The sequence below is a fragment of the Parabacteroides distasonis genome (assembly GCF_004793765.1).
Taxonomy (GTDB): Bacteria; Bacteroidota; Bacteroidia; order Bacteroidales; family Tannerellaceae; genus Parabacteroides; species Parabacteroides distasonis_A.
Window position 1 is genome coordinate 57,672 of record NZ_SRYM01000004.1, and the last position, 57,671, is coordinate 115,342.

The 57,671-nt window shown below is 45.6% G+C and carries 47 protein-coding genes and 1 pseudogene (2 of these 48 cut by a window edge); 41 read left to right on the top strand and 7 right to left on the bottom strand.

Going from position 1 to position 57,671, the window contains the following annotated elements:
• The 7 genes from E5342_RS02290 to E5342_RS02320 form a co-directional block, all read left to right on the top strand.
• On the top strand, positions 1-450 hold the 3' portion of the coding sequence (locus E5342_RS02290; RefSeq protein WP_135958736.1) for a hypothetical protein. 759 nt of this gene lie to the left of the window's left edge; the window shows 450 of its 1,209 coding nt (coding positions 760-1,209); its start codon lies off the left edge, out of view; it ends in the stop codon at positions 448-450.
• 118 nt (positions 451-568) lie between these two features.
• Complete coding sequence (locus E5342_RS02295) at positions 569-1,609, top strand: DUF1848 domain-containing protein (RefSeq protein WP_135958737.1); 1,041 nt, start codon at positions 569-571, stop codon at positions 1,607-1,609.
• Positions 1,610-1,763: 154 nt separating this feature from the next.
• Positions 1,764-2,777 carry a DNA/RNA non-specific endonuclease gene (locus E5342_RS02300; protein ID WP_135958738.1) on the top strand — a complete coding sequence of 338 codons (1,014 nt, stop codon included), beginning with the start codon at positions 1,764-1,766 and terminating at the stop codon, positions 2,775-2,777.
• Between the two features lie 93 nt (positions 2,778-2,870).
• Positions 2,871-3,920 carry an efflux RND transporter periplasmic adaptor subunit gene (locus E5342_RS02305; protein WP_135958739.1) on the top strand — a complete coding sequence of 350 codons (1,050 nt, stop codon included), beginning with the start codon at positions 2,871-2,873 and terminating at the stop codon, positions 3,918-3,920.
• A 10-nt stretch (positions 3,921-3,930) separates the two neighbouring features.
• On the top strand, positions 3,931-6,975 hold the full coding sequence (locus E5342_RS02310) for an efflux RND transporter permease subunit (protein ID WP_121735668.1): 3,045 nt from the start codon (positions 3,931-3,933) through the stop codon (positions 6,973-6,975).
• A gap of 5 nt (positions 6,976-6,980) precedes the next feature.
• Positions 6,981-8,273: a TolC family protein gene (locus E5342_RS02315; protein ID WP_135958740.1), complete on the top strand. Its 1,293-nt coding sequence runs from the start codon at positions 6,981-6,983 to the stop codon at positions 8,271-8,273.
• A 189-nt stretch (positions 8,274-8,462) separates the two neighbouring features.
• Positions 8,463-9,752 (top strand): nucleotide sugar dehydrogenase, encoded by a 1,290-nt coding sequence (locus E5342_RS02320; protein ID WP_135958741.1) that lies wholly within the window; start codon positions 8,463-8,465, stop codon positions 9,750-9,752.
• A gap of 211 nt (positions 9,753-9,963) precedes the next feature.
• Here the strand turns inward: E5342_RS02320 and E5342_RS02325 are convergent, their stop codons facing one another.
• From E5342_RS02325 to E5342_RS02345, 5 genes are all read right to left on the bottom strand, one after another.
• Positions 9,964-11,520 (bottom strand): STN and carboxypeptidase regulatory-like domain-containing protein, encoded by a 1,557-nt coding sequence (locus E5342_RS02325; RefSeq protein ID WP_135958742.1) that lies wholly within the window; start codon positions 11,518-11,520, stop codon positions 9,964-9,966.
• Positions 11,499-12,350 carry a FecR family protein gene (locus E5342_RS02330; RefSeq protein WP_121735671.1) on the bottom strand — a complete coding sequence of 284 codons (852 nt, stop codon included), beginning with the start codon at positions 12,348-12,350 and terminating at the stop codon, positions 11,499-11,501. The genes E5342_RS02325 and E5342_RS02330 overlap by 22 nt, the downstream gene beginning before the upstream one ends.
• Positions 12,351-12,355: 5 nt before the next feature.
• Entirely contained in the window at positions 12,356-12,895 is a 540-nt protein-coding gene (locus tag E5342_RS02335; RefSeq protein WP_135958743.1) for an RNA polymerase sigma-70 factor, read from the bottom strand.
• Positions 12,896-12,965: 70 nt separating this feature from the next.
• Entirely contained in the window at positions 12,966-14,231 is a 1,266-nt protein-coding gene (locus E5342_RS02340; RefSeq protein ID WP_121735673.1) for a carboxypeptidase-like regulatory domain-containing protein, read from the bottom strand.
• A gap of 18 nt (positions 14,232-14,249) precedes the next feature.
• Positions 14,250-15,176 carry a hydrogen peroxide-inducible genes activator gene (locus E5342_RS02345; protein ID WP_121735674.1) on the bottom strand — a complete coding sequence of 309 codons (927 nt, stop codon included), beginning with the start codon at positions 15,174-15,176 and terminating at the stop codon, positions 14,250-14,252.
• Positions 15,177-15,421: 245 nt separating this feature from the next.
• Between E5342_RS02345 and E5342_RS02350 the strand changes: the two genes are divergently transcribed.
• From E5342_RS02350 to E5342_RS02445, 20 genes are all read left to right on the top strand, one after another.
• On the top strand, positions 15,422-15,910 hold the full coding sequence (locus tag E5342_RS02350) for a Dps family protein (RefSeq protein WP_135958744.1): 489 nt from the start codon (positions 15,422-15,424) through the stop codon (positions 15,908-15,910).
• 168 nt (positions 15,911-16,078) lie between these two features.
• A complete protein-coding gene (locus E5342_RS02355; RefSeq protein ID WP_121735762.1) occupies positions 16,079-16,876 on the top strand; it encodes an IclR family transcriptional regulator in 798 nt (265 codons plus the stop codon).
• Between the two features lie 17 nt (positions 16,877-16,893).
• Positions 16,894-18,669, top strand: a complete 1,776-nt coding sequence (locus E5342_RS02360) for a cytochrome D1 domain-containing protein (RefSeq protein WP_121735761.1) — start codon at positions 16,894-16,896, stop codon at positions 18,667-18,669.
• Between the two features lie 11 nt (positions 18,670-18,680).
• Positions 18,681-19,775: an endoribonuclease L-PSP gene (locus E5342_RS02365; RefSeq protein WP_135958745.1), complete on the top strand. Its 1,095-nt coding sequence runs from the start codon at positions 18,681-18,683 to the stop codon at positions 19,773-19,775.
• 34 nt (positions 19,776-19,809) lie between these two features.
• Positions 19,810-20,568: a hypothetical protein gene (locus E5342_RS02370; RefSeq protein ID WP_121735759.1), complete on the top strand. Its 759-nt coding sequence runs from the start codon at positions 19,810-19,812 to the stop codon at positions 20,566-20,568.
• A gap of 108 nt (positions 20,569-20,676) precedes the next feature.
• Positions 20,677-24,663 (top strand): SUMF1/EgtB/PvdO family nonheme iron enzyme, encoded by a 3,987-nt coding sequence (locus tag E5342_RS02375; RefSeq protein ID WP_246867043.1) that lies wholly within the window; start codon positions 20,677-20,679, stop codon positions 24,661-24,663.
• 116 nt (positions 24,664-24,779) lie between these two features.
• Positions 24,780-27,227: a cytochrome c biogenesis protein CcsA gene (gene ccsA / locus E5342_RS02380; RefSeq protein WP_135958747.1), complete on the top strand. Its 2,448-nt coding sequence runs from the start codon at positions 24,780-24,782 to the stop codon at positions 27,225-27,227.
• Positions 27,228-27,245: 18 nt separating this feature from the next.
• A complete protein-coding gene (locus E5342_RS02385) occupies positions 27,246-27,560 on the top strand; it encodes a hypothetical protein (RefSeq protein WP_005857750.1) in 315 nt (104 codons plus the stop codon).
• A 41-nt stretch (positions 27,561-27,601) separates the two neighbouring features.
• Positions 27,602-28,618 (top strand): dihydroxyacetone kinase subunit DhaK, encoded by a 1,017-nt coding sequence (locus tag E5342_RS02390; RefSeq protein ID WP_135958748.1) that lies wholly within the window; start codon positions 27,602-27,604, stop codon positions 28,616-28,618.
• Positions 28,619-28,626: 8 nt separating this feature from the next.
• Complete coding sequence (locus E5342_RS02395) at positions 28,627-29,241, top strand: DAK2 domain-containing protein (RefSeq protein ID WP_121735755.1); 615 nt, start codon at positions 28,627-28,629, stop codon at positions 29,239-29,241.
• A 65-nt stretch (positions 29,242-29,306) separates the two neighbouring features.
• On the top strand, positions 29,307-30,179 hold the full coding sequence (lsrF, locus tag E5342_RS02400) for a 3-hydroxy-5-phosphonooxypentane-2,4-dione thiolase (RefSeq protein ID WP_121735754.1): 873 nt from the start codon (positions 29,307-29,309) through the stop codon (positions 30,177-30,179).
• A 56-nt stretch (positions 30,180-30,235) separates the two neighbouring features.
• Positions 30,236-31,120 (top strand): WD40 repeat domain-containing protein, encoded by an 885-nt coding sequence (locus tag E5342_RS02405; protein WP_121735753.1) that lies wholly within the window; start codon positions 30,236-30,238, stop codon positions 31,118-31,120.
• 53 nt (positions 31,121-31,173) lie between these two features.
• Positions 31,174-32,493, top strand: a complete 1,320-nt coding sequence (locus E5342_RS02410) for an MFS transporter (RefSeq protein WP_135958749.1) — start codon at positions 31,174-31,176, stop codon at positions 32,491-32,493.
• A 19-nt stretch (positions 32,494-32,512) separates the two neighbouring features.
• The gene (locus tag E5342_RS02415) at positions 32,513-33,511 is read left to right on the top strand and encodes a glycoside hydrolase family 130 protein (RefSeq protein WP_121735751.1); all 999 of its coding nucleotides are present in this window, start codon (positions 32,513-32,515) and stop codon (positions 33,509-33,511) included.
• Between the two features lie 73 nt (positions 33,512-33,584).
• The gene (locus E5342_RS02420) at positions 33,585-33,926 is read left to right on the top strand and encodes a hypothetical protein (RefSeq protein WP_121735768.1); all 342 of its coding nucleotides are present in this window, start codon (positions 33,585-33,587) and stop codon (positions 33,924-33,926) included.
• A gap of 272 nt (positions 33,927-34,198) precedes the next feature.
• Positions 34,199-34,354, top strand: a complete 156-nt coding sequence (locus tag E5342_RS19570; RefSeq protein ID WP_246867044.1) for an alanine:cation symporter family protein — start codon at positions 34,199-34,201, stop codon at positions 34,352-34,354.
• Positions 34,355-34,489: 135 nt separating this feature from the next.
• Positions 34,490-36,208, top strand: coding sequence for a phosphoethanolamine transferase (locus E5342_RS02430; RefSeq protein ID WP_135958750.1), 1,719 nt, complete (start codon positions 34,490-34,492; stop codon positions 36,206-36,208).
• A gap of 17 nt (positions 36,209-36,225) precedes the next feature.
• Positions 36,226-38,712 carry an ATP-binding response regulator gene (locus tag E5342_RS02435; RefSeq protein WP_135958751.1) on the top strand — a complete coding sequence of 829 codons (2,487 nt, stop codon included), beginning with the start codon at positions 36,226-36,228 and terminating at the stop codon, positions 38,710-38,712.
• Positions 38,713-39,082: 370 nt separating this feature from the next.
• The gene (locus tag E5342_RS02440) at positions 39,083-40,255 is read left to right on the top strand and encodes a DUF418 domain-containing protein (protein WP_121735748.1); all 1,173 of its coding nucleotides are present in this window, start codon (positions 39,083-39,085) and stop codon (positions 40,253-40,255) included.
• A 50-nt stretch (positions 40,256-40,305) separates the two neighbouring features.
• On the top strand, positions 40,306-41,625 hold the full coding sequence (locus E5342_RS02445) for a sigma-54-dependent transcriptional regulator (RefSeq protein WP_121735747.1): 1,320 nt from the start codon (positions 40,306-40,308) through the stop codon (positions 41,623-41,625).
• A 24-nt stretch (positions 41,626-41,649) separates the two neighbouring features.
• Here the strand turns inward: E5342_RS02445 and E5342_RS02450 are convergent, their stop codons facing one another.
• Positions 41,650-42,612 (bottom strand): GNAT family N-acetyltransferase, encoded by a 963-nt coding sequence (locus E5342_RS02450; protein ID WP_135958752.1) that lies wholly within the window; start codon positions 42,610-42,612, stop codon positions 41,650-41,652.
• 3 nt (positions 42,613-42,615) lie between these two features.
• On the bottom strand, positions 42,616-43,533 hold the full coding sequence (locus E5342_RS02455; protein WP_135958753.1) for a DUF2156 domain-containing protein: 918 nt from the start codon (positions 43,531-43,533) through the stop codon (positions 42,616-42,618).
• 574 nt (positions 43,534-44,107) lie between these two features.
• On the opposite strand from E5342_RS02455, the gene E5342_RS02465 reads away from it, so the two are divergent.
• The 14 genes and pseudogenes from E5342_RS02465 to E5342_RS02525 form a co-directional block, all read left to right on the top strand.
• The gene (locus E5342_RS02465; protein ID WP_135958754.1) at positions 44,108-44,761 is read left to right on the top strand and encodes an FAD-dependent oxidoreductase; all 654 of its coding nucleotides are present in this window, start codon (positions 44,108-44,110) and stop codon (positions 44,759-44,761) included.
• A gap of 10 nt (positions 44,762-44,771) precedes the next feature.
• On the top strand, positions 44,772-46,232 hold the full coding sequence (gnd, locus tag E5342_RS02470; RefSeq protein WP_135958755.1) for a decarboxylating NADP(+)-dependent phosphogluconate dehydrogenase: 1,461 nt from the start codon (positions 44,772-44,774) through the stop codon (positions 46,230-46,232).
• 4 nt (positions 46,233-46,236) lie between these two features.
• Positions 46,237-47,703, top strand: coding sequence for a glucose-6-phosphate dehydrogenase (zwf, locus tag E5342_RS02475; protein WP_135958756.1), 1,467 nt, complete (start codon positions 46,237-46,239; stop codon positions 47,701-47,703).
• Between the two features lie 4 nt (positions 47,704-47,707).
• Positions 47,708-48,409, top strand: a complete 702-nt coding sequence (gene pgl / locus E5342_RS02480; protein ID WP_121735740.1) for a 6-phosphogluconolactonase — start codon at positions 47,708-47,710, stop codon at positions 48,407-48,409.
• Between the two features lie 251 nt (positions 48,410-48,660).
• A pseudogene (locus tag E5342_RS20255) lies at positions 48,661-48,792 on the top strand (nucleoside 2-deoxyribosyltransferase domain-containing protein); the annotation flags it as partial.
• An 88-nt stretch (positions 48,793-48,880) separates the two neighbouring features.
• Positions 48,881-49,756, top strand: coding sequence for a glucose-1-phosphate thymidylyltransferase RfbA (rfbA, locus tag E5342_RS02485; RefSeq protein WP_121735739.1), 876 nt, complete (start codon positions 48,881-48,883; stop codon positions 49,754-49,756).
• Between the two features lie 26 nt (positions 49,757-49,782).
• On the top strand, positions 49,783-50,859 hold the full coding sequence (locus tag E5342_RS02490) for a GDP-L-fucose synthase family protein (protein ID WP_135958757.1): 1,077 nt from the start codon (positions 49,783-49,785) through the stop codon (positions 50,857-50,859).
• Positions 50,860-50,884: 25 nt separating this feature from the next.
• Positions 50,885-52,036 carry a GDP-mannose 4,6-dehydratase gene (gene gmd / locus E5342_RS02495; protein WP_121735737.1) on the top strand — a complete coding sequence of 384 codons (1,152 nt, stop codon included), beginning with the start codon at positions 50,885-50,887 and terminating at the stop codon, positions 52,034-52,036.
• A gap of 108 nt (positions 52,037-52,144) precedes the next feature.
• The gene (locus E5342_RS02500) at positions 52,145-53,290 is read left to right on the top strand and encodes an OmpA family protein (RefSeq protein WP_005857701.1); all 1,146 of its coding nucleotides are present in this window, start codon (positions 52,145-52,147) and stop codon (positions 53,288-53,290) included.
• Positions 53,291-53,386: 96 nt separating this feature from the next.
• Positions 53,387-54,784 (top strand): undecaprenyl-phosphate glucose phosphotransferase, encoded by a 1,398-nt coding sequence (locus E5342_RS02505; RefSeq protein WP_121735736.1) that lies wholly within the window; start codon positions 53,387-53,389, stop codon positions 54,782-54,784.
• A gap of 69 nt (positions 54,785-54,853) precedes the next feature.
• Positions 54,854-55,276 (top strand): Holliday junction resolvase RuvX, encoded by a 423-nt coding sequence (gene ruvX / locus E5342_RS02510; RefSeq protein WP_121735735.1) that lies wholly within the window; start codon positions 54,854-54,856, stop codon positions 55,274-55,276.
• A 3-nt stretch (positions 55,277-55,279) separates the two neighbouring features.
• Entirely contained in the window at positions 55,280-55,837 is a 558-nt protein-coding gene (gene def, locus E5342_RS02515) for a peptide deformylase (RefSeq protein WP_135958758.1), read from the top strand.
• 19 nt (positions 55,838-55,856) lie between these two features.
• Positions 55,857-57,404, top strand: coding sequence for an acyl-CoA carboxylase subunit beta (locus E5342_RS02520; protein WP_121735734.1), 1,548 nt, complete (start codon positions 55,857-55,859; stop codon positions 57,402-57,404).
• Positions 57,405-57,416: 12 nt separating this feature from the next.
• Positions 57,417-57,671, top strand: the 5' portion of a protein-coding gene (locus E5342_RS02525) for an acetyl-CoA carboxylase biotin carboxyl carrier protein subunit (RefSeq protein ID WP_121735733.1). 78 nt of this gene lie beyond the right edge of the window; the window shows 255 of its 333 coding nt (coding positions 1-255); the start codon lies at positions 57,417-57,419; the stop codon falls past the right edge of the window.

Genomic DNA, 57,671 nt, shown 5'->3' on the forward strand with positions numbered 1-57,671 from the left:
ATTGATTGGGGAGAGTTAAGTTTAAATACAGGAGATATGTGGAATGAATGTTTGATTGATAAATATTTAAGTAAATTACATTGGGAGGATTGTTGGTGGCCTTCTTCGGGTATGGGAGGCCTCAGTAGCAACCCTTCTTTGCCTTGGAGTTTGGACTTTGTCGATAAATATGGACCTTATTTAAATATAAAAGAAATTTGTACTAATGTATCTTTCCCCTGGCAAGAAGAAGATTTTAGAAATAATAATGGAAAAATAATAAATGATTGTGGTAAATCTTACTGGAAATTATTGAGTATGAATGAGGGTTTGCCTTGGTCTATAAATGTCTTGTATGATAATAGATGTTGGTTTGATTGGACTTTAATAAAAGAAAATGCAAAAGTGTACGATAAATGCTTAAGTGTTTTAGAAAAGGAAAAAATAAAATTTTTACTTGATTTAGCTTGATTAAAGTATCAAAAGGTGTTGTAGAATATTGAGTAGGATAGTTCTATAAGTGATGAGGTCAAAGAAGAAGGAAAGGGTATATGTCTACAAAATATAGTGAAAAGTTAAAAAATAAAAGATGGATGTTGTTAATGATTTAGATAAGCGTATTAGATCACTTGCTCCCATTATTATCTCCGTCAGCCGGTCAACGGATATTCCGGCCTTTTATGCCAAGTGGTTCTTTAATCGTTTGGCCAAGGGGTATTGTGTTTGGTATAATCCGTTTAATCGGCGGAAGATGTATGTGTCGTTTGAGCGGTGTAAGGCAATCGTGTTTTGGACAAAGAACCCGAAGCCGATATTGCCTTATTTGCATGAGTTGGATAGGAGGGGTATCCATTATTATTTCCAGTTCACGTTGAATGACTATGTGAGCGAAGGCTTTGAGCCGAATGTGCCGAGCGTTACGCAACGGGTGGAGACATTTCGGGAGTTGTCGGAAATGATAGGGAAGGAACGGGTGATCTGGCGATTCGACCCATTGATTATAACTCCATCTATCACGCCTCGTGTCCTGCTTAGCCGTATTTGGAAGATCGGCAATCTGTTGAAAGGATATACTGATAAGCTCGTGTTCAGTTTCGTAGATGTAAAGGCGTATCGTAAGGTACAGAATAACCTTATAAAAGAGACGAATTGCTTTACGAAAGAGGATGTGGAAACCGCAGAGATGAATGCGACGCAACGTCAAGAGATTGTAGAGGGATTGGTGAAGTTGAGGGAAATTTGGGCTTCTACTGGTTGGAATGTGACACTCGCTACTTGTGCCGAGGATATTGACCTTACGGTTTATGGCATTGAGCATAACCGGTGTATCGACGGTGATTTAATGGAGCGTGTGTTTGGGGAGGATTATGAATTGGTTTATTTTCTTCGAACAGGCCAATTACCCGAACCGGATCTTTTTGGTACGTTTCCCGCTTTACCCGACAAACGCAAAGAGCTAAAAGACAAAGGCCAACGGAAAGCCTGTGGTTGCATGATAAGCAAAGATATCGGTAGGTATAACACTTGCTCCCATTTCTGTGTCTATTGTTATGCCAATACAAGTAGGGAATGCGTACAAAAGAATGCGGTACACTATTCGGACGATAGTGAAAGTTTGATTCGAAGTTAAATTTGAAAGCAAGGTCAAATGAAGCGGCGTATTAAATTAAGCCGTCTTTTATAGTAATCGAGACCAATACTATCCTAGAATAGTGTTGTATAACATGCTGGATTTATCTATTTTTGCGCCCAATACGAAAGGTTAAGAATAGGAAGTTTTAGGTATGGCAAAAAAGAAAGGTAAGCCTCAACCCCGGAAAAGCAAGAAGAAGCGGGCATCATCATTCATGTCTTCTGTAAAGAAGATGCTTCTTGGCGCTTTTGCGGTAGTTGTTTGTTTTATCGGTGTATTATTCATATATAACTGGTTTTATCCGGTATCCAAGACACGGCCTGTAGAGAAGAAACAGGATCGGGCGGAGACAATAGTCCGTCCGAAGATCTCGGACAAGGGCGGTTCCGGAACATCGGGTAAGAAAGCCGCACAAGCGACGAAAAACAAGCAAACGACGAACCCAAAGAAAGAGATCTCCGCTTATACTTTTCAAGAGGGAACTGAGATACCGAGACTAAAGAATAAACAAAAAGAGCAGGTTATAAAGCATGAGGGCTATACGGTTTCTTATAATTCCGATTATAAGATCGCCAATTGGGTAGCCTATGAACTGACCTCGAAAGAGGCGACAAGTAAGAAGAACGAGCGGTCTAATAAGTTCGTCTCGGACCCCATGGTGAAAGGGGCTACCGCCACGAACGAGGACTATACCCGTTCCGGCTATGACCGAGGACATATGGCGCCTGCCGGCGATATGAAATGGTCCGCCAAGGCCATGCGGGAATCGTTCTACCTAAGTAATATCTGTCCGCAAAAGCCCGGCTTGAACCGGGGCATCTGGAAAGATCTGGAAGAGCAGGCTCGTTTGTGGGCGAAAGAGAATGGCTCTTTGTTGATCGTGACCGGCCCGGTGATCACGGACGACCTGAAACGGTTAGGCAAGAATCGGGTGGGAATCCCGAAGACCTTTTATAAGGTAATCTGTACGATAACGAACGGTAAACCGGAAGGGGTAGGTTTTCTGTTTGATAATAAAGACTATGGAAAGACTCCGTTGAAATCGATGATGATCCCTATCGATAGCGTTGAGAAGGTTACCGGAATTGACTTTTTCCCTTCTTTGCCTGATTCGATAGAAAACCCGATGGAAGCATATGTGAATGATGGTAGTTGGTCTTTTTAAGGCACGTTATGCTCAACAATCTCTAGGCGAGAATGTTTTATATTTACTGTGAAGAAAAAGAAATCATAATTAAATAACAAAATGCAAGTTATCATGAAAGGAAAATTAATCCCTGTGTTTGTTTTGGCAGCATTGGTTTCCTGTAGTCAACCACCTGTTAAGGAGCAAGGCCCTCGTCCGGTTAAATTGGCGGACGTTACTTCGCTGAACATGGTTGAGAAATCATTCAGTGGAGTGATATCGTCCGATCAATTCAGTGATTTGGCGTTTAAGATGTCCGGCCCGCTGATCTCATTAAACGTGGATGAAGGCCAGAAGGTTCGTACAGGACAGGTCGTAGCCGAAATCGATCCGTTGGATTTTAAGTGGGAATATGAGGCGAAGAAAGCGTCTTTCCAGACTGCTGAAGCGCAATTGCAACGTGCGAAGAAGTTATTGTCCAAACAAGCTATCTCCAAACAAGAGTATGAGTCAACGGAAGCTTCTTACTCAAATGCCAAGGCAGCTTTCGAGTATGCGCAGAATACATTGAACCAGACAAAGCTTCGTGCGCCGTTCGATGGATTTATCCAGAAGAAATATGTGGAGAATTACCAGAAAGTACAGGCCGGACAAGGAATCGTTTGCTTGATCAATCCGAATAAGTTACAGGTCGTGTTTACGATGCCGGAGAGTAATATCAATTACTTCTCTTCTCCTTATTCTGTTTATGTGGAATTCGATAATTACAAGGGCGTTCGCTTTAAGGCGAAGGTGAAAGAATACGTGGAAGCCTCTCCCGATGGCTCCGGCGTTCCTGTATATCTGTATATCGATGATCCGAACTTTAATTTAGAGAAATATAAGGTAGCTGTAGGTTTCTCTTGCCGTGTGATCTTGAACGTGGATAGCGAGAGTTTCACGCAAGGCGCCGTATTGGTTCCGCTAGCCGCTGTCGTGGCTGACGATGCCAATAGCGATAAGTATGTGTTTGTTTATAATGGGCAGTCTCAAAAGGTTGAGCGTCGCAAGATTACCGAGTCTATGCTGATCGGCAAGGATGGCGTGATCGTAACGGATGGCTTGCGACCCGGCGAACAGGTTGTCTCAGCCGGAGCCACTCGTTTGGTGGATGGACAACAGGTAAAAGTATTAACAGATTAAGAGATAAACAATGAATATTCCAAAATATTCCTTAGAGAATCAGAAGATTATATACTTTTTCCTAGCGGTTCTGCTGATAGGAGGTATATATTCTTTCTTTAAATTGCCGAAGAAGGAAGATTCTCCCTTCGTGATCAAGACGGCGGTCTTGGTTACCCAGTATCCGGGAGCGACTCCACAAGAGGTGGAGAAGCTGGTGACTGAACCGATCGAGCGGGAGATTCAGGCCATGTCGGATGTGTTCCAGATCAAGTCTGAGTCTTATTTCGGTATGTCTAAGATTACGATTGAGTTGCAGCCTACTTTGTCACCGGATTATATGCCGGTCAAGTGGGATGAATTACGTCGTAAGGTGGCGAATATACAGCCACGCCTTCCGTCTGGTGCTTCTTCTATATCCGTTAATGATGACTTCGGTGATGTGTTCGGTATTTATTATGCTTTGACAGCGGACGAGGGATATACTTATGATGAGTTACGTGATTGGGCGCAAAAGATCAAGACCGAGTTATCCCCGGTGCCGGGCGTGCAAAAAGTCTATTTGTTTGGTGAGCAGACACAAGTTGTCAACGTAAAGATTTCTGTCCCGAAGTTGGCGAACCTAGGTATTGACCCGAACGCCATTCAGCAGGTGATGCAAACACAGAACCTGTTGGTGAATACAGGAGATATTAATACGGGCAATTATCAGTTGCGTTTGCGTACCGAAGGCACCTATAAGGATATACAAGATATACGTGATCAGTTGATCGTGACGAAAAGTGGCGGCGAGGTGCGTCTAGGCGATATAGCCACAGTGGAACGTGGCTATATGGATCCTCCTTCCAACTTGATGCGTGTGGACGGTAAGCGCTCGATTGGAATCGGGGTCGCTACGGGAGCGAAAGATGACGTGGTGGCCGTGGGTAACGTGGTGGCGGATCATCTGAAAGAGATGGAGCAGCTTTTCCCTATCGGTATGGATTTGAAGGCTATCTATCCGGAAAATAAGATTGCGCAAGAGGCAAACAATGGTTTTATCTTGAACTTGATCGAGTCTCTGTTGATCGTGATCGTGATCATCTTTATCGTGATGGGATCCCGTGCCGGAATGTTGGTGGGTAGTTCATTGCTCTTCTCCGTGGGGGGTACCTTGTTGATCATGTTGATCTGGGGTGTCGGCTTGAACCGGACCTCGTTGGCAGCCTTTATTATCGCTATGGGAATGTTGGTGGATAATGCGATCGTGGTGACGGATAACGCCCAAGTTGGTATTAAGCGAGGACTTTCCCGTTATCAGGCATTGATCGATGGTGCTACCAAACCGCAATGGGCGTTGTTGGGCGCAACTTTTATCGCCGTATGTTCTTTCTTGCCGATGTACTTGGCACCGGCATCTGTGGCCGAGATCGTGAAGCCGTTGTTTATCGTCTTGGCGGTGTCTTTGGGATTGAGTTGGATCTTGGCTTTGACGCAAACGACCACATTCGGTAATTTTATCTTGAAAGAGGCAAAACCGGGTGAGAATAAGGATCCTTATGATACGAAGCTTTATCATAAGTTCGAGAGGTTGTTGGGACGTTTGATCAAACGTAGATATGTCACACTTGCTTCGGTTGTGGCTACTCTGTTCCTTTCCCTGTTTATAATGAGTATCATGCCCCAAAGTTTCTTCCCGATCATGAACAAGCCCTATTTCCGTGCGGACTTGATCTTCCCGGAGGGATATAGCATTTATGATGTGGAGGCGAATGTTAAGAAAATAGAGGAAGATTATTTAAGTAAGAATCCGAATATCAAATCATTCTCGTTTACATTAGGAGGTTCTCCGGTACGTTACTATCTGGCTAGTTCCTCTGTAGGCCCGAAGCCTAACTTTGCGAACGTATTGATCGAGACGCAAGTTCCGGAAGATGCGCAAGCGGAGGAAGGTAAGTTCTATGATTATATGGTGGCTAACTACCCGAATATATTGACTCGCTCGGCCTTATTCGCCTTGTCTCCGGTTCCGGATGCGGCGATTGAGATTGGTTTTATCGGCGATAATGTGGATACCTTGATCGCTTTGACACAAAAGGCGCAGGAGATCGCCCGGAATTATGATCAGGTAATGGAGGTTCGCAATAGTTGGGGCAACAAGGTTCCGGTATGGAAGCCGCTATATTCCCAAGAAAAGGGTTTGCGTTTGGGTATTACCCGTCAACAGGTGGCTTATTCTTTGCGTTCGGCTACGAATGGCGTACCTCTGGGTGAGTATCGTGAAGGCGACGTGTTTATGCCGATCTTACTGAAAGATGCGGATAAGGATTCTATCAGTTTGAATGATATAAAGACGTTGCCGGTTTATAGCGCTAAAGGCCGTTCGGTAAAGGTGGAGCAGGTGATCGATGACTTCTCGCTGGATTATGAGTTTAACGTGGTGAGACGATTCAATCGTGAACCGTGTATGCTTATGCAGTGCGAGCCGAAACGTGGTGCCAATACGATGGCGGCTTTCAGCCATTTGTGGAAAAAGGTACAGGAAGAGATTCAGGTACCGGAAGGGTATAAGATGACGTATTTTGGCGAGCAATCCGAGCAAGATAAAGGTAATAAGGCGATCGCCGCTAATATCCCGTTGATGTTTGGTTTGATTTATGTCACCTTGTTATTCTTATTCCCGAAATATTACCGGAAACCTGTATTGATCATGGCGATGCTGCCGTTGATCTTCATTGGTGTGGTATTGGGATTGTTGGTGTTCGGTAAGTCCCTCGACTTCTTTGCCATGTTGGGTCTGTTGGGCTTGATCGGAATGAATATCAAGAATGCGATCGTGCTGGTGGATGAGATCGGTTTGCAATTGAATGCGGGCTTGTCTCCGGTGAATGCCGTGATAGAGGCAACGAAAACCCGTATTGTTCCGGTGACGATGGCTTCCGGTACGACGATCTTAGGTATGTTGCCGTTGTTGGGTGACGCTATGTTCGCCGGTATGGCGGCTACCATCATGGGTGGTCTGTTCGTATCTACGATCTTGACGATCTTCGTGCTTCCGGTTACTTATTGTGTTTTCTTTAAGATTAAATCAGAGTAAAATATATGAGAAATAAGATAATCATAGGTTGTTTATTGTTGGGTGCCTTGTCCGTTAAAGCGCAAGACACCCGGCTATCGGCTGTGGAATATAAGGAACGGGTCCTTGAATACAGCCGTCAGATCAAGCAAAGCTCTGAGGAGCGTATCGCTATGCAGCATGCGATCAAGGCCGCTAAGACCGGTTTCTTCCCTTCGGTGGACTTCTCCGGCAGTTATCAGTATCGGATCAATAAATATGATTTGGATTTCGGACCGGGCATGTCCGTGGAGATGGATCATAATACGTATAGTCTAGGTGCTACGGTGAGCCAGCCTATTTATGCCGGCGGACAGATCTATAATAACTATAAGGCTGCGCAGGTACAGGGTAAGATCACCGAGCAAGTGGAGGAGTTGACAACGGATAATATCATTTATTCCGCCGATTTGAACTATTGGACAGCCGCCGCCCGTAAAGGCATGTACGATGTGATGTGTCAGTATGTAGACATTGTAGGGGAGTTGGCGAACGTGTTGACGATCCGTTTCAATGACGGCCAGATCAGCAAGACTGATTTATTGCAAGTGGAGTCTCGCTTGAAGGAAGCGGAGTTGAATAAAAGCTCGGCTTATAAGGAGTACCAGATCGCGTTACAGAATCTGAACGCATTGATGGGTGTGTCTCCGCTAGACCCGATCGAGGTGGAAGATTCCATTACGACTTATCTGGCTTTGCCGCTGCAGGTAGGAGAGGATGTAGCTCTTCGGAATCGTCCGGACTACGCTATTTCCGAGTTGAACATAGAGTACCAAAAGAGACAAATCAATTTGTCGAAGGCGAAATATAATCCGTCTTTGGCGATTGGTTTTCAAGGTACTTGGGGTACGCCGATGTTGAACGTGAAAGGTTCGGACCAGTTATGGACTCCGGCCGTTTTCGCTTCCTTAAAGATTCCTTTGTTTCGTTGGGGAGCCCGTTTCAAGGAGGTAAATTCCCAGAAGGCTATTCTTCGTAGCAAGGAATACGCCTTGGATAATACCCGTGATAAGATCGCCCAAGAGGTTGCGAACGCATGGACAAGCCTCACCGAGTATACGAAACAAATTACCGTTGCGGAAGAGGCTTGTAAGATTGCTGAGGAGAATCTTGACTTGAATACTTTCAGCTACAACGAGGGTAAACTGCCGATCTTGGACGTACTCTCTGCCCAATTGTCGTGGATTCAGTCTTACAGTAGCTTGATCCAGACTTGGTATCAGCAAAAGGCTTCTTTAGCCCAATATAACAAGGCTATAGGTATACGCCGTTTGCAGTAAAAGAAACATATTTATACTTAGAAGACGAGGTCCCTTATTTTGGAAACAAGATAAGGGACCTCGTCTATGAAATAAAATTCCCTTTATATCGTTAGGTAAACTGAAGATTGCTACATTTGCATACAATCTCATCTGTTTGGGACATTCCTCGGAATCCTGACTGTTTAAGTAGAATGATGAAATAATAAGATGTATACAAAGTTACTAGATAAACAAACAAAACTTGCCCTAATCGGACTAGGATATGTCGGGCTTCCTATCGCGATAGAATTCGCTAAACATGTTTCCGTTATCGGATTTGATATCAACGAGGATCGCTTGGACAAGCTTCGGAACGGTATAGATCCGTGTGGTGAGCTTTCCTCTGAGGTATTTGAACATAAGGACATCACATTTACTTCTTCTATAGAGAAGCTAAGGGAGGCTTCTTTTTACGTGATAGCTGTTCCTACCCCGATAGACAGCCATAACGAGCCGGATCTATCCCCTTTGTTGGGTGCGACTCGCACGGTAGGCAAAGTCCTTAAACGAGGCGATTATGTAGTATACGAATCTACCGTATATCCGGGATGTACGGAAGAGGATTGCATCCCGATCTTGGAGGAGGTTTCAGGGTTGAGAGTAGGAGAGGACTTTAAGGTTGGATATTCACCGGAACGAATCAATCCGGGTGATAAGGTACATACCTTGGTAAATACCGTGAAGATCGTTTCCGGCTGCGATGCCGAAGCTTTGGAAACGATATCGGACGTCTATAAGCTGGTCGTTCAAGCGGGGTTGCACCGTGCGCCTAGTATCAAGGTAGCCGAAGCCGCCAAGATTATCGAGAATACCCAGCGTGATGTGAATATAGCCCTTATGAACGAGCTTTCCATTATTTTCGATCGAATGGGGGTAAATACGTTTGATGTCTTGAAAGCCGCCGGAACGAAATGGAATTTCCTGCCTTTCTCTCCCGGATTGGTAGGTGGGCATTGTATAGGGGTAGATCCTTACTATCTGGTGCATAAAGCCAAAGAATTGCAATATCACACGAAGATGATCAACTCCGGTCGCTACGTGAACGATTCCATGGGACGGTATATCGGAAAGAAGGTCGTGAAAAAGATTATCTCGCAGGGGAAAAATATCCTAGGAGCGCATGTGTTGGTGATGGGTATGACTTTTAAGGAAAACGTATCGGATATACGTAACTCGAAAGTAGCCGATATTATCAATGAGTTTAAGGACTTCGGAGCCGAGGTCGATGTGATGGATCCGTTCGCTTCCCCCTCGGAAGTATTGCGAGAGTACGGTATCCGGTTGGTAGAGAAGCCCGGGAAGAAATATGACGCGGTAGTGGTAGCTGTCGCTCATACGACTTATTTGAAGCTGGATGAGTCCTACTTCATGTCGATCACGAACGAACATGCCGTGTTGGCGGACGTGAAAGGAGTCTATCGAGGTAGCATCCATCAGATGATCTATTGGAGTCTGTAATTGTTAAAAAGTAACACAAGCTGCAAAGAAATTTCGATAAACTTAAAAAAATGTGTTGTACAATATCTTTTTTTATTTGCTCAATTATATTAATTAGCCCATCTTTGCATGCAGATAACCTAAACAATCTTTTTGCCTTAAAGACTAATACCTATTAAAAACCTATAAAGAGAGCCTTTGCGAAAAGGCTCTCTTTATGATTTTTAGGGGATTAGTAGTTCGTTTCCTCTATCTTTGAGGTGATTCTGCTAATAGCCTCATTCAGTTTGTCTTCGGGTAATATTACGTTAAAATCTCCCCAGAAACCCTCGTCGTAGTTGAAGTGAGTATCCGAGAAAACCGTGCGGGTGGGAAGGGATTCAATGCGTGAGAAGCGGTTCACATTGGCTGTATCTATCTTACAGGTAACCATTTCGAACCAAGTATGTAAAATATTTGTGTTAAAAAGTTGTCTTCTTTTTTTAATTTTAAAATGCAGATCTCCCCGGATATGGTTAATGTAGTAGGTGCCATTCCATTGCTTGTAAGATACCGTATAGGCTACTTTCTGGGGCGTGATCCGTAAATTCCGGCTTTTTCTCTCGACGAACATGCCGGCCGCTTGCTCGATATATTGGGGATTGACCTCAAAGTCCACCCTTAATAAGGCATTATTTTCCATGTCGATATATATCTGTCCCCGATAAAGCGGTTCATTGATACTCTTTCGTTGCTCGAAAGAGATGACGTTAGCAAGTCGATCATCCACTACCGTGATGTCGGTATGGGCGTAGGTATAGGGTGAATCCGGGCTAGGATTCAGAAACTCCGGTAACTGTTTCATCAAGTCCAGGACTAGGCAGGAATAGATACCCGACTTCATTTTCGTGATCAACGTGTCCTTTTCCTGTTCGTTACTGATGTGGCGCATCTTTAGTAGTTTCACTTGATCGGCCAAGGCATTGCTGTGGTAAGATGCCTTATATACTTTAAAAACAGCCTCGGTCAGTCCTACGAGCCCTTTTTTACGTTCAACGCCTTCTCTGTAAAATGTAGTAAGGTAAATCGGGTGTTGGGAATAATTGCTCCTTCTCTCGTCCAGCATCTCCTGTAGCAAGCGTTTCGGATTGGCTAGGCGTACGATCACTTCTTGGATAGAGATTACTTTAGGCTCTAGGGATAAGACGGTATGTTTATCTATTAACTTCCGACTATCTATCTCTTGGGGAAGATAGCCGATATGAGAGAAACGTACCTTGGATAACCGGAGTGAGTCCGGTAATTTCAATCGGAACTCTCCATTCTGGTTGGTGATGGTGCCAATAGCGGCCTCACCGATTCCTACCGATCCGAATGCGATTGGCTCATGGGTATATTGATCCTGTAAAGAACCTTCTATAGTGAAATAGGTTTGTATGGGATCGGGAGTTACGGATGCGCTTTTAGGAGCGGAGGGACTCTCTGGCAGATAAAGCAAGAGATGGTTCTCTATCGCACGAATCGCTAGATTTTTATTGCCGGTAATTGCGTATATGGCTTCTTGTATCGTATAATCTCCTCCTCTTATCGATGTTGTTTGTTCATTATCGATAATCTTACTGTCGTATATAAAAAGATAGCCGGAACGTTCCGTGACGAGTCCCAGCAATTGGTAGATATTTCCTTTTGATTTAGGCAATCGTATGACCTGTCCCAGTACGTTACCATTCTGGGCATTCATAGGGATGAGAGCTACGAGTGACAGCAACCATCCTACGATCAGCCGTCTCAAGGTTCGGAAATCATCCATATATTATTTTGTTGCGTACATTTTAGTTTTAACGCGGCGCAGATCAGTTCAGCCATCGTTGCGGGTGAGTTATTATAGAAACTAACGGTCAGCCGTCTATCCTCTAAATCAGCCGTTGCCTTCAATGGCATCATCGGATACTCCAGATTAATTACATGCAAGATATCTCCTAAGCGCTCATCCTTAAACTGGATACGGCGGGTGTAATCGGAAAATTGTTCGTTATCTTGAGTCGGAGCTACTTGTAAACGGTTGGAGAATAAGGATACGGTTTGACCGGCCTTTACCAGCGTTTGTTCTCCGTTCTTCTTGAGTGTCACTTTCACTAATCCCCGGCGAACGGCCAATTCAAAGATGCTTTTATCCGAGCTTTTGATATTGAATGAGGTTCCCAATACCTCGATTCGGGCCTGCTCTGTCTCGATTAGGAAAGGACGTTCCTTATTCCCGCTTACATCAAAAAGGGCGTTTCCTAGTAGAGACACCTCTCTTTTTTCTCTTTGGAAATGTTCCGGATAACTTAACTGGCTGTTATCGGCCAGATAAACGATAGACCCGTCTTCCAAGGTGGTGACCAAGGTGGTGGAAGCCTCGTTATTATGTAGGGTGAGCAAAGCGGCTTCCGGGGTTCGTTCTTGTCCAAGGAAAATAGCTGTAGCGACCGATACACAAAGTATAATGATAGCGGCGACCCATTTCATAAGTCCGATCCGGTATGGGATTTGTGTACCGGAAGTTGGCTTATCCAGTAGCCCGTCTTGCTCCAAGCGAGTGTATAATTGTACCCATGCTTGGTCTGTCTTCAATTTATTTTTTTCTATTTGATTCATAATTGTTAGGTATAATTCTCGATTTCTTTTCTTAGTGTTTGTAGCGCCTTGGTCATTTCCGCCTCTACTGTCTTTATGGATAAGGAGAGGCTGGAGGCTATCTCCGCATATTTCATTCCTTCGAAACGGTGCATCCGAAAGATCCGGAGGCGTCGTTCGGGCAATTTACCTAATGCCCGGTTGACCAAGGATTGCAATTCTTTGTACTCAAGTTGATCTTGCGGGGTATACGATTCGGATTCCGGATTCTCTCCGGCTAAAACCGTATTCCGGTATCGGTATCGTACTTCCCGACGCTCCAGATATTGTAAGGACTGGTTCCGGGTAGCTCCATAAAGGTAGTTCTTGATGGAACGTAAGATAGGAAGAGATTCTCTTTCTTTCCAGAATACATAAAACAAGTCCTGAACGATCTCCTCTGCGACTTCCTGTTCTCCGGTTATACTGGTTGCGTACAGGCAAAGAGGGGTATAATAAAGCCTGAAAATACTTTCGAATGCTTTAATATCCCCTTCCTTGATCTTTTTGAGTACGAACAAATCCATAATACAGATAATTGATAATGGACAAAGATAATGATTTGTCCATATCATTGTCGATAGTATATTTACACGGTCAATTTTTATGTTGCTTTTTTAATTTATATACCGCATTCTCCAAAGACTCGGTAGGCTCGATAATGTTGTAAGCTCCCCAGAAGTTCTCGTCAGCGAAGTCCGATACCTTGTCGGATAGAGATTGATCCGCTTTAAAAGACACTCGGTAGGGGATGGGGGTATTTTGTTCCTTACCATCAGTAACGACCATCTCGGATACGATCGTGTAGTTGGTAGAGAAGAGTTTCCGTTTCCAGTCACATTTAAAGCGGACCTCATTGCGGATATAACTTAGATAGCTCATGCCGTCACGTTCTTTGTAAGTTACGAGAAAAGCCACCTCTACGGGTTTAAATCGCAAGCCAAAAGGCTTTTTACGAAGGATGGCCTCGGTAGCCTTATTCCGGTCATCCATGCTGAGGGCGAATTCCGCACGACTGAATGAAAGCCGTTCCTTATCGATATATAATTTGCCGTAATATAAGGCGTAAGGCAAGATCGCTTGAGGTTGGAAACTGATTACGTAATGTGGCCGGTCGTTTAACATCACGCTTTCTTCCATACGGAAGGCGTAATAAGGTAAGATGTTCGGGTCGAGCAATAAATCCGGATTCTTCACCACATCCACGTAAATGGATAGGTTCGGGCCTCCCAATAATTTCACGGCTAATGTGTCGCTAGCCTTCTGGCTCAATAATTTACGTCCTTTATAGATCTGTACTCGATCCCGTTCCACGTTCCTGTCCTTATAGGGGGTTTTGTAAACATCAATGACCGCTTCAGAGATATTGATGTAGCGACGGCCTTTTTGTGCGGTCTCCCGATAGAATCCGGTAAGCATGCTACCTGTGGTAATGTAATTCTTATTTACTTTCTCAATCGCTTCCTCTACGATATATCGAGGGTCTCCGGCCCGGATAATGATTTCGCTGAGTGTATTCATGTTCGGTTCGAGTAATACCGTACATTCTAATATGTCCTTATCGTTCACGGGTATCAAGCCATTCAAATATCCGATATGCGATACTTCTACTTGCCTGGCATGGAGGCCGTTTTTCACTTTGATAGAGAACTCACCATCATTATTGGTAATCGTTCCTATATTGGTTCCCGGAATAGAGATGTTTACGTATTCCAGTTTTTTTCGTGTTTGCTTGTCTTTTACTACACCGCTGACAGTGATAAACTCATCGTCTGCGCTATCCTGTGCCTTTATGGAGGTTACGCCGCAAGCCAACAGTATCATCAGGATAAATCCCATAGCTTGTTTACAGAGTGTTTTCATATTTGTATTATCAAAAAATCATACAACCTTTTGTCCGGGCTGCAAAGTCAACATTTCTTTAGGTACCGCTTTCTTGATACTCTCTATTAAGATACTCGCTACGGTATGTCGGATAAAGTCTTTACGGGTAACAAATACGATCTCCCGTGTCGGCTTGGGAATGGCGAACGGACGTACTAATTCTCTCTGCTCTTTACTTAGTTGCAGGGTAGCCAATTCTGGAATGAACGTGATGCCGTTACCGCTTTCCACCATACGCATAAATGTCTCTAAGCTACCCAAACGGTAAGCGGCTTGGCGAACCTTTACCTTCTCCATCTGGCAGAAACGCATCAGCTGGTCACGGAAGCAATGTCCCTCGTCTAGTAGCCACAACCTTTCGTCATTGATGTCGGCGGTACGAATCAAATCCTTTTTGAAGATAGATTCATTGTGAGCCACGTATCCGAAGAATTGCTCATAATATAATATGTCTCCTTGCAAATAGGATTCTGTGGGTTGGTTCGCTATGATAGCGGCATCGATTTCCCCGTTTTGCAGGGCGGCCATAGTGGGAGCGGTTTTCATTTCTAGCATACGGATGTCAAGATCCGTATGTTTTTCCGATAATTGCTGGAAAAAGCGAGGTAACAAATAAGGGGCGATAGTCGGTAGCACCGCTAAACGAAACGTACCTTTCAGCGACTGTTCCTCCTCGTTCACGATATCTTTGATAAGAGAAGCCTGATAGAGGACATTTCTCGCTTGCTCGATGACCTTACGTCCGGCAGGTGTGGGGCGAACGGGTTGCAGGTTTCGGTCGAATAATTTAATACCTAGTTCGTCTTCCAGCTTTTGGATCATCATGCTCAATGTCGGTTGTGTCACCCTACAATGCTCTGCTGCCTTTGCGAAATGACGATAAGTATCCACCGCTAGGATATATTCGAGTTGTTGTATATTCATAGTACTTAATTTTACAAGCGTTAGAAATTAATAGAGGCAAACTTACGTAAAATCTTTGAATGTCTATTAAACTTTGTGGAAAAATGGTGAAACACTTCGTGTCATTTACATACCTATTGTACGGGATAGTTTAATAAAATTTCTCTATCTTGATATAAAAGATTTGTTTTACAGTTACTTATACTTGCCGTGTTTTTGCGGTACAAGAAAAACAAAAAGTATAACAATTTAAAAAAGTAGCAATTATGAGAACATTAGATTATATTCATTTAGAAGAATCTGCGGTAAGTAACGTAGTAGCAAGCCTGAAACAATTATTGGCGGATTACCAAGTATTTTATACGAACCTTCGTGGCTTCCATTGGAACATCAAGGGACACGGTTTCTTCGTTCTTCATGGCAAATTCGAGGATATGTACAACAACGCCGCCGAGAAGGTTGACGAGTTGGCGGAACGTATCCTGATGTTGGGAGGGGAGCCGGAGAACAAGTTCAGCGAGTACCTGAAAGTAGCCCATGTAAAAGAGGTATCAGGCGTATCTTGTGGTGACGAGGCATTGAAACATATTCTCGATACCTATGGCCTGCTGATTGGTGAGGAACGTAAACTTCTTTCCTTGGCATCGGAGGCGGGCGATGAGGCTACGGTAGCGTTGATGAGCGATTATCTTAAGGAACAAGAAAAATTGGTTTGGATGTTGGTAGCATATTCAACTTGCGATTGCAAGAAGTAAAAACAGGTGATTCATTGCGTTTGGAGAAGGCCGGAAGAGATTCTGGCTTTTTTTGTTCTATAGCATATTTATGCTCTGCAACATACTTAATATTTTTTTACATATTTCGTGTCTTGTTTAAATTCATCACTGCTATATTTGATTCAAATCTGAAATGCAATTTCAAATATGGAAAACACGCTACCAAATATGGAAAAAGTGGACGAGAATTACAAAGTGCCTAATTTAGAGAAGGGCATAGCGGTTCTTGAGTACCTTTCCTTGCGGTCGGCGGGGGAAACATTGCAAGATATTAAGTCGGTGCTCGATATATCTCAGACTACGGCTTACCGTATTTTGAATACATTGGTGCGGCTGGAATATCTTAATTTTAGTGAAGACACGAAACGCTATAAACTTTCCCGAAAATTATTGACTCTTGGTTTCAGATCCTTGAATGAACACAATCTTTTAGAGACCGTCTTGCCACATTTGCGTGATTTACGTGATCAAGTGAAAGAGACCGCTTGCTTTGGTGTCTTGGGAGATGAGAAAGGAATTTTTATCGAACAAGCGCAAGGACATCATACGTTCCGCTTCGTCCTGTCGCCGGGAAAGCCGTTTGAATTGCATTGTTCGGCTCCCGGAAAGGCGATTATGGCTTATTTGCCGAAGACGGTGCGAGATCGCTACCTATCCTACATGACGTTTACACGGTATAATTCCCGGACGATAACTTCTCGTGAGGGCTATTTGGAGGAATTGGAGAAGGTTGGTAAGCTGGGATATGCCATGGATAATGAGGAGGAGCTGAGCGGCGTGATATGCGTAGGCTCCCCGATCTTTAATTATACGGGATATCCTTGTGGAGCGATTTGGATCTCCGGCCCGAAAGACCGCTTATCGAAAGAGGTGGTGAAAAATACGGTGAAGGTGATCAAGGAGGTTGCTGGGGTGATCTCGAACGAACTAGGATTTAGAAAATAAGGAATACGAAATATACCATGAACACACGAAAATACTTGATAAAAAACTCATTGGTGGCTTGTCTTGTCGGCTGTTGCGTTTCTCTCGCTTCAGCCGGCAACCCACCTTTCTTTACTACGGATGCCGTATTGAATGCGAAGGGGGAGCTATTGATGACACAGAAAGGAACGAGACATCTGGATATCTTTTCAGCGGACGGTAAGAGTTTGCTTCGTTCGTTTCCGTTTGATGAGATCCCGACTGGGTTGCTTTTGGATGGGGATAATGTGTATGTGACGACCTTTGAGAAGACCGGCCGCCTACAAGTTCTTTCCTTGGAATCGGGTAGGGTGGAAGCGGCTATACCGACGGGATCGGGAGCCTGCCATCCGATATTCGGGCCGGATAAGAAACATATATATGTATGTAATCAGTTCGATAATTCGGTGGTCGAGGTAGATCCGGTGATGCATAAGGTAGTCCGGAGCGTGAAAGTGTTGCGTGAGCCTAAATCGGCGGTATTCAGCAAGGATGGCAAGTATATGTTTGTTACGAATTTCCTGCCCGCACAACGGGCGAACGTGGATGTGGTGGCCGCTTGCGTATCAGTAATCGAGATGGATGGGTTTACGAAAGTGAAAGATATCCAATTGGCGAATGGTAGCAATGCCTTACGGGGGATGTGTATCACGCCGGACGGGAAATATATATACGTGTCTCATAACTTGGGACGATTCACGGTGCCTACTTCTCAACTTCAACAAGGTTGGATGAATACGAGCGCTTTCAGCGTGATTGATGTGGCGAAGCAGGAATTCGTTGGGGCGGTATTGGTGGACGAGCCGGATCGTGGTGCTGCCGGTATCTGGAGTATCGCTTGCGATGACAAGCATATCTTTATCACCCATAGCGGAACGCATGAGGTGAGCGTGATTGATCATCCGGCGATGTTGGCGAAGTTTGAGTCTTATAAGAATAAGAACCGTCTGGATTACGACTTGAATTTCTTGTATGGACTTCGTGAGCGAGTTCCCTTACAAGGAAACGGTCCCCGGAATTTTATATTTTCGGGAGATAAGTTGATAATCCCTACTTATTTCGCCGATATCTTGAATACCATCGATATAAATACATTGGAGGTGACGGTTACCGACATGAATCCGGGTCGTACGGAAACGCCGGAGAACAAGGGCGAGAAATACTTTAACGATGCGAATCATTGCTATCAAGGCTGGCAGAGTTGTAACGGTTGCCATCCGGGGGATGGCCGTACGGACGGGATGAACTGGGACTTGATGAATGACGGGGTCGGTAACTCGAAGAATTGTAAGAGCATGTTGTATTCGCATGTGACCCCCCCAAGCATGATCTCGGGTGTTCGTGAGAGCGCAGAATATGCGGTACGTGCCGGTTTTAAGTTCATCCAGTTTTTTGAGCCGGAAGAGGAAATGGCGAAATGTGTGGATGCTTATATGAAATCTTTGCGTCCGGTGCCTAGCCCGTATTTAGTAAATGGGGAATTATCGGATAAGGCGAAAGAGGGAAGAAAGGTGTTTGAGAAACTGAAATGTGGCGAGTGCCATAGCGGTCCTTATTATACGGATATGAAGATGCATCGTATCGGTGAGGATATAGAATTTGAGAAAGGGTGGGATACTCCTACTTTGATCGAGGTCTGGCGTACGGCTCCTTATCTGTTTGATGGGCGTGCGGCTACCATGGAAGAGGTATTCGAGGTCCATAAGCATGGCATCGATAAAAAGGTTTCCAAGAAAGATATCGAGGCGTTAACGGAATATGTAAACTCCCTGTAAAATAAAAGGATATGAATTATTGTGAGAAAATACATTATACGATATTAAGCACCGAGCCGGCTGAGTTCGCGGTTATGGTGGACGATCTATTGTCTCAATTACCTCAAAACGAGGTGATCATGAGGCTGGCCTTTTTCGGTACTCCGGGTACGAATGAGGAATACGTGGCACGCCGGGTTTTGCTGCGGGAGAAGATTCGTCGGTATTATGGGGAGTGCGAGCCGGCCTTGAGCTATGTCTCCCAGCCGCCATTGAACGCTCCTTTGCTGATGGAGGTACATAGCTATGTGCCCGATGCACAGGATCGGATTACTTTCCGTCATTATCAAGGTGTTCCTTATGTCTTGTTGGAGAATGTCTCGGGGCGTTTTCTTTTTGCCGGCGGTTTTCAAGGAGATGTACTTCATTTTGGTATCGAGCCTCAGTCGGTGGAGGCTTTCCGGTTATTGGGGGATGTACTTCGTCGGGAGGGTTTTCCGTTGAATAGCATTATCCGTCAGTGGAATTATATCGAGCGTATAACCGCTTTCGACGGTCCGGATCAGCATTACCAAGCGTTTAATAACGCTCGGTCTGATTTTTATAGTAAGGTGGACTGGACGAATGGGTATCCTGCCGCTACGGGTATCGGGGCGAATCTGGGAGGTATCTTGATCGATGTGGATGCCGCCGTGTTTATTACGCCGGGTGCTTTCGCTACTCCGATTGATAATAAGTTGCAGGTGGCTGCCCATGCGTATTCGGAACAAGTACTGGAAGTTGCCCGACAAAAGAAGACGACCCCTAAGTTCGAGCGTGCCAAGAGCATGACTTTTCAGGATCGTAAATTGATTTATATTTCCGGTACAGCTGCTATCCGTGGTGAGGAGAGCTTGACGGGAGTAGGTCTGGAACGTCAGCTACGGATCACGATGGAAAATATAGCGGAACTGATCGCTGACGCTAAATTGGTCAAATTACGTGTCTACTTGAAGAATAAATCCGACTACGAGGAGGCTGAGCGTTTGATGAATACCTACGGATTAAATATCCCGATCTCTTATATGTGGGCCGATGTTTGCCGGGATGAGTTACTGATCGAGATCGAGGGAATAGCGATACGTTGAAACAAATAGTACTAACAAATATACACAAAAACAAATGAGAAAAGGTTTGAACATGAAAATGGCGGCTATGGGATTGGTGTTGGCATCTATGGTCGCATGTACGGGAAAGACAACGACAGACGCTACTTGTTGCGCCGCTAATGGGGAGGGCAATTGTCCGGAAGGAACTTGCCGCAAAGAATGCACGAATGCATGTAATACTAACAATCAAAAAAATAAAACAATGGCTTATTCAAAGAAGTACACGAACGCCGATTTTTATAAAGACGGCAAGTTTCAACAAGATGTCGCTATGGAAGCGATGAAGGATATGTTTGCTTTCTATGATGTTCCCTTTACGGAGCTGATGGCGAAAGATATGTGGGTGACAGACTTTGGCTTGGGGGATTTCGAAAATGTAGGTATGGGTGGTATTTTCTGGATCAACGATCCAGAGTATAAGTATTTTGCTCACGCTATCTATTTGTTGCCGGGCCAGATGATTCCGGAACACGCCCACGTAAAGACGGACTTCCCGGCTAAACATGAGTCTTGGATGGTAGAGAAGGGTTGGGTATACAACTTCTCTGAGGTAGGTGACGAGACTCCGAACGCTCCAGCTATCCCCGCCGGACATGGACCGATCAAGAGCAAGAACTTCGTGGTTCAGAAGGTCGGTGACGTATTGCGTCTGAAGAAATTAGAGACATTCCACTTTATGATGGCAGGTCCGGAAGGTGCTATCGTAGATGAGTGGGCATGCTATCACGACAACGCTGGTTTACGTTTCACGAACCAGAAGGCCGCTTTATAAAGACCTCTAGGGTTATGCTTAATCCTCAGGGTTACCAATCGTGATTCCTTAGGATTTCAATAAACAACCTTCTAAATTTAAATTTAATACATGAATAAATATTGTATAATGGTATCACTCTTGTTGTCGACCTCTCTTCTTGTTTCGGCGGGTCCGAAGCAAAAGAAGGTGGATAATTGGATTGACGCTGCGGTAAAGCAAAAGTCTGAGCTTCGTGCCTCTTTGGTGAAGGCGAACATGCCGATCATGTCCGCTTGGATCAAGGCGAAGCAGAAGGCTGTCCCGATGTCCGCCGATTTGACGGGTCAGGATCAGTTGGTACTTGTTACGGCCGCCGGACCAGATGGTACGGATTGGGATTGGGGTACATGGGCGAATGCCCGTTTAATCAAGGCGGACGGTAGTTCGGTTTGGTTGGATGAGTTAGATCCTGATTATTGGGTTTCTGGCTCGGGCAGTATCCGCAAGAATACGGATTTATACGGGAATCCTTTGTTGATCGGCGGTAAGAAATACGATCATAGCGTATTATGCCATGCCAATGGCGTGATGGTGTACAATATCAATAAGGAATATGTACGCTTTGAGGCTGAGGTGGGTTTGGCCGATCAGTCGACGGTAGGTAGTGTATTTTTCCGTATCATGAATGTTTTCCCGAAGGAGGAGGCCGCACGCTTGCTAGCCGCTTATCCGAAGGAATTAGGAGCCTTAAACGCTAATATCGATGGGTTGGAGAATTGGTTGACTGCTGGCGACGCTTCCGCAGAGCGTGATATTGTCTTGAATCTGGCTTCTCGTCTGAAAGACGCTGCGTATATAAAGAACGCTGTTAAGCAGATCGAGATGGAAAAAGATATCGATACTCAGATCCGTGAGTACTTGAAACTTTATGAGAAAACTCAACGGATCTGTAATTTGCAGAGCGACTTGGATTGGTTGAATATGGAGGCGATTCGTTTGGCTTTCAACGATATGAAAAAGCTGAAAGGTTTCGATGCCACTAAGTATCAGCCGGTTTTGGATGAGCTGGAACAACAAGTAAAGAAAGGTTTCGATGGTATTTATAGTGGTGATGAGACCGCTTTGGTTAATGCCGAGAAAGCGATCGCAAATAAACGTATGATCTTGTTGGCGAACCCGTTCTTGGATGGTGATAAAGTTTTGGCTGCCCGCTTTAAATTAGGTGTAAACGCTCATAAGGCAATGGCCCCGGATTTGGGTACGCAGGGTAATAACTGGAGCAACCAAGAGTCCGCCCGCCGTATGGGATTTGACGCCGATATCGTGGAGCTGAGTAATCTACGGGGGGAGGATGTACAGGTACGGTCGATCTATAAACCAGAAAACGGTTCCTCTATCGCTGACTTGCGGATGCATTGGGATGGCGATCGTGCGATGTTTACTCAGACGATGCCCGATAAGCGTTGGAATATATTTGAGGTGAATTTGGATGGCTCGGGCTTTAAGCAATTAATACATAACGAGGAGCCGGATCTGGAGTTTTATGATGGAACCTACTTACCGGACGGACGTATTATCGCTAACTCGAATATCGGTTATCAAGGCGTGCCTTGTGTAAGCGGTGATGATCCTGTCGGCAATATGGTACTTTATACGCCGGATACGAAGAACTTGCGCCGTCTGACTTTCGATCAAGACGCGAACTGGAACCCCGTAGTGATGAATAACGGTCGTGTGATGTACACGCGTTGGGAGTACACGGACTTGACGCACTATTATTCCCGTATCGTGATGAACATGAATCCGGATGGTACGGAGCAGAAAGCGCTGTATGGTAGCGGATCGATGTTCCCGAACAGTACGTTCGATATCCAGCCGTTGCCGGGCCACGGTTCCGCTTTCGTGGGAATTATCTCCGGTCACCATGGTATTGCCCGTTCCGGTCGTTTGATCGTGTTCGATCCGGCGAAAGCCCGTAAAGGCGCCGCTGGTATGGTACAGGAGATCCCGTATCGTAACCGGCCGATCGTGGAGGAGATTAAGGATGAGTTGGTAAATGGCGTATGGCCGCAGTTTATCAAACCGACTCCGCTGAATGATAAATATTTCTTGGTGGCCGCTAAATTAGATCCACAGGATTTATGGGGTATCTATTTGGTGGACGTATTCGATAACGTGACTTGTTTGCGTAAGGTAGAGGGTGAGGGCTATATCAGTCCGGTTGCCGTACGTAAGACACAGACTCCTCCGGCTATTCCGGACCGTGTGAAATTGAATGACAAAGAGGCTACGGTCTTTATTCAGGATATTTACGAGGGAGAGGGTTTGAGAGGCATTCCCCGGGGTACGGTTAAGTCTCTTCGTCTGCACGCTTATGAGTATGCTTACGTGAAGACTACCTCCGATCATAACTGGCATGGAATCCAGTCCGGTTGGGACATCAAGCGTATGTTGGGTACAGTACCGGTAGAAGAGGATGGCTCCGCTATCTTCAAGATCCCGGCGAATACGCCGATCTCTATCCAGCCGTTAGACAAAGACGGAGTGGCTATCCAGTGGATGCGTAGCTGGTTGACCGGTCAGCCGGGCGAGGTGGTATCTTGTATCGGTTGCCATGAGGACCAGAACCAGATTCCTATCCCGAAACGTGTGATGGCTTCGCAGAAAGCCCCGCATGCGTTGACTCCGCCGGAAGGGGGTACTCGTTCGTTCACGTTCGATCTAGAGATCCAACCGATCTTAGATCGTGCCTGTGTCGCTTGCCATAATGGTGAGGGTAAGGCTTTCGACTTGCGTGGGGGCAAGAAGGATAAATTAGGTTATGGCACTTCTTACTTGAATCTGCATCCGTATGTACACCGTCAAGGTGGCGAGGGTGATATGGTGGTTCTTCAACCGTATGAATATCATCCGAACACGAGTGAACTGGTTCGTATGTTGAAGAAAGGGCACTTTAACGTGCAACTGACGGATAAAGAGTGGAAAACCCTTTATAACTGGATTGATTACAACGCTCCGGATAAGGGTTATTTCAACGCAAATGTGCTTTCGAAGGATATCATCCCGTATCAAGGCTTCGACCAGATCAAGCGCCGTAAAGAGTTGACGGATAAGTATGCGAATGGCGCAGGAGTGGATTGGAAGAAAGAGATCTCCGATTATGCCGCTTACTTGAAGGGTAAAGGTGAGATCAAACCGGAGATGCCGGAGAAATTGGCTCCTGTCAAGGAAAAAGAGTTGAAGGTGAAAGGTTGGCCTTTTGATGCGGACCGGATCAAGGCTATGTTGGCCGACGAGAAGGAAACCCGTAAGGAGATTGAGTTGGCTCCGGGTATCAAGATGTCATTTGTTCGCATTCCGGCCGGACAATTCGTGATGGGTAGCTATCGTGGGCAATCCGATACTCGTCCAACGGCGAAAGTGAAGATTGACAAAGCTTTCTGGATGGGTGAGTTGGAGGTTACGAACCAGCAATTCAACGTGATTTTCCCGGATCACGACAGCCGTTTCGTGGATCAGCAATGGAAGGATCACGTGGTTCAAGGATATCCTGCTAATAAACCGGAGCAACCGGTAATCCGTGTAAGTTACAATGACGCTATAAATTATTGTAAGAAGCTGAGTGAGAAAACAGGCTTGAACATCACGCTTCCGACCGAGGCGCAATGGGAATGGGCTTGTCGTGCCGGCAGCGATCAGGATTTCTGGTATGGCGATATGAATGCAGACTTCGGCAAAAAGGATAACCTAGCCGACGTAACCACGCTCCTGCTTGCCGTAAGCGGTATTGACCCGCAACCGATGCCTAAGACTTCTTATTGGTACAAGTACTATACTTACTTACCGAAAGAGGAAGGCGTGGATGATGGCAATTTGGTTCAAGTGGGTGGTAAGCAATATGAGGCGAATCCGTTTGGTTTGTATTGCATGCACGGTAACGTGGCGGAATGGACACGTTCAGATTACTTGCCTTATCCTTACAACGAGAAATCGAAAGAGGTTTCCGAGTATAAGGTGGTTCGTGGCGGTTCTTATATCGAGCGACCGAAATTCTCGACGGCTTATACCCGTAAGGGATATTATCCGTACCAACGTGTGTTCAACGTAGGCTTCCGGGTAATTATTGAGGACTAATAGACAAGGTCTATTTATTGATAAATAACATGGATGCGGCAAATTAATCGCCGATTCTTTCAAAAATGATTAATTTGCGTACATTTGTCGCATCAGTGTTATTAATAAATGAGCAAATGAAAACTCTAGAAAGATTTATCTCTTCTTCCGTGACGACTATCGTCCTTCTATTGATCTACGCCTTTGGCTTGGCTATCGCTACTTTTATAGAGAAGTATCATGGTACTGCCGCCGCTAAAGCGATGATTTACTATTCTCCTGTATTTTTCTTACTCCAATTCTTATTGGTAGCTAATTTCGTGGCTATCGTTATCAAGCACCAGTTACTTAAGCGGCGTAAATGGGGATTGATGGTCACCCATGCCGCCTTTATTGTCATCCTTCTGGGCACCCTTGTTTCCCACCTTTTCGGCGAGGAAGGAATCCTTCACCTGCGTGAGGGAGAGGCTAGCGATCGTATCATGATCCGTACCTCGGACCAGACTCTCTATCATACGCTTCCTTTTAGCGTAGAACTCGTGAAATTTACCTTAACCCGCTATCCCGGCTCTGCCAGTCCCTCCGCTTATGAGAGTGAGTTGCTGGTACATGTAGATGGACAGACTTGCCATGCCCGGGTATATATGAATAATGTATTAGACGTGAAAGGCTATCGTTTCTTCCAAGCCTCCTATGATCCGGATGAGCAAGGTACGGTACTTTCCGTGAATCGAGATGTGGCCGGAAGGAATATTACATATACCGGCTACGTGATTTTAGTGATCGGCTTCATACTTTGCTTGGTAGGTAAAAACTCCCGCTTCATGAAATTAAGTCGACTGTTGAAAGATTTAAGATCGGGCGCTCGTAAAACGATCCTGTTAGTTGCGGTTCTTCTTTTCGTAGGAGGCTTGCGGGCGCAAGGTGCGGCTGCTCCCGAGATGAAGGAAGTCATACAGAAATATACGATAAGTCCGGAACATGCCTCTAAGTTCGGTGCGTTGCCGATCCAGTCGGTAAGCGGACGTATGTTACCAATCAATACATTCTCTTCCGAGGTACTTCGAAAGTTGCATAAATCGGATCAGTTCGGTTCCTTGAACTCTGATCAGTTCTTGTTGAGTGTCTTGGCTATGCCGGATATGTGGGTCCGGGTGCCGTTTATCGCCTTGTCTAATAGTGAGCTGGCTAATTATTACGACCTTACGGATAAGGATTGCGCCTATATAGAGGTATTCGATAGTAACGGACGCTATAAATTGCAAGAGAAGCTGGAAGAGGCCTACAATAAAATGCCAGCGGAGCGTACCCGCTTCGATAAAGACTTGATCAAGCTGGATGAGCAGGTAAATATCTTCCATCAATTGATCAATTACCAGATGTTAAACCTTTTCCCGAAAGAGGACGACCCGGATCACAAATGGTATGCGCCGGGCGATGATTTATCGGCGTTTTCTGGAAAGGACTCCATGTTCGTTACCCACATTATGGGTTGGTATTTATCGGAGGTACAGGAAGGGTTGAAGAGCGGTGATTGGGAGAAAGCGGACGAGGTGATCGGAATGATCCATACGTATCAGCAAGCCAAGAATAAGACGGTAGACATTCGCCCTGAGAAAATACAGGCCGAGATTAAATATAATCAAATGGATGTATTCCGGCAATGTAAGAAAGGGTACTTGATTTTGGGAGGCTTGTTGCTAGTCTTCGCTTTCGTGGCCTTATTCAAGAAGGAAAAATGGGTTACCTATACGACTTGGGTATTGAGTCTGGGCATTTTGGCCGTATTCGTTTTCCATATGTATGGGATGGGAATGCGGTGGTATATCGCAGGTTACGCCCCTTGGAGCAATTCGTACGAGACGATGGTTTATGTGGCTTGGGCTACGGTGTTCGCCGGGTTGTTGTTCGTACGCAAGAGTACTCTTACGTTTGCGTTGGCTACTTTATTCGGGGGGATCATCTTGTTTGTGTCCGGCTTGAGTTGGATGGACCCGCAGATCAATCCGCTGGTTCCGGTCTTGAAATCCCCATGGTTGATGTTCCATGTGGCGGTTATCGTGGGGGCTTACGGTTTCTTCGGCATTAGCTGTCTGATCGGCTTGACGAATCTGGTGATGATGAGCGTAAGCGGGGAGAAGAACAGCGTGATGCTCAAAGACCGGGTACGGGAATTGAGTATCGTGAACGAGATGTCACTTTGGATCGGGTTGGCCCTGATGACGATCGGTACTTTCTTGGGAGCGGTCTGGGCGAATGAGTCGTGGGGACGTTATTGGGGCTGGGACCCGAAGGAGACGTGGGCGTTGATTACGATGGTGATATATGTGATCGTGACGCATCTTCGCTTGATACCGAAATGTAATAACCTGTGGCTGTTTAATTTCACGTCTATTTTGGCCTTCTATTCGGTGTTGATGACTTTCTTCGGCGTGAATTATTTCTTGAGTGGCATGCACTCCTATGGCCAGAATGACAACGTGAACGGGATATTTATTTATCTTTATCTGTCGATCATCCTAGTATTGGGAGCTGGCTTTATATCCTATCGGAACAGAACGAATTTTAATAATATAATTGTCTAACTATAAATTGAATAGATCATGAGAACATTTAATCACGTAGGAATTGTCACTACGGAAAGTAAAGAAGGGGCGGTTTATAACGAAGGCCTGAGTGTATGGTTGACGGATTACAGCAAGAGTCCGAACCGGATCGAGTTCTTGAAATTCGAGAAAGGCAGCTGCCTACCGGAGTTGGTACAGACCAATGGCCATATCGCTTATACGGTTCCTTGTTTGGAAAAAGAGTTGGAAGGTAAGAAGGTAATCTTCGGTCCGGCTGTTTGCGACGAACACTTGACGATTGCTTTCATTGAGGAAGAAGGTATCGCTATCGAGATCATGGAACTAAAATAATTCGTAAATCAAAATTCATAAATCTAAAGGAGGATAATACCATGTCAGACATCAAGACAAAATTCATAAATGATCCTGAGAATATTACGGCAGAGTTATTGGAAGGCTATGTATTTGCGTATTCGAATCAGGTAAAGTTGGCGGCTGAGAATATCGTCGTACGTGCTAACCCGAAAGGCAATGATAAAGTAGCGATCGTTACCTTAGGCGGTTCCGGTCATGAGCCTGCCTTGAGCGGTTTCGTAGGAGAGGGCATGTTGGATTGCTCCGTCGTGGGTGACGTATTCGCCGCTCCGGGTGCCCAACGTTTGTTTCAGGCACTGCAATTGATGGATCGTGAGGCTGGGATCTTGCTGGTCGTATTGAACCATTCCGGCGACGTGATGAGTGCTAATATGGCTTGCCAGTTGGCTGCTCGTAAAGGGATTAAGGTGAAAAAATTACTTACGCATGATGATATCAGCGCAGGTATCGGGGCGAATGTAGACGACCGCCGTGGCTTGGCTGGTTGTGTTCCTTTGTATAAGATATTAGGTGCCGCCGCCGAGGAAGGGAAGTCTTTAGACGAGTTGATTGAGATAGGTGAGCGCTATAATAAGAACGTGGCTACCTTAGCTGTCGCTATGCGTTCTTGTACGCATCCCCAGAACGGAGGAACGATCACGAATCTTCCTGATGGAATCATGGAGATCGGTATGGGCCAACATGGCGAAGGTGGCGGTGGACAGAAACCGTTGGTATCCGCCGATGATACGGCAGCGGAGATGATAGACTTGCTTTGCCAGCAGTTACAGCCAAAAGCTGGTGATAAGATGTTGTTGATCATTAACGGCGTAGGCGCTACTACCCATATGGAATTGAATATCGTCTTCCGTAAGGCTTATAAGGAATTAGAGGCTCGTGGCTTACAGGTGGTGGCAAGTCGTATTCAAGAGATCTTGACCGTACAGGAGCAGGCCGGATTCCAGATGATTCTAGCTATTTTGGATGAGGATCATATCGATTATTTGAATAACAAACGTGCGGACGCACCTTATTGGACAACCCTAGGTAAATAAATATATATATGAAACAACTTACTATCGAGGCCTTCAAGGCCATGTTAGACAATGCGCTGAAACAAATCAAGGCACGTGAGGAGGAATTCTCTAAATTGGATGCCGTAATCGGGGATGGTGATCATGGTACCGCTATCGTTGCCGCTATGACAGCCGTGAATAAAAGCGCTCAGTCCGGAACGGAGTTCAAGCAGATGCTTGGTGATATGGGTATGGACGTGATGATGGAAGTGAGCGGATCGACGAGTACCTTGCTCGGCGCTTTCTTCTTGGGTATGGGCGACCATGCCGAGGGAACTGAGTTAGATGCTGCGGGCGTGAAAGCTATGTTTGCCGGTGGTCTGGCGAATGTACAACAACAAACCCAAGCGAAACGAGGTGACAAGACGATGATGGACGCCTTGATTCCGGCGGTGGAGGCTATGCAGGTTTGTACATCGGATGATATCAAGGAAGTCTTGAATGCTGGCGCTAAAGCGGCGCTTGAGGGAGCGGAGGCTACGGTACCAATGAAAGCTAATTTTGGCCGTGCCCGTAACTATGGTGAGCGTTCGATTGGTTTCGCTGATAGTGGGGCTACTTCTTGGAGCTGCATGTTTGCTTCATTTGCAGAGGCGTTTTAAAATAATAAACCGTAAGACGGGCCACGCCCCGTCTTTACAAAATAAATATATAACGAATAATAAATATGGCAGATTTAGATGATTTGAGAGAAGGTGCGGACTTCGGTTTAGGCATCAATTGTGAGAATCAGAGTTTCCATGTGAAGGGGGCCGAGAACTTACCTTGGGGTATGAAAGACCGTTTATCCCGTATCTTCAACCCGAGGACAGGCAAGGCGGTTATGCTTGCTTTCGACCATGGTTTCATCATGGGGCCGACTTCCGGTCTGGAGCGTATCGACTTGAATATCGTTCCTTTGATTGAATATGCGGATTGCTTGATGTGTACCCGTGGTATCCTGCAATCTACGATTCCGGCGAATACGATGAAGCCGATTTGTCTTCGTTCGGATGCTGGAACGTCTATCCTTACTGATTTGAATGATAATGTATTGATCGATATAGAGGACGCTATCCGTATGAATGTCTCTGCCATGGCGGTTATGTTGGCTATCGGCGATGAGGCGCATGAGGCTAAGACAGTGGCTAACTTATATAAGGCGGTCGATAAGGCTAGCCGTTACAATATCCCGGTAATGGGTGTTACCGCCGTTGGTAAGCAAATGGCTCGTGACGCTCGTTATTTCGGTCTGGCTTCCCGTATTTGTGCGGAGAACGGCGCTAATATCGTGAAGACCTACTATTGCGAGGGTTTCGAGAAGGTAGCTGCCGCTTGTTCGGTTCCCGTGGTAATCGCCGGTGGTAAGAAATTACCGGAGAAGGAGGCGTTGGAATTATGTTATAATGCGATTAACGACGGTGCGGCTGGCGTGGATATGGGACGTAATGTATTCCAGAGTACTTCTCCTGTCGCCATGATCCAAGCGGTTCATGCGGTCGTGCATCAAGGTATCACGCCCGATCAGGGATATGAATTGTTTTGTGACTTAGCGAAATAATCCAGTCGCAGGGGTAGGGTTTACCTGCCCCTGTTTATTTATATAAATATTAAACCATGAAAATCTATACTTTTATATTATCCGCATGCTTGCTACTCGTATGTTCCGCATGCCATGAGGCGTCGCATCATCTTTTATTAGGCGGTTCCGGTTGGGACAAGATCGCCATCGTAAACAAGAACACGAAAGGAATTGAATGGGAGCATCCTTTGGAAAAGGGATGGGAATGTAATTCCGTAGCTGTTACTCCCGATCGGAATATCCTTTTTTCCTATTCGAAAGGGGCGAAGCTAATCACCCGGGATCATGAGGAGGTCTGGAATATCTCCGCTCCAGAAGGTTGTGAGATGCAGACAGCCCGTGTACTTCCCAACGGTAATTATTTATTGGCGTGGTGTGGAAACCCGGCTGCGATCATGGAAGTGAACGCAAAAGGAGAGATCCTGTCGAAAACAGATTTCGATACCCAAATTGAGCAACCCCATGCACAATTCCGTCAAGTAAACAAGAATAAGCGAGGCAATTATCTAGTGCCCTTGTTTGCTACCTCCGAGATCCAGGAAATATCCCCATCCGGTCAATTGCTGAAAAGCGTGAAAGTAAACGGTAACCCGTTTAGCGTAGCTGCGTTGGATAATGGTAATTATCTGGTCGCTTGCGGTGATGCCCATTGCTTCATCGAACTGAATTTCGAGACCGGAGAGGTCGTTCGTAAGATGAACGCAAACGATATAGAGGGAGCTCAGCTCTTCTTTGTCGCCCAACTACTCCCTAAACGGGACGGTGGTTTATATATCTGTAACTGGCAAGGACATGACGGAGAGGCGGCGAAAGGACATTTTCCTCAGTTGATCGAGATAAACGGAGCTGGAAAGATGGTCTGGGATTTGAATGATAACGCCACCTTCGGGATGATCTCTTCTATTTGTCCGATCGATTAAAGATATATCCGGACTATTAATTATATTTTGTACACCTAAATTCTAAATAATGCATGGAAGAAAAAAACACGAATGCTACTAAACGTCAAAACCCTGTAACTTGGGTTCCTAGTGTCTATTTTGCTATGGGATTACCATTTGTAGTGCTGAATATGGTTACTGTACTCATGTTTAAGGGGCTAGATATATCAGATGCCCAGATTGCCTTATGGACCTCGGTTATCATGTTGCCTTGGACCTTAAAACCTTTATGGAGCCCGTTTCTGGAAATGTATCGTACCAAGAAATTCTTTGTCGTATTGACCCAGTTGTTGTCTGGTTGCTTATTCGGTTTAGTGGCTTTGGCGTTAAACTTGCCGAGTTTCTTCGCTCTATCTATCGCCTTATTAGGTATTATAGCGCTTAGCGGAGCTACGCATGACGTGGCTACAGATGGTGTTTATATGAAAGAACTCTCGCCGGAGGATCAAGCCAAATATATCGGTTGGCAAGGTGCGTTCTACAATTTGGCGAAGATCGTAGCTACGGGTGGTTTGGTCTATCTGGCAGGTTATATGATGCAATATTTTACTGGGATAGGGCTGGAGAAAGAGGCCGTGATATACGCTTGGATGATCGTTATGTTGCTTTGCGGTACAATCATGATCCTGCTTGGTTTTTATCATATGAAGATGCTGCCTTCGGGCGGGAAAGCCGCTATCGGAGAACATTCGTTGAAGGAGAGTTTGGCTGAGTTGTGGCTGGTCTTCAAGGAATTCTTTACGAAGAAGCATATCGTGTGGTATATTTGTTTCATCATATTGTATCGTTTTGCCGAGGGGTTTGTGATAAAGATCGTACCTTTGTTCCTGAAAGCTCCGGTAGTTGATCAAGGATTGGGGCTTACGGAGCAAGAGATCGGTTTGTACTATGGTACGTTTGGAGCGGCGGCGTTTGTGTTGGGCTCTTTGCTCGGTGGATATTATATCTCGGCCAAGGGATTGCGGAAGGTATTGTTTACGCTTTGTTGTTGTTTCAACATACCGTTTTTGGTATACACGTTCTTGGCGTGTTTCCAGCCGGATAATGGTTTCATTATCGCTTCCGCCATCGTGTTCGAGTACTTTGGCTATGGATTCGGTTTCGTGGGCTTGATGTTGTTCATGATGCAACAGGTTGCTCCGGGCAGGCATCAAATGGCGCATTATGCGTTCGCCTCGGGTATCATGAATCTTGGGGTGATGCTTCCAGGAATGATGAGCGGTTTCGTGAGCGACTGGCTAGGTTACAAGTATTTCTTTATCGTGACCTTGCTGGCGATGATTCCTTCGTTCTTGGTAGCCTATTTCGTACCGTTCACGTATGACGATAAAGGTAATAAGTTAGTACAGTAATATTTTAATAGGATTAGTTATGGATAATTTGAAAATCGTAGGCGCTCCGCTGCCTGATATGCCTTGGGAAGATCGTCCCGAGGGTAGCAAAGAAGTATTGTGGAGATATTCAAAGAACCCGGTGATTCCTCGTGATATCCTTCCGACATCAAACAGCGTGTTCAACAGTGCTGTTGTCCCTTTCAAGGGTGGTTATGCCGGTGTGTTCCGTTGCGACGATACGAATCGCCGGATGCGTTTGCACGTAGGTTTTAGTGCGGATGCCATTCGTTGGAATATCTCCGAGACGAAACTCGAGTTTGAGTGTGATGACAAGGAGATTGGTGAGTTTGTTTACGCTTACGATCCCCGTGTATGTTTCATCGAGGATCGTTACTACGTGACTTGGTGTAACGGTTATCATGGCCCGACGATCGGCGTGGCTTACACGTTTGATTTTGAGACCTTCCATCAGTTGGAGAATGCTTATCTGCCTTTTAACCGTAATGGCGTAATGTTCCCTCGTAAGATTAACGGCAACTTCGCTATGCTGAGCCGTCCGAGCGACAACGGTCATACTCCGTTTGGTGATATTTTCTATAGCGAGTCTCCGGATCTGTGTTTTTGGGGTAAGCATCGCCATGTGATGTCTCCGGCTGCGTTCGAAGATAGTGCTTGGCAGTGCATGAAGATTGGTGCGGGCCCTATCCCTATCGAGACTTCCGAAGGCTGGTTGTTGATTTACCACGGCGTGCTTCATTCTTGCAATGGGTATGTGTATAGCTTCGGTTCCGCTATCTTGGATTTGGAGCAACCTTGGAAAGTGAAATTCCGTTCTGGGCCTTATCTGTTATCCCCGCAAAAGGATTACGAGTGTATGGGAGACGTTCCGAACGTAGTCTTCCCCTGCGCTGCCTTGTATGATCCGGAGACGAAACGTATCGCTATCTATTATGGCTGTGCGGATACGGTAACAGGATTGGCTTTTGGCTATATTGATGAGATTCTGGACTTTACGAAGAAACATACAATCATTTAACAGACTCGATAAAAACAATATACTTTTGCACGAAAGTATATTGTTTTTTTATGTAGGTAAAAGTATAAAAGTTATGACAAAGATACAACAGTTTTTGGCAGATCTGCCTAAGGAGAAGAAAGCCTTGTTTGTCCCTATTTTCGGGAATGTGGAGAAATTTTATATGGTAGTTTACTTGATCGCTCGGAATGAGCATGTCACCGATTTGGAGAAGCCGGATCGTTATGAGGATCGTTTACAGGTGATTCGCCAGATACGTAACCAGGTGGAGAAACTAGTTTCCTCGTATGGCTTGGACGGAGGAGAGATTGTAGCCGATATCGCCAGTGACTATTTTGAGGACTACGTCAATTACAAAGAGTCGGAGCTAGACATTACGAATGATGAGTTTATTGCTATCCTCCAGAAAATATAGGAGATAAATATAATCTTATTGTGTAGTAGTGTCTTTTTGATTGTAAAAAAGCAATCTTGTAAGTCTAAAATGAAAAACAAAGGCTTGTAATGTTGCTTTTTGTTTTGTTATTCTTAACTTGCGATATCATTATTAAAAAATGTAGGCTGATGATGCAAGAGTTGAACAACTTACTATCCCTTATGGTCTTATTACGGTGATCGGTCGGTGACCTAACTTTGGGGAACGAGATATTCCGTGTCTACCACATAATTTATATTGTCGGATTTTTCTTGACTTCATTTAAGGATACTACTATTGCTTGGACATTATTTGGTATCACTATGGCCTTGATGACGTTTCCGAACTTGATTGGTATCTTGCTGTTACATAATGAAGTGAAAAGTTCTATGAATGAGTATTGGCGACGGATGAAGGAGAAGTTATGAATGCTAATAACATTTTTTGTGTATAATACGCTTTGTATGTGTTTAATAACGCCTATCTTTGCCAATTACCGGAATTTCGGGTTCTGGATATGCGTTGAGAAGAGTAATGACTGAGAGTTGGCAAAGTTTTATTGAATGAAGTATTTTACAAAGTTAATACGCTGGATATCCTTACAGGAGCATTTATATTTTTTATTTGCCCTGTTATTTATCATCCCCAACGGTGTGTTCTTTTTTACGGAACCGCTTCCTGTCACGGTTGGTATCGTATCGTTGCTGATACCTTTAGCCTTTTGGATGGGTGTTTTGTTAGTGGCTCGTAAACCGGGAATCATGGTTTGTTGCCTGTTGCCGAAGGTTATATTAGATGGGGGACAGTTGGTGCTTCTGTATCTTTTCGGGCAGTCTGTGATAGCGGTCGATATGTATTTGAACCTTACCAGCTCAAACGCTTCCGAGGCTAGCGAATTATTGGGGAATATCATTCTGGTGATCGGTTGTGTATTCTTTTTCTATACATTACCTACTCTAATACTCGCTTATCGTTCGATACGGCAGAAAGAGAAATTGCGAAATTCTTTCCGGAAGAAATGGGCCAAGATCAGCTTAGGCATGTTTGTCATGGGCTTGATTCTTTGCTTCCTGTCTCCTTTGCAAGATCACCGATTTTCGTGGAAGGACGATGTGTATCCGGCTAACGCCCTATACAATTTATACTTCGCCATAAATAAGGCGGAGAGGAACCGTAAGTATCATATTACTTCCGCCGACTTTAAGTTCGACGCCACTAAGCTGGAACAAGCTGAGGGAAAACAGGAGATCTACGTCTTGGTAGTGGGAGAGACCTCCCGTGCCATGGAATGGGGCCTTTATGGGTACGAGCGCAAGACGACTCCCCGTATGGAAGCTTTAGACGGATTGGTGCATTTTACGGATGTAGTGACGCAATCGAATAATACGCATAAGAGTGTCCCCATTATCTTGTCTGCTGCCAGTGCCGAGAATTATGGAGTCCTTTACGACGAGAAAAGTATCGTAACTGCTTTCAAGGAGGCCGGTTTCCGTACGCTCGTGATCGCCAACCAGAAACTAACGACCTCGATGATCGGCGCTTTTTACCGGGAGGCGGATACTTTTATCGATATGAGTGCGTTTAATACGGGCTCTACGCTGACCTCCTTGCACGATGCGGCAATCCTGCCTTATCTAAAGAAGGAGTTGGATAAAGAGGACGGTAATCTTTTCGTGGTACTGCATACTTATGGCTCACATTTCAATTACCATGAACGTTATCCGAAGGAGTTCCGTTTCTATACGCCGGATAAGGCGGAGGGAATCCGTGCCTCGTATAAAAAGGAGTTACGGAACGCTTATGATAATTCCATCCACTATACGGATTATGTGTTGGGGGAAATCGCAGATATGCTGGCGAAGACAGATGCCCCGGCGTCCATGCTTTACTTAAGCGATCATGGCGAGGATATCTTCGATGATTCCAGAGCTCGTTATTTGCATGCCTCTCCGATACCGACTTATTATCAGTTGCATATTCCTTATGTGATCTGGTTCTCGAAGGCTTACCGGGAGTCGTATCCCCAGAAATATCTGGAAGCGCAGGCACACGAGACTTATCCGGTTAGCACGAACAGCGTATTCCATACGATGCTTGATATAGCCGGTGTGCGGACTCCTGTGGCCGATTCCACGTTTGCCTTAACGAATCGTGCCTTCAAGGTACGTGACCGTATGTATTTGGGAGACCATGACGACCCGATCCCTTTTTGGAAAGTCGGCTTAAAAAAGCAGGATTTTGAGATGATGGATAAATGGGATATCGCTTATGATAGGAATTAGGCTAATTTCAACCGTATATGAAAGAGCAAAGCAGACATATTACTAGCAAGGTGATATTAGGATATATTTTACTGATTACCATTGCGGTCTGCTCGGTCGCTTACATTTATAATATAGTAGAGAAAGTGGCTGAAGAGGACGAGCCGGATCATCAGGCACGCCGGAAGGTGTACTTGGTCACCAATACGCTCTCCCTGCTCTATGAAAGCGAGGCATTGGGGCAGTTGGTAGGCATGCCCCAGAACGAGTTCCGCCACTTCAATCATACGTTGAATAAGGCCCATAATAATATGGATTCGTTGAGGACCTTGGTGACGGACTCCATGCAACTCCTAAAAATAGATACGATCGACATACTATTGGAGCGTAAGCGATGGAATACCCGTCGCTTGCTTGAGACTTGGCAGGAAGCGAACACGGAGCGTCTTTATACGGAGAATATCGAGAAAATAATTGCTGTCCGGGATACGATCGTAAACGAGATGCAGGTGCAAGAGCGGGTAGAGGTCAAGCAAGATACGGTGGTAGTTCCCCGTAAGAAGCGGGGATTCTTTAAGCGTTTGGCTGACGTGTTCTCTCCCGGCAAGGAAGATACCAGCATCGTGGTGAACACAACCCGGGAGATCGTCATCGATACGTTGGTGAACGCTTATAATCCAACCGACACGATTGTCAGCGTGCTGAAAAGCATCCAAGACAGTGTGGCTTGGCAACGGCAACAACTGATGGATCAGTTGTTGGAAAGGGCCTCTAACTTACGATATAACAATAGCGTGATTACCCGGGAGATCAACCAGATGCTCCGTAATATCGAGGAGGAGGAGATGAAGGTATCGCTAGAAAGGGTCTATAAGAAGCAGGTACTATTGAGGGAGACCTCCCATTTGATCGCCGGAATCGCAATCGTCTCCGTGGTAATCGCCTCTCTGTTCCTCTTCTTTATCTCACGGGATATTTCACGAAGTAAATATTACCGTATACAACTGGAAAAGGCGAAACAGGTTGCCGAGAGTTTATTGCGAAGCCGTGAAAAGCTGATGTTGACGATCAGTCACGATATACGGGCTCCGCTCTCTTCCATCATCGGATATATTGAGCTTTTGTTACGACGCCATCCGGACGAGCGTCAGCAATATTATTTGGAGAACATGAAAGGTTCCTCGGATCATATCCTTTCTCTGGTGAACGACCTGTTGGATTTCCAGCGGTTGGAGTCCGGCGAGATGGAGGTACATAGCGTTCCCTTCCGTGTCCCAGCCTTGTTCGATGAGATCTATACTAGCTTCCTGCCGATAGCGGAGGCGAAAGGCTTGCGGTTTGTCTTGAACCTGAAACCGGAGGAGACAGGGCAAGTTTATATGGGCGACCCGATCCGTATCCGGCAGGTCGTAGGAAACCTCTTATCCAACGCTATCAAGTTTACGGAAGCGGGGCGAGTCGTTTTACTTGTCTCCCTACAGAAACTGTCCACTGCCCATTATCAACTGTCTATTACCGTCAGCGATTCCGGTTCGGGCATCCCGAAAGAGGAACAAGAGCGGATATTCGGGGAGTTTACCCGCCTTGCCGATACGGAAGAGGCAGAAGGTTTCGGTCTGGGTCTCTCTATCACCCGTAAGCTTCTGTCCTTGATGAACGGTACGCTTGCTTTGGATAGTACCCCGGGGAAAGGCAGTGATTTCACGATCTTGTTACCTCTTCCCTTGGCCGATAACCAATCTTTGCCGGACGTAACGATGGAGGCTCCGGATGCTGGTGAGGCCGAGGCTTTACCCTTGTTTGAGGGGCAAGATGTCTATTGCCTTCTGGTAGATGATGATCCTCTACAACTGGCCTTGACGGAGGAACTCTTGAAGCAGAGTCACGTGCAGGTGGTCGGTTGTACGAATCCGCATAATGTCCTCGAACTATTGCGGAACACCGTATTCAACGCCATTATTACCGATATACAGATGCCGACGCTGGATGGTTATCATTTACTGGGGCAGATACGTACGTCTGGTATTCCTGGAACGGATAAGATCCCAGTGATTGCCCTGTCCGCCAGTATCGCCAAGGAGCACGACCATTATCTGGAGGCTGGTTTCACGGGTTTCTTGAACAAGCCGTTTACCGCCGCCCAATTAATCTCCTTGCTGAATGAGTTGCTGACACTCCGTCTGGAGGCAAGGAGCGAGTTGAATTTCTCTTCGTTGACCGCTTTCGCCGGAGAGGATCCGGAGGCTTCAGCCTCTATACTGAAAACCTTCTCGGAGGAAACCCGCAAGAGTATCGACTTGCTTCGGGAAGCGTTAGAGGGAAAAGACAGGAAGGAAGCCTCCCGGATATCTCATAAGTTGATTCCCCTGTTCACGATGCTGGGGGCCAATTCTTTGGTGCAACACCTGCGGATCTTGGAGAAGAACGATGAGGAGCTGACTGATTCCGGCTGGTACCACCTACTGGGCGAGGTAATCGAGCAAGCGTTTGCTATTGTGAAGGATGCGGAGTCCGCCATCGGATAATCTTGTGGAATCCGGTGTGGAATAAATACCCATCCGTGGAATGCCTTTCCCACGTTTTTGAAATAAAATTCTACTTTATAGAAACAAAATTTATCTGTTACTTGTTAAATAATAAGTAGTTAGATATTCATTATCGTGCGTTTCACCGGCTTTGGCACGATATTCGCTATCTATTTAATGAAATCGTAAGTGGGCGTTTCTACATTGTAAACCGTTAAAAACAAAAGTCATGAATTTATTCATGGCGAAAGATTAAGTCCTGAGTATTCAATTTAAGTCTGTAAAAGAAAAAGGCATCCTTTCGAGGATGCTTTTTCTATTTAGTTTCGTTACTTTTGCCACGAAATAATAAAATCTACTGAATCATATCATGGAACACGTACTACAATCCCGACCTCGTATCGAGGTGGTCGATGCATTACGAGGATTTGCCGTTATGGCTATTATCCTATTGCATAATATCGAGCATTTTAACTTGTATAATTTTCCTGAGGCTACTACCGATTTTATGAAAGCCTTGGATAAAGGGGTATGGGATACTTTGTTCTTCCTCTTTTCCGGGAAGGCGTATGCTATTTTCGCCCTGTTATTCGGTTTTAGCTTTTTTATCCAGTTTGATAACCAAGCGAGGAAAGGGAAGGATTTTCGGCTTCGTTTCTTCTGGCGGTTGGTGCTCCTATTTTTTATCGGTTGCTTCAACGCCTCGTTCTTCCCAGGGGAGATCTTGGTGCTTTATTCGATCTTGGGTATCGTGTTGATATCGGTTTGCAAGTTGAGTAATAAGGTGGTCTTGGCGATTGCTGTGGTCTTGATGCTACAGCCTATGGAGTGGGGTAAATTCATGTATGCCCTGATGCATCCGGAATATGTGGCATCCAAGGAACAATGGCTTGTGCACTGTATGCGGATCTATCCGTATATGGAAGGTACCAGCTTTTGGGAAATGGTCAAGTCTAATCTGTGGGACGGGCAGCTGTATAGTCTTCTCTGGGCTTGGAGTTATGGACGTTTCTTCCAGACATCGGCTCTCTTTATGCTGGGTATGTTGTTGGGGCGCAAGAGGTTGTTTGTCAATCTAGAGAAACACCGGACGTTTTGGACAAGGACCTTTGTTATCGGGGTAGTTTGTTTCATTCCCCTCTATTATTTGTCCCTTTCCCTACCCGGTTTGCTGGAGCGTACCGAAGAGTTTCGCCCGATGAGTACGATCGTGTCTTCCTTGCGTAATTTCTCGTTCATGTGTATATTGGTATCTTCCTTTATCGTCTTGTGGCAGTGGAAGGTACCTCATAAGGTGCTTCACGGGCTTGTACCTTACGGGAAAATGAGTTTGACGAATTACCTCACGCAATCGATGGTAGGCTCTTTCATCTATTTCGGATACGGTTTATCCCTGTATGACGATCTGGGAACGACCGCCAGCTTCGTCGTAGGAATCCTTCTTTTCATTTTCCAGCTAGGTTTTTGCCACTGGTGGTTAGCCCATCATAAACAAGGCCCTTTCGAGGGAGTATGGCGTAAAGCTACGTGGATGTTTTCTTGATTCGTTTTATTTATTTACCTTTGTGGTTACTATAAATAATCTGAGTGGGTATGCTGTCGATTCTAATCGTTGAAGATGATATAACTTTTTCCCTGATGCTTACTACATGGCTGGGTAAGAAAGGGTTTGTTGTAAGATCCTCGTCCTCTGTTTCTGATGCTAAACGGAGGCTGGGGGAGGAGGCGTTCGATTTAGTTATATCGGATTTGCGCCTGCCGGATAGCGACGGGATCGACTTGTTGAAATGGTTGAAAAGTACCCATCCTTGCTTACCCCTTATCATGATGACCAGTTATGCAGAGATACAAACCGCGGTTCAGGCGATGAAACTGGGAGCGGCAGATTATATCGCCAAACCGTTAAACCCGGATGAATTGCTGGGAAAGATCAAGGAACTTATGTACGTGGAAGAAAAGGCTCCGGCGAGAACCCCGGTTCCCTCGGCTCCGGATCTTTATATCGAAGGGCAGAGCCAAGCAGCCCGCCAGCTTTATGAACATGTACGTTTGGTAGCTCCGACGGATATGTCCGTATTGGTGACCGGTGCTAGCGGTACCGGTAAGGAGTATATCGCCCGTCGGATCCACGAACAAAGTAATCGTAGCAAGGCTCCGTTTGTCGCCGTGGATTGTGGTGCTATCCCTAAAGAATTGGCGGCTTCCGAGTTCTTCGGCCACGTGAAAGGTTCTTTTACGGGGGCGATCGAGAACAAGACTGGGGCGTTTGTGGCTGCTCAAGGCGGTACGATATTTTTGGATGAAATCGGTAACCTGACGTATGAGGTACAGGTTCAGTTATTGCGTGCTCTACAGGAGCGCAAGGTAAAGCCGATCGGGAGCAATCAGGAGATTGCTATCAACGTGCGCTTGATATCTGCGACGAACGAGAACTTGCGGCAGGCGATCGAGAAAGGAGATTTCCGCGAGGACTTGTACCATCGTATCAATGAGTTCACGATCCGTATCCCGGACTTGAAAGAGCGAAAAGAGGATTTGCTATTGTTTGCCAATCATTTTCTCGATCTGGCGAATAGCGAGCTCCAGAAAGATATCATCGGTTTCGACAATGATACCATGCAATTGTTCCAATCCTATTCTTGGCCGGGTAACCTGCGGCAGATGAAGAACGTTATCAAGTACGCTACCTTATTGGCGACTGGTCGATACATCACCCGCAAGGAACTTCCGGAGGAACTGACGGAGAACCTCTCTTCGCACACCAACGTTCAGCTTAAGAACGTGGAGCATGAACGTGACCTTATCCGTAAGGCCCTCCAAGAGTGCGGCAATAATAAGACTCGTGCGGCTCAGTTATTGGGCATCGACCGGAAGACACTCTACAATAAGCTGAAGATTTATCAGTTGGATTGAAAATTCCGTGTTTTATTTTAGGCATTAATCCAGCATCAAACTCATATAAGCCATTCTCCCCTGATAACCCATCAGCTGTCGTGTGAGCGTTTGGTTATCCATTTGCTCCAAGTCTTTTTTGGAGACGGGGTTTTCGTGTTGTTTGGATAGCCAGAGGTGGATCATGCGTTTCGTATCGATGATGCGGGCCATACCCATAGGTAAGGTACTTGGAGGGATGGGAGGGGTATTGACCGTCGTTTGTGATACGTTATTTTGCTGGGTAAGCTCTTGCAATAGTAATTCCTTGATCTCTTCCGAGTCATAAAGAAGCTCCTTGATAAGAAGCTTTTTACCGGACGGCACTGTATCTGCCTCAAGAGTCAATGCGAAAGCCATGCCAACTACCTTCTCGTTCTCGTCTAAGGCCGTGTACATCCCCCCGTTATCTAATTGCAGATCACGAAGTATCGTGAAGAAATCATCTTGCGAGTGCAAGATACAGGAAGGGCGTTCACGTAATTTGCGGTTGAAATAAGCGAACAATTCGTCAGTTGTTGGTACCTCCGGTTGGATAACCGTTATCTTTGGGAGTTGAACCGGCGTATTCGGGCGGATATACGTTTCCACGGAGTAATCGAATGCCTCGGTATAACCCTGTTCTCTGTAATAGTCGAATAGCCAAGGATCGGCAGGGATCAAGGTGGAGATAGCGATCTCACGCCGTTCCATTTCCTCGAATGTCTTTTGCAAGAGTTCTCGCATAAGCCCTTGCCCCCTTTCTTCCGGAGCCGTGCACGCCCCGGAAATGTAGCCTACCGAGATCTCGTTGCCCAAATAAGTCATCGTATAAGGAACTATCTGCAAGGCAGATACTATTTTACCATCCTTCTCGATGGTCATTGTGTTCTCGTCCTTGTAAACACGATCAAAATAAAGGCTGATAAATGCCTCGGAATCCCTGAAACAGGTACGCCATAAGTTTACGATTTGTTGTTTCTTGTCCATAATTTATTTAGTTTGCGTAAATTGCTTTTTAATTACGGCGCTCTTCTCTAGTAGTATGATAGGTTGATAAGAAAGTTTTGCTTGGCGTAACCCCGGTATGCCGAGATCCTCTTCCCGGTTCACGTACGTATACTGTTCAGGAAGGTGAGAAGCGAACTCTTGGTTAATCATCGTATAGGCACCGTCGAAATTCACGTCCGCTTTCTCCACGTGAACCCCGAACGTATTATGATTGATAGGTGCCCCAAAAGAGAAAGCGATAATCTCGTTATCAACCCGGAGAGCACCACCGACCAGACCTAGACTGTCAAAATGATGCAAGGCATAGGTGAGGGAGCGACGTTCGTCATTAAGCTCTTCCTCTCCATTAGCCTCATTGTTCGCCTTATACCATTTACATTCCAGTTTCAGGCATTGTGGTACGATATCCGGCGTGATAGGGATATACTCGTACGAATATTGTTTCTTGAAATTATTGATATGATTACGTTTGGATTGATATTTTTTACCCCGTAAGGTTGCTAAATCCTCCCGTAAATAAATATAGTCGAAATAATCCCGTTCCGGGATATAGAAAAAACTTCCGGGAAGTACGCCTTCCAGTTGCTCCTTGGCGTCGGGGGTGATACCAAACATACAGAGTGGATGTCCATATTTTAAGGAATCCTCTTCCAGCAAATGGACGGCATCCGCTAAATTTCCATTCCCGACAGGCATCATATAGGCGAAACGGCTCTTGTTTTCGATCATAAAACGAATTAATAAATTGCCATCCACGATGGCGAGTTCACTATCATATAAGAAACGCCAACTGCACATGTTTGCGAATGAGAAATCACAATTGCGATAGTTACTGGGAAATGTAAATGAGGTTATAATCTCTTTGTCTTCTAACCTGATCGGTTTAAACGGTATATCCATAAATATTCTTGTCCTGTTTTACAAACTGCAAATATAAAACTAAAATACGTGTGCGAATGTTTAGAATGGGAATAATATAAGGTAATATAAATACCAGCGATCAAGACTATGCTTTCCCAATTACTCGTTTTATAAGCCTCCTCCACATTACGGAAACGCCCTTGGGAAGACGACCGCCGGCGTATCTCCAGAATAAAGAGATTATAAGTCTGCGTAACGTTTAATTCATGCAATTTTTTGTCTCCAATCCGGAATCTGGGCTTGATTTGTATCCGATAAAGATTATCTGATAATTGGTGTTTCTTGGCTAACTCTTTAGGGGAGTGCCCGGTTGTAGTCTTTGCGTTTTTTCCATCCTCCTTCTTAATCAAGATGAGTTTGCACTGAGGAATCAAGGTAACCAAGCTGATAAGCATACAAATAATCCCGATCAGCTCGGGAAAAATGCCTAAACTTATAAGTTACAGCCATTTTGTAAAATAGGGGCTGGAGCGATTTTGCGGTATGGAATTCGCAACAATTAGGTTAAAACGAATGTTATTTTAATGTCTAACGAAAAGAAGATAAGTCAGAGATGAAAAAGTACGATGCGATTATTATTGGTTTTGGGAAAGGTGGAAAAAACTTGGCGGCGGATTTGGCCAACCATGGATGGGATGTAGCCGTGGTGGAGCGTTCGGCAGGTATGTACGGAGGCTCTTGTATTAATATCGGCTGCATACCGACAAAAGCACTTGTCCATTCCGCTCAAGTGACAGGGTATCGTAGACCTTCTACCTTCGAGCAATATGCAGAGGAGTTTAAGCAGGCAATCCTCGCCAAGGAGAAACTGACTTCTTTGCTTCGTGAGATGAATTTCAAGAATTTGGATGATCGGGAAGCTGTGGCTTATTCCGTATTCATTGATCCTCCGTTGGCCCATGTCGGGTTGAACGAGATGCAGGCCCGTAAGATGGATAAAAATATAAAGATAGCCAGCCTGCCAGCCACCGCTATGCCTCGTTCCCGTACCATTGGGCAGACGGAAGGATTGCTGAAAGCCGTGGTAGATGCGGATACTGGGAAGATCTTAGGCTGTACCTTATTCTGTGCCGAGTCCGGCGAGGTTATAAATACGGTTAGTTTGGCGATGCGTCTCGGGCAAGATTATACGTTCCTCCGGGATTCGATATTCACCCATCCGTCGATGAGTGAGGCTTTAAATGATCTATTTGGATTAATAAAATAAAAACATAAATATGAAAACATCAAATATTGGATTAATCGGTTTGGCCGTGATGGGCGAGAACCTTGCGTTAAATATGGAAAGCAAGGGGTTCACCGTATCCGTTTATAATCGTACGGCTCCGGGAGAGGAAGGCGTGGTAGACCGCTTCATGAGCGGTCGTGGAAAAGAAAAGAATTTTATAGGAACTCATACGATACAGGAATTTGTTGAGTCTATCGAGGCTCCTCGCAAGATCATGCTGATGGTAAAAGCGGGTGCTCCGGTGGATGAGCTGATGGCTCAATTGATCCCTTATTTATCATCCGGCGATGTGATTATCGATGGTGGTAACTCGGATTTCCATGATACGGAACGCAGGGTGAAGGAGATGGAGTCTAATGGGATGTATTTTGTAGGTACCGGGATCTCCGGAGGCGAGATCGGTGCCTTGTATGGACCTTCCGTGATGCCGGGTGGCTCGCCTGCCGCTTGGCCTCTGGTAAAGGATATTTTGCAAAGTATTGCCGCCAAGCTGGACGATGGGACGCCTTGTTGCCAGTGGATCGGTCCGGGTGGGGCCGGCCATTTCGTGAAAATGGTACACAATGGTATTGAGTATGGGGATATGCAATTGATTTCTGAGGCGTATTCTTTGTTGAAGAATCGTCTGGATCTGGATAATGAGTCCTTGGCGCATATCTTTGGGGATTGGAACAAGGGAGAATTGGATAGTTACCTGATCGGTATTACGGCCGATATTCTCCGCTTCAAGGACGAGGCGGGGGAGGGCTATCTGCTAGATAAGATATTGGATGCCGCCGGCCAGAAGGGTACCGGTAAATGGAGCGCTATCGCCGCTATGGACGAGAATGATCCGTTGACGTTGATTACCGAGGCTGTTTATGCCCGTATGCTTTCTTCCATGCAGGAAGAACGGAGAAAAGCATCTTTGTTTTATCCGAAAAGTGGCGTGTTGGGGCAGACCTTGATCTCGGAGAAAGAGATCAAGCAAGCCTTGTATGCAGCTAAGTTGGTTTCTTACGCACAGGGATTCTCCTTGTTGCGCCAAGCTTCCAAGCGGTATGACTGGCAGTTGGATTACGGCACGATCGCCAAGATCTGGCGGAAGGGATGTATCATACGTTCTGTCTTCTTGGAGAAGATTACTCAAGCTTATGAGAAGAACCGGGATCTGGAGAATCTCTTGTTCGATGACTTCTTTATCCAAAAGATCGAGTCTTCCTTGTTGGCTTGGCGGCAAGTGGTCGCCGAGGGTGCCTTGCATGGAGTGGCTTTGCCGGCGATGAGCTCCGGATTGAGCTATTTCGATGGACTGTCTACACCGCGTTCAGCCGCTAACTTGATTCAAGCCCAGCGGGATTATTTCGGGGCTCATACCTATGAGCGGGTCGATTGGGAGCGTAGTAAGTTTTTCCATACCAACTGGACGGGTGAGGGAGGAAAGACGGTTTCTGGAACTTATAACGTATAAAGGCATGAAGAAAGCAGATAATCAATTATTAGTTATATTCGGGGCGTCGGGCGATCTTACCAGTCGCAAGTTGCTTCCCTCTTTGTTCGAGTTATATGTCCGGGGCTTGCTGCCCGACCGCTTTTGTATCTTGGGAGCCGCCCGCACCGCTTATGGTGATGAGGAGTTCCGTGCGGAGCAGCATACGCATATTTTGGAGGCACAGAAGGGAAAGACCTACGACGAGGGCTTGATCGATGATTTCTTGAAAAATGTCTATTACGTCGCCTTCGATTCCACGAACGCCGATGAATACTACAAACTGCGTGAGCGCATCGAGTTCTTACAAGAGAAACACGACTTGCTGGATAAGATCATCTATTACTTGGCTACCCCGCCGGTGATGTACGAGATCGTTCCGCAATGTTTGTTGGAGAGCGGTTTGAACAAGGCCGAGTCTCCGGATGGTTTCAGGCGGATCATCGTGGAGAAGCCGTTTGGCACCAGCTTGGAGTCCGCCCGCCAGTTGAACGATCATTTACGGCATATCTTCCATGAGGAAGAGATTTACCGTATCGATCATTATTTGGGGAAAGAGACCGTGCAGAATATCTTGGTATTGCGCTTCTCAAACGGTATTTTCGAGCCGTTGTGGAATCATAATTATATAGATTCGATCGAGATCAGTGCCTTCGAGACCTTGGGGGTGGAGAACCGGGGCAAATATTATGATGGAGCCGGGGCGATGCGGGATATGATCCAAAATCACTTGATGCAATTGATGTCGTTTATCGCCATGGAATCTCCCTCTATATTCGAGCCGGAACCGATTCGTGACGAGATTGTGAAAGTATTCCGCTCCATACGTCCGTATACGGTGCCGGATATGGATAAGATGGTTGTCCGTGGACAATATATCGGTTATCGGGAGGAGAAGAACATAGCTCCCGACTCGAATACCGAGACTTATGTGGCGATGAAGTTCTTTATCGATAACTGGCGCTGGAGCGGTGTGCCCTTTTATTTCTATACGGGAAAGAAGTTGCCGGAGAAGTCGTCGGAGGTAGTGATCCACTTCAAGTCTACGCCCCATCAACTATTTGTCGGTCAATGTTCGGGAGGCTCCTGCAATAAATTGACCATCCGTATCCAACCGAACGAGAGTATATCCTTGAAGTTCGGGCTGAAAATGCCGGGAGCCGGTTTCGAGGTGAAACAAGTCAGCATGGACTTCCGCTACGATTCCCTCTCGAAGAGCTATCTTCCCGACGCTTACGAGCGTCTGTTGCTGGATGCCATGCTGGGCGATTCCACCCTGTATGCCCGTAGCGACGCTTTGGAGGCTAGCTGGAAATTTATCGATCCGATCTTGCTCCATTGGAAAGAAGAGGGTTCGAAGAACTTGTTCTTCTATGAGCCGGGTGAGGACGGACCGGAGGAAACTGCTATTTTAGGTGCGGAAAAGAAAGTCTGCGCCTGCCAAAGAAGATGATTTTATGGAAATAAAGAGATATAATGAGATGAAAGAGGCGCTTCGGTCGATGACGGAGGACATGATGGCGATGATTCGCCGGAAAGACTTCGCTCCGTTTAACCTAGCGCTCTCGGGAGGGGAGACAGCGAAGCATATGTTTTCCCTTTGGGTAGATGAGTATAAGGATAAGATTAACTGGGATAACATCCGTTTCTTTTGGGTGGACGAGCGTTGTGTTCCACCAACGAGTCCGGATAGTAATTACGGTCATGCGAATCATTTGCTTTTTAAGCCTTTGCGTATCCCGGCGGACCATATCCACCGGATCAAGGGCGAGAACGAGCCGGGTATTGAGGCGATGCGTTATTCGTGGGTCGTAAAGGAATTCTTGCCGTTGTTCAACCAAATGCCTACGTTTGATTGCATTATCCTCGGCGTAGGTGAGGATTCCCATACGGCATCCATTTTCCCTACCACTATGGAGCTATTGTCGGATAGCCGTAACTATGCGGTATCCCAGCAACCTTCTACCGGCCAATACCGGATCACCATGACGGGACCGCTTATCTTGAACGGCACCCCCTTATTGGTCCCGGTACTGGGCACGAACAAGGAATCCGTAATCCAGAGGCTTTCCGATGGCTATTCTCCTTCAAACGATACGCCTGCCGCTTATATCTTATCGCACGCCGTACAAGCTACGAGTTATGGACTGAATCCATGAAGAGTTCGTTCTTGCTCGTTATAAAGTTTGTTTCTCCATGAAGCAAACAATCTTCTCTCTATATACAAAGCCTGTCGCATCTTAATAAATTCTATAATCGCCGATGCTGATTCTATAATCACTGCCGCTGATTGTACAATCGCTGACGGCGGTTTTATAATCAGTGGCGGTGATTATAGAATTAGACAGCTTGCGAACAGGAATGGATAAGCTTGTGAGAAAGTATTCATACTCTATCATTGGTTATCGTCTTGCGTTCCGGAAAATTGCGGGTGATTTGCGAGCCCGGGTTTTACCGGTATGATAATGTGCGCTTAACTTGTGCGCGCTATGGCGTCCTATTGTATCAGAATATGGACGATTTTTTGAAAACGATACGTTAATCTATTATTATTTGTTTAACTTTGTATAGTTTTAGGGACGGTAAGGAATCGATCCTAAACTAATATTGTCGAATAAAATGGAAAGAATATGAAAGGTATAGTTTTAGCCGGTGGATCGGGTACTCGCTTGTATCCGATCACTAAAGGAGTTTCCAAGCAACTTCTACCTATTTATGATAAGCCGATGATTTTTTATCCGATATCCGTGCTCATGCTGGCGGGGATACGGGAGATTCTTATCATATCGACTCCGCAGGATTTGCCGGGCTTTCGTCGTTTACTGGGCGATGGCTCCGATTATGGGGTTCGTTTTGAATATGCCGAGCAACCTTCGCCGGACGGATTGGCGCAAGCTTTCATCATTGGAGAGCGCTTTATCGGCAATGACTCCGTTTGCTTGGTACTTGGTGATAACATCTTTTACGGACAGAGTTTTACCCGTATGTTAAAAGAGGCTGTTTACAAGGTGGAGAACGAACAAAAAGCGACCGTGTTCGGTTACTACGTAAACGATCCGGAACGCTATGGTGTTGCGGAGTTCGATGCGGACGGGAACGTCCTCAGTATCGAGGAGAAACCGAAGGAACCGAAGTCGAATTACGCCGTGGTAGGATTGTATTTTTATCCAAACAAGGTGGTGGACGTGGCCAAAAATATCAAACCATCCGCCCGTGGAGAGCTGGAGATCACTACCGTGAACCAGTGGTTCTTGAAGGATGGGGAGTTGAAAGTCCAGCTATTGGGACGTGGATTCGCCTGGTTGGATACCGGAACTCACGACTCGTTATCTGAGGCATCTACTTTCGTGGAGGTGATCGAGAAGAGACAGGGCCTGAAGGTGGCTTGTCTGGAGGAGATCGCTTTCAAGCAAGGATGGATTGATGAGAAGCGACTTGAGCAAGTTGCCTTGCCAATGATTAAGAATCAGTACGGCCAGTATTTGATGAGGTTGATTGGTAAGTAGAAGTAGTTCAGAATACGAGACATGGTATGGAAAAAGACAGTAAAATATTTGTAGCCGGTCACCGGGGCTTGGTAGGTTCCGCCATCTTGAATAATTTGCGCAGCAAAGGGTATACGAACTTCCTTCTCCGTACGCATGCGGAACTGGATCTGACGGATCAAGTCGCCGTGAACGAGTTCTTCGCTGCTGAAAGGCCGGACTATGTGTTTTTGTCGGCGGCACACGTCGGTGGTATCATGGCGAACAGTTTGTACCGTGCCGATTTTATCTACAATAATTTGATGATCCAGAATAATGTCATTCATGCCTCTTGGAAAAACAACGTAAAGAAATTGTTATTCTTGGGAAGCACCTGCATCTATCCCCGTGAGGCTCCGCAGCCCATGCCAGAGGATTGCTTGCTGACATCTCCTTTGGAATATTCCAACGAACCTTATGCGATCGCCAAGATAGCGGGTATCAAGATGTGCGAGAGTTACAACCTGCAATATGGTACGAACTACATCGCTGTGATGCCTACGAACCTCTATGGGCCCAATGATAATTTCAATCTGGAGACTTCCCATGTATTGCCAGCCATGATCCGTAAGATCCATTTGGCGAAATGCCTGCATACGGGAGATTGGGAGGCCTTGCGTAAGGATATGGATGTTCGTCCGGTAGAGGGTGTGTCTGGGAAGGCTACCGAGTCGGAAATCCTCTCCGTATTGGATAAACAGGGTATTTGTCCGGGCGAGGTGGAGCTGTGGGGAACCGGCAAGCCGCTTCGTGAGTTCTTATGGAGCGAGGAGATGGCTGACGCTTCTGTTTATATCATGGAACACGTGGATTTCGAGGATCTCCGCCAAAGGGAGGGCGAGGTTCGTAATACACATATTAATATAGGTACGGGTATCGAGCTTTCGATCCGTGAAGTCGCCGAATTGATCCAACGAGAGATCGGATTCGAGGGTGAGCTGAGGTTTAACTCGTCCAAGCCGGACGGTACGCTTCGTAAGCTGACGGATGTAAGTAAGTTGCATGCCTTAGGTTGGCATCATACGATCGAGATTGAGGAGGGTGTGAAGCGACTCTATGAGTGGTACTTGGGAGTTGGTAAATGATAAATGAGAATTGAAAATTAGAGAAATGGGTAAAGTAGCGTTAATAACAGGTATTACGGGGCAGGATGGGGCTTATCTTACTGAGTTCTTGATCAAGAAAGGATATACGGTACATGGTATCAAGCGTCGTTCTTCCATGTTCAATACGGATCGCATTGATCATTTATATCAAGATCCGCATGTGGAAAACCGTAATTTGATCCTGCATTATGGCGATTTAACGGATAGTTTGAATCTTACACGTATCATTGGCGAGGTCCAGCCGGATGAGATCTATAATCTGGCTGCCATGAGTCATGTGAAAGTGAGTTTCGATACTCCCGAATATACGGCGAATGCGGATGGCTTGGGCGTATTACGTATTCTGGAGGCGGTTCGCTTGCTGAACTTGATCCCGAAGACACGTATTTATCAGGCATCTACATCTGAGTTGTATGGCTTGGTACAAGAGGTGCCACAGAGGGAGACTACTCCTTTCTATCCGAGAAGCCCTTATGCGGTAGCGAAACTATACGGTTACTGGATTACGGTAAATTATAGAGAGGCTTATCATATGCATGCTTCCAATGGCATCTTGTTTAATCACGAGTCTCCGTTAAGAGGGGAGACGTTTGTGACCCGTAAGGTAACCCGGGCGGTTTCACGTATCGTTTTGGGTATGCAAAAAAAGGTTTATATGGGTAATCTTTCTTCCAAACGGGATTGGGGACACGCAAAAGATTACGTGCGTGCCATGTACGCTATTTTGCAACAAGATGAACCTTCGGACTATGTCATAGCTACTGGGATAACTACCACGATTCGAGACTTTATCCGTATGGCTTTTGAGGAAGTTGGCGTGGGAATTTACTTTAAAGGAGAAGGGGTAGACGAGGTCGCTATTTTAGAGTTGATAGACGAGGAATTGTTTGTCAAGAAGGTTGGTGATGCCTATCTGGAAAACTTTAAAAAACGTGTGGGTGAGGAAGTTGTAGGAGTAGATTCACAGTATTTCCGTCCTACGGAAGTGGAGTTGCTGATCGGCGACGCTACGAAGGCACGTACCCGTTTAGGGTGGGAACCGGAGTATTCATTAGCGGCTTTAATCGAGGATATGGTGAAGAATGATATAAAACTAATGAAGAAGGAGTCTTATCTAAAAGAGGGGGGCTATAAAATTTTGAACTATTTCGAGTGAGTTCGAAACAATTTGAAGATTTTATTTGTTGTATTTACAAAAAGAGTTAAATTTGTGCCAATTTTAAGATATTAGGTAATTGATTGTTTAATTAAAAATGTTGAAAATATGAAGACTAAGGTTTTACTTTTAGCTTTGTTATCAGGTTTTGTATTTTCTGTGGCAGCACAGGAATATCAACCGCAGGTGGGGTTCAGCAATGAGGCTGGTTATAAGACTAATTTCAAGAAGAATAAAGCTCGCGACAATTGGTTTATTTCAATTGCGGGTGGAGCTAGCGTATTATTAGGAGACCAAAATGGAGAGGCTGATTTCAAGAATCGTTTAAACTTCGCTCCACAAGTGTCTTTTGGTAAGTGGTTTAATCCGTATTTAGGATTCCGTACCCAGTTAAATGGTGGTATTATCCACGGTTTTGAAGGTGATGGCGCACAGTTTATGCAACATAATAAATATGTAGCCGCTCACGTAGACTTGTTGTGGGATGTTACTAACTTCTGGGCTCCTTACAGAGAATCTAAAGTGTTCCGCTTGATTCCTTGGGTCGGTTTTGGTTACGCGCAGCGTTTCAAGACTACAGAGTCTTACGATCGTCCAAGAACGGAGTCCCCTACGTTGAACGCTGGTATCTTGACCGCCTTCCGTTTGAGCAAACGTGTTGATTTGAATGTTGAGATCCAAGGTTCTTTGTTGAACGAGCAGTTCAACCGTGTTGAGATGAATCACCTTACAGACGGTATCGTTCAGTTGAGCGCTGGTTTGACATTCAAATTGGGTAAGACAGACTTTGAGGTATTGGAGCCGATGGATTATGCTTTGTTGAACGACTTGAACGGCCAAATCAACTCTTTGCGTGCCGCTAATGATGAGTTGAGCAAGCGTCCGGTTTCTTGCCCTGAGTGCCAAGAGACAGTTACTGAGGTTGTAAATAACTACGTTGACAATGTGGTTTACTTCCGCATCAACAGCGCTAAGATCGACAAGAACCAGCAGATCAATATCTATAACACAGCTGAGTTCATGAAGAACAATAACGCTCCGATCAAGGTGGTTGGTTACGCTGACAAGAAGACGGGTACTTCTGATTATAACATGGGTCTTTCAGAGAAACGTGCTAGAGCGGTCGCTAAGGAACTTATCGATAAATACGGTATCTCTTCTAGCCAGATCACGATCGAATGGAGAGGTTCTGACGAACAACCTTATGGTGAAAATAGCTGGAACCGTGTAGTAATTATGAGCGCTAATAATTAATTTACGAATTAATACTTTAAAAAGGCCGTACTTCTAAGTATGGCCTTTTTTTTGCGCCGAAAAATACTTACTTTTGCGAGAATTTATCGAATTGCTATGATATTAAACAAAAAACATGGTTATTTAATCCAATGGCTGATTGGTGTAGGAGATTTGATTGTATTGAATCTCTTGTTTATGGCCGTTTTTCATTTGCTTAGCCCGAAATACACGGAAGCGATATCCTATAATTTGAGAGAGGTTATTCTGCTATTGAATTTCTGTTATTTCTTCTCTTTATATTTTATCCCAATTCGAGTGCATTTGGCGGTCGTGTTTATCGACAAGATCGTGCAACGGGCGTTCGGATTGGTTACTGTACTTATCTTTTTATTTGCTACTTGCTTGATATTCTTGAACGTAGGAGATATTCTCGCTACTTTCCTCTTGGTTTATTACGGGGTTTCTATCATCTTGTTTTCGCTTTGGCGGGTTTTTGTGCGCTTATCCTTAAAGTTTTATAGGCGAAAAGGCTATAATTTTAAAAAGGTGGTGATTGTGGGTGCTGGAAAGAATGGTATGGAGCTTTACCAAGTCATGAAAGATGATTTGAGTTATGGGTTTAGTGTAAAGGGGTTCTTTGACGACAATGACTCGTTGAAAGACGTTTTACCTAATTACTTGGGTAAGACGAGTGAGGTGGAAGCGTATGTGCTAGAGCATGATATCGATGAGATTTATTGTACCTTGCCAGGTACGAATAACGGAAAGATCGTACGGCTTCTGAATTTCGCCGAGAAGAAGATGGTGCGTTTCTATATCGTGCCCGAGTTTTACCGGGATGTAAAGAAGAGTATGGTGATGGAGGTGATGGAATCGATCCCATTGCTGACGGTTCGCCGGGAGCCTTTGCAATCCGCCTATAACCGGTTCTTGAAACGAGCGTTCGATATATTGTTCTCTTTGGTGATTTTGCTGACGATTTATCCGATCCTGTACATCGTGGTCGGTATGATGATCAAGTTAAGCTCGCCCGGTCCGATCTTGTTTAAGCAGAAACGTACGGGATTGTATGGGCGTGACTTCGAGTGTTTTAAGTTTCGTACAATGAAGGTGAACGCACAGGCTGATACTTTGCAGGCCGTCAAGAATGATCCTCGGAAGACCCGGATCGGCGATTTCTTGCGCCGGACGAATCTTGATGAGTTTCCTCAGTTCGTGAACGTCTTGCTGGGCGATATGTCCGTGGTAGGCCCTCGTCCGCATATGTTGAAGCATACCGAGCAGTACTCGGCATTGATCGATAAGTATATGGTGCGGCATTTGGTGAAACCGGGAGTAACGGGGTGGGCGCAAGTCACTGGTTATCGGGGTGAGACCAAGACACTGGAGCAGATGGAAGGGCGTGTGAAGAGAGATGTATGGTATATAGAGAATTGGACGTTTTTCCTTGATTTAAAGATTATAGTGGTTACAGTACTGAACATGTTCAAGGGAGAGAAGAATGCGTATTGATCCGATTCGTTGCACACTTTTTGCGGATTTGTGTAATCCGTATTTATATTTATGCTATATTCGCGCTCGATGGGAAGAATAATTGCAATAGATTACGGCCGGAAACGTACGGGGATAGCCGCTACGGATATTTTACAAATGATCGCTAACGGCGTGGCGACAGTCCCAAGTGGAGAGGTTGTGAGATACTTGTCGGATTACGTATCGCAGGAACCGGTGGATTTATTTGTGGTCGGGCTTCCGAAGCAAATGAACAATGAGCCTTCTGAGAACATGAAGTATGTGGAGGCGTTCGTGACCCATCTGAAAAGGACGATACCAAGTATCCCGGTAACTTATTACGACGAGCGGTTCACGTCGGTCTTAGCTCATAAGGCCATGTTGGAAGGTGGTTTAAAGAAAAAGAAACGGCAAGATAAAGGACTGGTCGATGAGATTAGCGCCGTTATTATTTTGCAAGCTTATTTAGAAAGTAAAAAATATCAGTTATAACTTATGATTTTACCCGTATTTTTATATGGTCAGCCCGTACTAAGAAAAGAGGCTGAGGATGTACCTAAAGATTATCCCGACTTGAAACAGTTGGTTGCCAATATGTTTGAAACGATGTATAATGCCGATGGGGTAGGACTTGCCGCTCCTCAGGTGGGCTTGTCTATCCGTTTGGTGGTTATAGACGGTGATGTGATGGGAGATGACTTCCCTGAATGCAAGGGTTTCAAGCGTGCGTTGGTTAATCCCGAGTTTTTGGAACGTAGCGAGGAGGAAATAGCTATGGAGGAAGGCTGTTTGAGCCTGCCGGGTATACACGAGAAAGTGTCTCGCTCGAAAACGGTTCGTGTGAGATATTGGGATGAGAATTGGGAGGAGCACGAGGAAGTGGTGGAAGGTTTCGCCGCCCGTATCGTGCAGCATGAGTGCGAGCATTTGACGGGGCATGTCTTTATCGACAATGTCTCCGCTATTCGCCGCCAATTGAACAAAGGCAAATTAAATAGTATTATTAAAGGGACGGTTCGTTGCTCTTACCGGGCAAAGGCCGTTGGTAAATAATAAATCTATAAATAACAATATGACAGATTTAAGTAAAAACATTGAGGCCCTCAGGGAAAAGAAAGCCGTTATCGAGATGGGCGGTGGTGAGGCTGCTATCGAAAAGCAAGTGGCGATGGGTAAGCTTACTGCCCGGGAGCGTATCTTGGCTTTGCTGGATAAGAACTCTTTCCATGAGTATGACATGTTCGTGAAACACGATGGCCGTGATTTCGGTATGGAGAAGAAAGTTCTGCCGGGTGATGGTGTGGTTACCGGTACGGGTACGATTTTTGGTGCCCCGGTTTGCATCTATGCGCAGGACTTTACGGTTGCCGGTGGTTCGTTAGGTTTGCAACATGCTCGTAAGATCACCAAGATCATGGACCATGCGTTGAAGATGAAATGTCCGATCATCGGAATCAATGACTCGGGTGGCGCACGTATCCAAGAAGGCGTTGGTGCTTTGGCTGGTTATGGTGAAATATTCTATCGCAATACGATCGCCTCGGGCGTGATTCCTCAGATTTCCTTGATCCTCGGTCCTTGTGCTGGTGGTGCTGTTTATTCTCCGGCGTTGACGGACTTCGTGTTTGTGGTTGAGAACATCTCCAAGATGTTTATCACGGGACCGAACGTTATCAAGACCGTGTTGGGTGAGGACATCTCTATGGAAGACCTTGGTGGCGCACGTGTTCATGCGGAGACTACAGGTAACGCTCATTTCTATGCCTTGAGCGAGCAAGAATGTTTCGATCAGGTGAAACGTTTGGTTAGCTTCATCCCTTGGAATAATCAGGAGCGTGCGAAAGTGGTTGAGCCGAAAGAGCCCTCCGCTATGCTGAATATCGAGCAAGTAGTTCCGGCGGACCCGAAACAGCCGTATGATGTGCGAGACGTTATCAGATGTATCGTCGATGACTCGGACTTTTTGGAGATCCAAAAGTTGTGGGCCGCTAATATTGTGATCGGCTTTGGCCGCATGGCAGGAGAGACTGTAGGTTTTGTAGCCAACCAGCCGATGGTTTTGGCCGGCGTGCTTGATTGTGATAGCGCTGACAAGGCCGCTCGTTTCATCCGTTTCTGCGACTCATTCAATATTCCTATCATCACGTTGGAGGATATGCCGGGTTATCTGCCGGGCGTAGATCAAGAGCATGCGGGTGTGATTCGTCATGGGGCTAAGGTTCTGTATGCGTATTCGGAAGCTACTGTTCCTAAGATCACGGTTATTTTGCGCAAGGCGTACGGTGGAGGTTATATAGCTATGAACTCCCGTCACTTGGGCGCTGACTTCATGTTCGCTTGGCCGAGTGCGGAGATCGCTGTTATGGGTCCGGAAGGCGCAGCTAACATCATATTCCGCAAGGAGATCATGGAGGCGGAAGATCAGAACGCTATGCGTCAGGAGAAGGTGAAAGAATATATCGAGAAATTCGCGAACCCGTACGTGGCGGCTTCCAAAGGATTTATCGACTCTGTGATCGAACCGAAAGAAACCCGTTCATTATTGCTACACGCACTGAAGCTTTCCATTCTAAAAGAGGAATACAGACCGGCCAAGAAGCACGGTTTGCCTCCGTTCTAAATTGATGAGAGTATGGAAAAGAAACACCAGCAAGAAGAATATGTAGACTTTGTGGTGACGGCACGTAAATATAAGACGTTGTTGACAGCGAAGTATAAGAACCGACCGATGTGGCATAAGCCGTCGGCTGGTGACGTGGTTTCTCATCTTCCCGGAACAATTATCAAGATTTTGGTAGAGGAAGGGCAGGCCGTGGAAGCCGGGCAACTTCTGTTGATCCATGAGGCGATGAAAATGCAGAACCGGGTGGTCGCTCCCATAGCGGGA

Bases quoted from the DNA above. Each gene is read 5' to 3' on its own strand.
- E5342_RS02295 (WP_135958737.1), top strand. From the start codon at position 569: ATGGATGTTGTTAATGATTTAGATAAGCGTATTAGATCACTTGCTCCC.
- E5342_RS02300 (WP_135958738.1), top strand. From the start codon at position 1,764: ATGGCAAAAAAGAAAGGTAAGCCTCAACCCCGGAAAAGCAAGAAGAAG.
- E5342_RS02305 (WP_135958739.1), top strand. From the start codon at position 2,871: ATGAAAGGAAAATTAATCCCTGTGTTTGTTTTGGCAGCATTGGTTTCC.
- E5342_RS02310 (WP_121735668.1), top strand. From the start codon at position 3,931: ATGAATATTCCAAAATATTCCTTAGAGAATCAGAAGATTATATACTTT.
- E5342_RS02315 (WP_135958740.1), top strand. From the start codon at position 6,981: ATGAGAAATAAGATAATCATAGGTTGTTTATTGTTGGGTGCCTTGTCC.
- E5342_RS02320 (WP_135958741.1), top strand. From the start codon at position 8,463: ATGTATACAAAGTTACTAGATAAACAAACAAAACTTGCCCTAATCGGA.
- E5342_RS02325 (WP_135958742.1), bottom strand. From the start codon at position 11,520: ATGGATGATTTCCGAACCTTGAGACGGCTGATCGTAGGATGGTTGCTG.
- E5342_RS02330 (WP_121735671.1), bottom strand. From the start codon at position 12,350: ATGAATCAAATAGAAAAAAATAAATTGAAGACAGACCAAGCATGGGTA.
- E5342_RS02335 (WP_135958743.1), bottom strand. From the start codon at position 12,895: ATGGATTTGTTCGTACTCAAAAAGATCAAGGAAGGGGATATTAAAGCA.
- E5342_RS02340 (WP_121735673.1), bottom strand. From the start codon at position 14,231: ATGAAAACACTCTGTAAACAAGCTATGGGATTTATCCTGATGATACTG.
- E5342_RS02345 (WP_121735674.1), bottom strand. From the start codon at position 15,176: ATGAATATACAACAACTCGAATATATCCTAGCGGTGGATACTTATCGT.
- E5342_RS02350 (WP_135958744.1), top strand. From the start codon at position 15,422: ATGAGAACATTAGATTATATTCATTTAGAAGAATCTGCGGTAAGTAAC.
- E5342_RS02355 (WP_121735762.1), top strand. From the start codon at position 16,079: ATGGAAAACACGCTACCAAATATGGAAAAAGTGGACGAGAATTACAAA.
- E5342_RS02360 (WP_121735761.1), top strand. From the start codon at position 16,894: ATGAACACACGAAAATACTTGATAAAAAACTCATTGGTGGCTTGTCTT.
- E5342_RS02365 (WP_135958745.1), top strand. From the start codon at position 18,681: ATGAATTATTGTGAGAAAATACATTATACGATATTAAGCACCGAGCCG.
- E5342_RS02370 (WP_121735759.1), top strand. From the start codon at position 19,810: ATGAGAAAAGGTTTGAACATGAAAATGGCGGCTATGGGATTGGTGTTG.
- E5342_RS02375 (WP_246867043.1), top strand. From the start codon at position 20,677: ATGGTATCACTCTTGTTGTCGACCTCTCTTCTTGTTTCGGCGGGTCCG.
- ccsA (WP_135958747.1), top strand. From the start codon at position 24,780: ATGAAAACTCTAGAAAGATTTATCTCTTCTTCCGTGACGACTATCGTC.
- E5342_RS02385 (WP_005857750.1), top strand. From the start codon at position 27,246: ATGAGAACATTTAATCACGTAGGAATTGTCACTACGGAAAGTAAAGAA.
- E5342_RS02390 (WP_135958748.1), top strand. From the start codon at position 27,602: ATGTCAGACATCAAGACAAAATTCATAAATGATCCTGAGAATATTACG.
- E5342_RS02395 (WP_121735755.1), top strand. From the start codon at position 28,627: ATGAAACAACTTACTATCGAGGCCTTCAAGGCCATGTTAGACAATGCG.
- lsrF (WP_121735754.1), top strand. From the start codon at position 29,307: ATGGCAGATTTAGATGATTTGAGAGAAGGTGCGGACTTCGGTTTAGGC.
- E5342_RS02405 (WP_121735753.1), top strand. From the start codon at position 30,236: ATGAAAATCTATACTTTTATATTATCCGCATGCTTGCTACTCGTATGT.
- E5342_RS02410 (WP_135958749.1), top strand. From the start codon at position 31,174: ATGGAAGAAAAAAACACGAATGCTACTAAACGTCAAAACCCTGTAACT.
- E5342_RS02415 (WP_121735751.1), top strand. From the start codon at position 32,513: ATGGATAATTTGAAAATCGTAGGCGCTCCGCTGCCTGATATGCCTTGG.
- E5342_RS02420 (WP_121735768.1), top strand. From the start codon at position 33,585: ATGACAAAGATACAACAGTTTTTGGCAGATCTGCCTAAGGAGAAGAAA.
- E5342_RS02430 (WP_135958750.1), top strand. From the start codon at position 34,490: ATGAAGTATTTTACAAAGTTAATACGCTGGATATCCTTACAGGAGCAT.
- E5342_RS02435 (WP_135958751.1), top strand. From the start codon at position 36,226: ATGAAAGAGCAAAGCAGACATATTACTAGCAAGGTGATATTAGGATAT.
- E5342_RS02440 (WP_121735748.1), top strand. From the start codon at position 39,083: ATGGAACACGTACTACAATCCCGACCTCGTATCGAGGTGGTCGATGCA.
- E5342_RS02445 (WP_121735747.1), top strand. From the start codon at position 40,306: ATGCTGTCGATTCTAATCGTTGAAGATGATATAACTTTTTCCCTGATG.
- E5342_RS02450 (WP_135958752.1), bottom strand. From the start codon at position 42,612: ATGGACAAGAAACAACAAATCGTAAACTTATGGCGTACCTGTTTCAGG.
- E5342_RS02455 (WP_135958753.1), bottom strand. From the start codon at position 43,533: ATGGATATACCGTTTAAACCGATCAGGTTAGAAGACAAAGAGATTATA.
- E5342_RS02465 (WP_135958754.1), top strand. From the start codon at position 44,108: ATGAAAAAGTACGATGCGATTATTATTGGTTTTGGGAAAGGTGGAAAA.
- gnd (WP_135958755.1), top strand. From the start codon at position 44,772: ATGAAAACATCAAATATTGGATTAATCGGTTTGGCCGTGATGGGCGAG.
- zwf (WP_135958756.1), top strand. From the start codon at position 46,237: ATGAAGAAAGCAGATAATCAATTATTAGTTATATTCGGGGCGTCGGGC.
- pgl (WP_121735740.1), top strand. From the start codon at position 47,708: ATGGAAATAAAGAGATATAATGAGATGAAAGAGGCGCTTCGGTCGATG.
- rfbA (WP_121735739.1), top strand. From the start codon at position 48,881: ATGAAAGGTATAGTTTTAGCCGGTGGATCGGGTACTCGCTTGTATCCG.
- E5342_RS02490 (WP_135958757.1), top strand. From the start codon at position 49,783: ATGGAAAAAGACAGTAAAATATTTGTAGCCGGTCACCGGGGCTTGGTA.
- gmd (WP_121735737.1), top strand. From the start codon at position 50,885: ATGGGTAAAGTAGCGTTAATAACAGGTATTACGGGGCAGGATGGGGCT.
- E5342_RS02500 (WP_005857701.1), top strand. From the start codon at position 52,145: ATGAAGACTAAGGTTTTACTTTTAGCTTTGTTATCAGGTTTTGTATTT.
- E5342_RS02505 (WP_121735736.1), top strand. From the start codon at position 53,387: ATGATATTAAACAAAAAACATGGTTATTTAATCCAATGGCTGATTGGT.
- ruvX (WP_121735735.1), top strand. From the start codon at position 54,854: ATGGGAAGAATAATTGCAATAGATTACGGCCGGAAACGTACGGGGATA.
- def (WP_135958758.1), top strand. From the start codon at position 55,280: ATGATTTTACCCGTATTTTTATATGGTCAGCCCGTACTAAGAAAAGAG.
- E5342_RS02520 (WP_121735734.1), top strand. From the start codon at position 55,857: ATGACAGATTTAAGTAAAAACATTGAGGCCCTCAGGGAAAAGAAAGCC.